Annotated in this window: 34 protein-coding genes; 16 read left to right on the plus strand and 18 right to left on the minus strand. The window is 39.0% G+C overall.

All coding sequences use genetic code 11. The features are described 5' to 3' along the window. Positions 1 to 338: 338 nt before the first annotated feature. A complete protein-coding gene (locus H6G68_RS21810; protein ID WP_190908519.1) occupies positions 339 to 809 on the plus strand; it encodes a tetratricopeptide repeat protein in 471 nt (156 codons plus the stop codon). Between the two features lie 229 nt (positions 810 to 1038). Here H6G68_RS21810 and H6G68_RS21815 read toward each other — a convergent pair whose 3' ends face one another. Then, on the minus strand, positions 1039 to 1413 hold the full coding sequence (locus H6G68_RS21815; RefSeq protein ID WP_190908520.1) for a c-type cytochrome: 375 nt from the start codon (positions 1411 to 1413) through the stop codon (positions 1039 to 1041). Positions 1414 to 1621: 208 nt separating this feature from the next. On the opposite strand from H6G68_RS21815, the gene petG reads away from it, so the two are divergent. After that, entirely contained in the window at positions 1622 to 1735 is a 114-nt protein-coding gene (gene petG / locus H6G68_RS21820) for a cytochrome b6-f complex subunit V (RefSeq protein ID WP_083389681.1), read from the plus strand. A gap of 61 nt (positions 1736 to 1796) precedes the next feature. Here petG and rsmD read toward each other — a convergent pair whose 3' ends face one another. Further along, a complete protein-coding gene (gene rsmD, locus H6G68_RS21825; protein ID WP_190908521.1) occupies positions 1797 to 2357 on the minus strand; it encodes a 16S rRNA (guanine(966)-N(2))-methyltransferase RsmD in 561 nt (186 codons plus the stop codon). Between the two features lie 63 nt (positions 2358 to 2420). Next, complete coding sequence (gene hisH, locus H6G68_RS21830) at positions 2421 to 3056, minus strand: imidazole glycerol phosphate synthase subunit HisH (RefSeq protein ID WP_190908522.1); 636 nt, start codon at positions 3054 to 3056, stop codon at positions 2421 to 2423. A gap of 69 nt (positions 3057 to 3125) precedes the next feature. Here hisH and H6G68_RS21835 point away from each other — a divergent pair, with 69 nt between their 5' ends. Beyond that, positions 3126 to 3689 (plus strand): pyroglutamyl-peptidase I family protein, encoded by a 564-nt coding sequence (locus H6G68_RS21835; RefSeq protein ID WP_190908523.1) that lies wholly within the window; start codon positions 3126 to 3128, stop codon positions 3687 to 3689. Positions 3690 to 3728: 39 nt separating this feature from the next. Beyond that, the gene (locus H6G68_RS21840; RefSeq protein ID WP_190908524.1) at positions 3729 to 5096 is read left to right on the plus strand and encodes a DUF3370 domain-containing protein; all 1368 of its coding nucleotides are present in this window, start codon (positions 3729 to 3731) and stop codon (positions 5094 to 5096) included. Between the two features lie 171 nt (positions 5097 to 5267). On the opposite strand, the gene H6G68_RS21845 is transcribed toward H6G68_RS21840, so the two are convergent. After that, on the minus strand, positions 5268 to 6161 hold the full coding sequence (locus H6G68_RS21845; protein ID WP_190908525.1) for an ROK family protein: 894 nt from the start codon (positions 6159 to 6161) through the stop codon (positions 5268 to 5270). A gap of 402 nt (positions 6162 to 6563) precedes the next feature. Here H6G68_RS21845 and H6G68_RS21850 point away from each other — a divergent pair, with 402 nt between their 5' ends. Next, complete coding sequence (locus tag H6G68_RS21850; RefSeq protein WP_190908526.1) at positions 6564 to 9152, plus strand: tetratricopeptide repeat protein; 2589 nt, start codon at positions 6564 to 6566, stop codon at positions 9150 to 9152. An 82-nt stretch (positions 9153 to 9234) separates the two neighbouring features. On the opposite strand, the gene H6G68_RS21855 is transcribed toward H6G68_RS21850, so the two are convergent. From H6G68_RS21855 to H6G68_RS21885, 7 genes are all read right to left on the minus strand, one after another. Continuing rightward, complete coding sequence (locus tag H6G68_RS21855) at positions 9235 to 9396, minus strand: hypothetical protein (protein ID WP_190648334.1); 162 nt, start codon at positions 9394 to 9396, stop codon at positions 9235 to 9237. A 66-nt stretch (positions 9397 to 9462) separates the two neighbouring features. After that, positions 9463 to 10359, minus strand: a complete 897-nt coding sequence (locus H6G68_RS21860; RefSeq protein WP_190908527.1) for an ABC transporter permease subunit — start codon at positions 10357 to 10359, stop codon at positions 9463 to 9465. Positions 10360 to 10489: 130 nt separating this feature from the next. Continuing rightward, complete coding sequence (locus tag H6G68_RS21865) at positions 10490 to 12550, minus strand: TonB-dependent receptor plug domain-containing protein (protein ID WP_190908528.1); 2061 nt, start codon at positions 12548 to 12550, stop codon at positions 10490 to 10492. Positions 12551 to 12707: 157 nt separating this feature from the next. Next, positions 12708 to 13625, minus strand: coding sequence for a tetratricopeptide repeat protein (locus H6G68_RS21870; protein WP_190908529.1), 918 nt, complete (start codon positions 13623 to 13625; stop codon positions 12708 to 12710). Positions 13626 to 13713: 88 nt separating this feature from the next. Continuing rightward, positions 13714 to 14037: a cytochrome c6 PetJ gene (gene petJ / locus H6G68_RS21875; protein ID WP_190908530.1), complete on the minus strand. Its 324-nt coding sequence runs from the start codon at positions 14035 to 14037 to the stop codon at positions 13714 to 13716. Positions 14038 to 14412: 375 nt separating this feature from the next. Beyond that, positions 14413 to 14907: a GNAT family N-acetyltransferase gene (locus H6G68_RS21880; protein WP_190908531.1), complete on the minus strand. Its 495-nt coding sequence runs from the start codon at positions 14905 to 14907 to the stop codon at positions 14413 to 14415. Positions 14908 to 14996: 89 nt separating this feature from the next. Continuing rightward, positions 14997 to 16166, minus strand: coding sequence for an RpoD/SigA family RNA polymerase sigma factor (locus H6G68_RS21885; protein ID WP_127052468.1), 1170 nt, complete (start codon positions 16164 to 16166; stop codon positions 14997 to 14999). 746 nt (positions 16167 to 16912) lie between these two features. Here H6G68_RS21885 and priA point away from each other — a divergent pair. Together priA and H6G68_RS21895 are read left to right on the plus strand one after the other, a co-directional pair. Then, the gene (gene priA, locus H6G68_RS21890; RefSeq protein ID WP_190908532.1) at positions 16913 to 19465 is read left to right on the plus strand and encodes a primosomal protein N'; all 2553 of its coding nucleotides are present in this window, start codon (positions 16913 to 16915) and stop codon (positions 19463 to 19465) included. A gap of 259 nt (positions 19466 to 19724) precedes the next feature. Beyond that, positions 19725 to 21032 (plus strand): FAD-dependent oxidoreductase, encoded by a 1308-nt coding sequence (locus H6G68_RS21895; RefSeq protein WP_190908533.1) that lies wholly within the window; start codon positions 19725 to 19727, stop codon positions 21030 to 21032. Positions 21033 to 21380: 348 nt separating this feature from the next. Here H6G68_RS21895 and H6G68_RS21900 read toward each other — a convergent pair whose 3' ends face one another. The 6 genes from H6G68_RS21900 to kdpA (H6G68_RS21925) form a co-directional block, all read right to left on the minus strand. Beyond that, complete coding sequence (locus H6G68_RS21900; protein WP_190908534.1) at positions 21381 to 21707, minus strand: chitin binding peritrophin-A domain-containing protein; 327 nt, start codon at positions 21705 to 21707, stop codon at positions 21381 to 21383. A gap of 153 nt (positions 21708 to 21860) precedes the next feature. Further along, positions 21861 to 22982 carry a sensor protein KdpD gene (locus H6G68_RS21905; protein WP_190908535.1) on the minus strand — a complete coding sequence of 374 codons (1122 nt, stop codon included), beginning with the start codon at positions 22980 to 22982 and terminating at the stop codon, positions 21861 to 21863. Between the two features lie 14 nt (positions 22983 to 22996). Continuing rightward, positions 22997 to 23608 (minus strand): K(+)-transporting ATPase subunit C, encoded by a 612-nt coding sequence (gene kdpC, locus H6G68_RS21910; protein ID WP_190908536.1) that lies wholly within the window; start codon positions 23606 to 23608, stop codon positions 22997 to 22999. Between the two features lie 92 nt (positions 23609 to 23700). Next, positions 23701 to 23922, minus strand: coding sequence for a K(+)-transporting ATPase subunit F (gene kdpF / locus H6G68_RS21915; protein ID WP_190908537.1), 222 nt, complete (start codon positions 23920 to 23922; stop codon positions 23701 to 23703). 49 nt (positions 23923 to 23971) lie between these two features. After that, a complete protein-coding gene (gene kdpB / locus H6G68_RS21920) occupies positions 23972 to 26038 on the minus strand; it encodes a potassium-transporting ATPase subunit KdpB (RefSeq protein ID WP_190908538.1) in 2067 nt (688 codons plus the stop codon). Positions 26039 to 26224: 186 nt separating this feature from the next. After that, complete coding sequence (kdpA, locus tag H6G68_RS21925; protein ID WP_190908539.1) at positions 26225 to 27904, minus strand: potassium-transporting ATPase subunit KdpA; 1680 nt, start codon at positions 27902 to 27904, stop codon at positions 26225 to 26227. Positions 27905 to 28215: 311 nt separating this feature from the next. On the opposite strand from kdpA (H6G68_RS21925), the gene H6G68_RS21930 reads away from it, so the two are divergent. The 9 genes from H6G68_RS21930 (at position 28216) to H6G68_RS21970 (ending at position 39082) form a co-directional block, all read left to right on the plus strand. Beyond that, the gene (locus H6G68_RS21930) at positions 28216 to 29346 is read left to right on the plus strand and encodes a sensor histidine kinase (RefSeq protein ID WP_190908540.1); all 1131 of its coding nucleotides are present in this window, start codon (positions 28216 to 28218) and stop codon (positions 29344 to 29346) included. A 9-nt stretch (positions 29347 to 29355) separates the two neighbouring features. After that, positions 29356 to 30027, plus strand: a complete 672-nt coding sequence (locus H6G68_RS21935; RefSeq protein WP_190908541.1) for a response regulator transcription factor — start codon at positions 29356 to 29358, stop codon at positions 30025 to 30027. 543 nt (positions 30028 to 30570) lie between these two features. Further along, positions 30571 to 32256, plus strand: coding sequence for a potassium-transporting ATPase subunit KdpA (kdpA, locus tag H6G68_RS21940; protein WP_190908542.1), 1686 nt, complete (start codon positions 30571 to 30573; stop codon positions 32254 to 32256). Positions 32257 to 32328: 72 nt separating this feature from the next. Further along, complete coding sequence (locus H6G68_RS21945; RefSeq protein WP_190908543.1) at positions 32329 to 32544, plus strand: hypothetical protein; 216 nt, start codon at positions 32329 to 32331, stop codon at positions 32542 to 32544. Beyond that, the gene (gene kdpB / locus H6G68_RS21950) at positions 32513 to 34618 is read left to right on the plus strand and encodes a potassium-transporting ATPase subunit KdpB (protein WP_190908544.1); all 2106 of its coding nucleotides are present in this window, start codon (positions 32513 to 32515) and stop codon (positions 34616 to 34618) included. The genes H6G68_RS21945 and kdpB (H6G68_RS21950) overlap by 32 nt, the downstream gene beginning before the upstream one ends. Before the next feature lie 132 nt (positions 34619 to 34750). Beyond that, the gene (gene kdpC / locus H6G68_RS21955; RefSeq protein WP_190908545.1) at positions 34751 to 35350 is read left to right on the plus strand and encodes a K(+)-transporting ATPase subunit C; all 600 of its coding nucleotides are present in this window, start codon (positions 34751 to 34753) and stop codon (positions 35348 to 35350) included. 90 nt (positions 35351 to 35440) lie between these two features. Beyond that, a complete protein-coding gene (locus tag H6G68_RS21960) occupies positions 35441 to 36616 on the plus strand; it encodes an anhydro-N-acetylmuramic acid kinase (protein ID WP_422596601.1) in 1176 nt (391 codons plus the stop codon). Positions 36617 to 36706: 90 nt separating this feature from the next. Next, the gene (locus H6G68_RS21965) at positions 36707 to 37153 is read left to right on the plus strand and encodes a hypothetical protein (protein ID WP_190908546.1); all 447 of its coding nucleotides are present in this window, start codon (positions 36707 to 36709) and stop codon (positions 37151 to 37153) included. Positions 37154 to 37483: 330 nt separating this feature from the next. Further along, the gene (locus H6G68_RS21970) at positions 37484 to 39082 is read left to right on the plus strand and encodes a serine/threonine-protein kinase (protein ID WP_190908547.1); all 1599 of its coding nucleotides are present in this window, start codon (positions 37484 to 37486) and stop codon (positions 39080 to 39082) included. Positions 39083 to 39796: 714 nt separating this feature from the next. Here H6G68_RS21970 and H6G68_RS21975 read toward each other — a convergent pair. Further along, positions 39797 to 39994, minus strand: a complete 198-nt coding sequence (locus tag H6G68_RS21975; protein WP_071191267.1) for an NblA/ycf18 family protein — start codon at positions 39992 to 39994, stop codon at positions 39797 to 39799. Positions 39995 to 40626 lie beyond the last annotated feature (632 nt).

A 40626-nucleotide genomic window follows, 5' to 3' on the forward strand; every position in this document is an offset into this window, starting at 1 on the left:
TGCGGCCACGATAGTCTGGGGGTTGCCCCACGCCAAAATAGCTCGATGCCAGGTCTATCACTACCACAAATCCCCCTCCCGCTTCATTCCGGGGGGTTTTTGTTTTTTTGTAAGATACTATTGCTAACAAAAGATATAGCAGAGGACAGGTAATAGAGTGAAAAGTACTTTGGTATCTAGGTTTGATAATAAGTTAGTGTCCTAACAACCTTGGCGATTGCTATAACATGAACAATTCTTAATTAACTTAAGAGAATTCAAGGATGACTTTACGTCCATCTTAGGAGATAATCTTGTGCAAAAGTTGTTCCTAAGATAAACTAACCTATCTGAAATTCATGGATTCTTTATCTATCAATTCCCTACTTGACGACTTGAAAAATCCTGATTCTATAGTCCGTGAGCAAGCGACTCGAAAAATTTGGCGGCTCTGGTTTCAGCAAAAAGGTATATACGGACTAGAAAAAATTGACCACAGTCAAAAGTTGATTGATGCTGGAGAGATTACATCCGCTGAAAAAATACTAACTGAATTAATAAACATACAAGCAGATTTCGCTGAAGCTTGGAATCGACGAGCTTTTCTCTACTATAGTATAGGCAATTATCAAAAATCGCTAGATGACTGCCAGATGGTTGTCGAGTTAAATCCAGTACATTTTGGCGCACTTCACGGCATGGGGTTGTGTTATGCAGCATTGGGAAAGTATAGTGAAGCTATTGAAGCTTTTCAACAAGCATTAAAAATTCAACCCTATTCCTTGGTAAATCAAAAATTGATTCTGGAATGTACACTCAAACTGAGTTAAACAGATTACTGTAATTGTTAAACGCAGGATAATATAGAGTAAGGCGTAAAGGAACGCTGGTAATTGTCACCTATGCATTAACCTCCGCGCCCCTCTGCTTTCAAAAAGTTTCAAAGCAAAGTTTTCTAATTAGACATCTCCAAAATTAAAAATTCAACATTCCATCTGTCAGGACTGATAGTAGTAGGAGAGCATTTTTCTGACTATCGTTGTTAATTTGTACTAACATTCAAAGACCTTCCAAATAGCTCAAAAGGTCTGCCATTTCTTGGGCGCTGGGCTGGAATTTTGGCATAGGAGGTGTTTCACCACTAATCACTTGGTGAATTAACCCATATCGAGATTTACGCTTGGGGACAGCTTGTAAGCTTGGGCCTACTAGTCCATCTGCTTCTAAACCGTGACATCCAGCACAGTTGATTTGAAAGATAGCCTTTCCCTGTACTGGGTTTCCCATTAGCGATAGGACATTCTTGACATATGGATCGGAGGCTTGAGCCATCTGAACACCAAGAATGGCCAAAGGGATTACAATGAGTATCGCTAAAGCCGACAAAACGATCCACTGAAACTTTGATTCAGGTTTGGTAAGCTGGTTATCCAAAAGGGTTGCTGTTACAGTCTAGGTGTACAAAAAACTTTTCATTTCCTACACATAGCTTAAAAGTTCTTGATTGTGTCTGCAAGTACAGATAATGATTTTTATATAGTATTTAGATTCCAAAAACATTATAGGGCGCGGGATTGATGCTGGATTTGGTAAAATCAAAAACAGGAAACGAAGTTGAATAATTGCAAAGAGGAGATTTACAGTGGTTGAACCCCTACTTTCAGGTATTGTCTTGGGTCTGATTTTCGTTACCCTTAGCGGACTATTTTACGCTGCTTATAGGCAATATAAGCGCCCCAACGAGTTGGGAGGCTAAAACTGAGTGCTGAGTGGTGGGGAGTTAGAAAGAATTGGAATCCTATCAACCTAGCACCCCATCACTCCATCTCTTCTAATTCCATAGTTCTGTAAAAAGTTAGCGCTGTATTGCCATAAACTTTTTGATGGGAGATTTCCCAATTAGGGATTTCTGGTGGTTCCCAAGCTTGAGGACTATGTTCAACGGCTATTTCTCCATCAGCATCTAAAATTTGATAATGAGCGATCGCTTCTAAAACTGGCTGATATAACCCACTGGCATAGGGCGGATCAAAATAGATTTTGTCAAATTGCTTACCTGATAAGTTTTTTAACTGCTGGAGTACATTTCCTCGCAATACCTCAAATTTTTGGTTGGTATTAGCTACCAACTGCCAGTTTTGTTTGATCATTGCACAGGCTTTACTAGATTGTTCAATTCCTACGACCAATCTAGCTCCCCTACATAAAGCCTCTGCCCCCATTGAACCACTACCGGCGCACAAATCCAGCCAACAACAACCATCTATTTTCCCTTGCCAAATATTAAAAACTGCCCCCCGTACTCGCGCACTGGTAGGTCTGGTTTCTTGCCCTGGTAAAGTTTTAAGCAGTCGATTCCCGTAAATTCTCAGACTCATTAGCTATTAGTCATTGGTCATTGGTTATGAGTTTTAGACAACTAATAAAATTGCAAATTTTTATTAAGCAGGAATCTTTTCGCGGACTTGAGCCACAAAATTAGATAAAACTTGCAATCCTATATTAGAGGATTTTTCGGGATGGAATTGGACTGCCATGAGGTTTTCATGAGCAATGGCAGCTGTGACAGTTTGATTACCATGAGTAACTGTTGCCGCTTTAATTTGCGGTTCAGTTGGGTCAACATAGTAGGAATGGACAAAATAAACCCAAGGTTGGGAAGGTAAATGTTCCCACAAAAGGTTTTTTGGCTGAGTGAGTTGCAGTTGATTCCAACCCATATGGGGAATAGCAATACTTGGCTCTGAGCGAAATCTCCGCACTTTTCCGCGCAAAATTCCTAGTCCTGGTTGAGTCCCTTCGTCGCTGTATTCAAACAAAATTTGCAGTCCTAGACAAATACCTAAGAAAGGTTTACCAGATGCGATCGCATCTTTAATCGGTTGTTCTAAACTACGCGATCGCAGATGTTGCACTGCGGGATCAAATGCTCCCACTCCTGGCAGAACTATTGCATCTGCTTGTTCTAATTCCTTGGCAGAATAAGTTACTTTAGGAGTTGCCCCAGCTTTTTCTAAACCTTTGCAGACTGAGTGCAAATTTCCCATATCGTAATCTACGACTGCAATTACTGGCATTTACCTGCTCCTTGTAAATTTATTAGGGAGGGCATTTCATTTATATTCTAATTCTAATTAATATTTATTATGCAGAAAAAAATACTATTAACTTCTTTTGACACTTGGCTGAGTGAACAACTGTCAAATTCTTCTGATGATTTGTTACTTGAGTTAGCCAAAATGGCTTGTCTACCTCATGATTTAATTTTTTTGCGCCGACTACCTGTAGATGTTCAGCTTGCTAGTTCTCGCGTCATTGCCAAAATCAATGAACTTAAACCTGATTACGTTATTTGTTGTGGCATGGCAGCAAGTCGTACACAATTAAGTATCGAAGTCGTTGCTCGTATCGTATCTGTACAGTCTACGGATATCTTATCTCTAGATTGTGCAGAAAGTTTTTGGCAAACAACTTTGCAAACTACTGTTGATGTTGAACAATTAGTAGCTGGGACAAAGGCAGTTGAGATTAGCTACGACTGTGGTAAATTTGTGTGCGAAGGTCTTTATCATTCAGTGTTGGACTACCTGAGTCAATCTCAACTCCCCATTCCTTGCATCTTTGTTCATGTTCCGATTTTGAATCAAGAAAATTTGCACAGTATTCTTGCTGACTTTGTTTTAATTCTTAACAAACTGGCACTTATATAAGGTTGTCAGCGTCTCTTTAGAAAAATTTTCCTCTATATTATGTTGCCATTCTTACTCTGTTTAACACTCGCTCAAGCAACTCAAGTCACACCACCAGTGGAAGAAGTGGTACAACCACAAGAAATTCGTCCTTTACCAGGGCAGTTAGATACTGTGCCAGTATTTAATAGCAATAGTCCTGAATTGGTTTTAAAAGAGGGAATTTTACTTTCTACCTTTCCAGGAAATGGGAAAAAAGTACCAACGGCACATTTAAATTTTCCTTTTCGGGGACGGTTTGATATCTTTGCTCATCATGTTGCTAAAGCAGAACCACCAGAAAATTTACGTTCTCTTTACAAGGGGATAATGTTGCATAACCCTGGTGCTAAACCAGTGAAAGTCAATATATTGCAAGCAGCAAGTTATTTAAGTCAACCAGATGCACCATTTATTCCATTACCCTCTTTTCTGCCCAATAATGCGGGTACAGTTTTTGCAGGCCCTGGTAGTCGGGTGATGTCTGATGTGCTAAGAGGAAGAAGACAAGCAATTTTCCCTGCTCAAATTGTCATTGCTCCAGGGGCAAGTCAGATGTTATTAAATCTACCAATTCCCGTGCAAGGATTGACACCGCCACTGAATGGTCGATCTACATTTATGCGCTTGTCGAGTAATGGAACTGTTTACGCAGCTAGTTTAGCTATGTTTGCACAGACAAATGCTGATGGTAGTGAACGTGCGCCAAATTTAGCAGAGTGGCAAAATTTATTAGATAACGGTGAATTATCTACACCAAGAGATAAAGTCCCAACTCCCCTTGAAGAAACTGGTAAACCAAGAATTTATGGAAGGGTAGCAGGTGTAGCGAGTGGTTCTCAATGGCGATCGCTCTTAGTCGATAATTCTAAAGTTAATTATTTGACAATTCCTCAACCCGGTCAAGCTTTTTCTTACCCTTTAAGCACACTGCATGGTGGTACTTTTGGTACTGGTCAAATTCAAAGCGCATCTATGTTAGTCCGCTATCCTGATACGGCTTATCGCGCTCATGGCAATTATGGAATTCAGTATAGTCTCAAGTTGCCTTTATACAATACAACTCAAAAACAGCAAACTGTAGCTGTGTCGGTGCAAACTCCAATCAAAGAAGATCAGTTGAATAAATCAGGACTACGCTTTTTCACCACACCAGCGCGTCAAGTCTTCTTTCGAGGAACAGTGCGAGTACGTTATCAAGATGATCAAGGTAAACCAAAAACTGAATTTGTACATTTAGTGCAAACTAGAGGTGAACAAGGGAAACCGTTGGTGTCATTAAATATGAAGTCAGGCGATCGCTCTGTAGTAGAAGTAGACTTTCTCTATCCTCCAGATGCTTCACCACCACAAGTTTTAACTGTTTCAACTCAAGCTGAAAATAAGTAAAATTATCAGCTTTTAACCGCAGACAATTCCAATTAAAAATTAAAAATTATTAATTAAAAATTGCAAACAGTGGGGCTTGCACCCAAAATTAATTAATTAAAAATTATTATTAATCTTAAATTTTTAATTTTTAATTTTTAACTTTTAATTAAAAAAGGTCAGCCCTAATTATCAGTCTTTAACCGAACACAATGTCATTGCTAATTTAGCTGCACCTGCCATTCCTGCTGAGTTACCCAGTTCTGCGGGCAAAATTTGTAAACCTAGACGCGATGTAGGTAAAACCCGCTTTTCAATTTCTGCCTGCACAGCTGGTAAAAAAAAGTCAAAACTAGCACTGATACCACCACCAATAATAATTGCTTGTGGTGTAAGTACATATATTAAACTCGTTAAACCAATTCCTAAGTCTCTGCCATATTCTTGCCAAAAACTCAAAGCTTCAGCATCTCCGGCTTGAGCAAGTGCGCCTAATTCTGCTGGTTCTTTACCAGTACGGCGACGAATCGCTGTTACGGACGCATACTGTTCTAAAGAACCTTGATTGCCACTATTACACATTGATCCGTTAGGATTTAAGGTAATTAAACCTAATTCTCCGGCTGCGCCTTGATGTCCGACAAACAATTTACCATCGAGAATAATTGCACCACCAACCCCAGTCCCTAAAGTCAGGAGAATCAGATTTTGAAAGTGACGACCGGCACCTAACCAAGCTTCCCCCAACCCTGCACAGTTAGCATCATTAGCGAGGATGGTTGGTTTACCAGTTTTGGCTTCTAACCAATCTGCTAAGGGAACATCATGCCATCCAGAGAGGTTAATGGCAACTTTAGCAATGCGTCCAGTTGCGTCCGCAGGGCCAGGAGTTCCCACACCTATAGCTATAGTTTGATTATCTGGGTCAATTTGAGCGATCACATCTACCATCTGCATCGTTACCGCTGCCGGTGTTGCAGGTTGGGGAGTTGCTACCGTTAAAGATTGTAAACAAGTACCATCTGCTGTAAAACGCCCCAGCTTAATCGCTGTTCCCCCCAAATCAATACCAATTACTTGCTGCACAAGGCTGATTCCCAAATATTTATTTTAGATAAAACCAAAAAATCATACCAATCATATCGTGTCTGGTGGTTAGCTTCGCTGGGTGCTAGAAATATACTTAGGACTAGGGCTGAAGCGGAGAGTTTTTTTGATCAGCAAAGGGAAAGAAGTATACTATAGCAATTCCCATTCAAGTGAGGTACAAGCAGTAATAATTAAACGCAGCGAAAAGTTCCTCGAAGCCGGGTTTCCCGGCGTAGGAAACTTTTCAAGACAGATGGACGCAGATAAACGCAGATAATTTTGTACTTCATTAGACTAGGAAATGCTATAAGTTTTTTCAGCGCAGAGTGCAGGTCACTTTGGTTAACGCCACGCTACGTGAACACAAAAATCAAATATTATTCCTATATAGTTAAATAAATGGATATTAATCATCTTAAACATAATGCTGATTTAAATCTGCAAGAAGGAAATTTTTCAGAAGCTATCAGCCTTTATGAGAAATGTATTGATTTGGCTCCTGATTTACTTTCTTCCTATTGGTTTTTAGGATTATCTTGGTTATTACAAGGAAATGAATCTCAAGCTCAATCAATTTGGTTATCGACTTTGACTAACACAAATTTTGATTTACAAGAACAGGATTGGCAAGAATTCATTGAAATATTAAACAATAAAGCACATAAATATTTATCTAGCCACAAGGCTGAACTAGCTCAACAAATTTATGAAGCGATTGTAGAGTGGGACAACAGTAACGCGGAAATTTACTATAATTTAGGTCATGCTGTGGCAATGCAGGGAGATTTAGACACAGCTATTGAACACTGGGAAACTGTTATTCAAATTCAACCAGATGCGGTTGATGCTTATTTTAATCAAGCCCATATATTGTATAAGCTAGAAAACTTTGAATCGGCGATTAGATGTTATCATAATGTACTTTCATTTGGTCGGGAAAATAATTTAATATATTATCAAATTGGCATTTGTTATACTCACCTTCAAGACTGGAATTTAGCTATTAATTATTTAGAGAAATCAATTCAAATGCAAGCAGACTATGCCCCTGCTTATAGTGATTTAGCTTTAGCATTTATTCAGATAGGAAATTTTGATCAAGGGATTAAATATCTACACAAAGCTATTCAACTTAATCCTCAATTTGCTCAAGATTTAATAAATATTTTAAGATCTAAAAAAATAACATTAAGTAATACTAATATAAATGGAATTGAATTTATAAATTTAATAAATAATCCTCACAATCAGAAAAGTGAATTGTATTTTTATTTAAGTCAAACCATCTCTTTAAAATATCCTGAAATTGCTGATAAACTACTTCAGCAAGCTGTAGAAATAGATCCACAAAATTTAAATATCTCCTTAGCATTAAGCAAAATTCTGTTAGAGCAAAATAAAATTACAGAATCAATGGCTATGTTAAGCAAGATTATGAATATTGATAATCATGAAGACATTTATTATGTAATGAGTCAATCTTGGTTAAAATTAGAGAATTATCAACAAGCGATTTTGTACTTAAAAAAAGTAATTGCAATTAATCCTAATTTCATTGAATCATATTACCTACTAGGAATGGCATTGTTTAGAAGTGGGAATATAGAAGAAGCAATTAGTATTTTAAAACAGCAACTAAAAAAAGAACCAAATTCTCCTTTAACTTTGGCTTATTTAGGTTTTATTTTCGCAAAAAATAGTCAGTTGGAAGAGGGTATTAGTTTTTTTAAACAAGCCATAGAAACTAACTCAGATAGTACTGTTTTAGTGGAAACATTAATCAACATTATTAATCAAGAAAAAGCATTAATTAAAAATTTTGATTTATCCCAACTTCAACCGATTTCTCCTCCTGCTCATTTTTATGAATCGACTCAAGACTGGGTACAAAATAATCTTTTAGGACAATCTAATTATGTAGAAATTTATCCAGAAATTGATGTCAGTTTAAATTATCCAAAATCTTTAGATAATTCTATACATTTTAGTTTTAGATTTGGTAACATAGTTAAACTACCATCTTCATTTGTAGCGACAATTCCTCAAGGCAGATTTTGGTTAAGTTCAGATCAAACTCAATCAGCAATTATGACGGATGAATCCCATTTTTTAGCTGATATTTCTCCAGATTTTCCAATTCTAAGCCCTAATCATCCTGATAAAAATCCGAGTCAACACGCTGTATTTTCTGTTCAAAAACTACCTCCAATTCATTTGCTTGAAGGAACTGTAGCTGTTTTAGCTGGACTTGCAAACAACATTTATTTTCATTGGATGTTAGATGTTTTACCCAGATGGGAATTATTAAGAATAAAAGAAATAAATTTTAGTGAAATTGATTACTTTGTAGTTGATAATAGTTTACCATTTCAAAGAGAAACTTTAAATTTACTAGACATTCCAGAAAATAAACAAATCAATATTAATAAAATTCATCACATTCAAGCAAGTCAGTTAATTGTTCCTTCTTTTCCAGGTTGTGTAGCATGGATGCCAAAGTGGACTTGTGATTTTTTAAAACATCATTTTCTGCAACCCGAATATTTCAAATTTACATCTCCTCAAAAGCGAATTTATATTACTAGAAAACTTGCTAAAAGTCGAAGACTGTTAAATGAAGAGGAAATTTGCGATTTACTTGAAGATTATGGATTTGAAGCAGTAATTTTAGAATCAATGTCGGTATTAGAACAAGCTGCATTATTCTCTCAAGCTGAAGTCATTATTTCTCCTCATGGTAGCGGTTTAACGAATTTGGTCTTTTGCCAACCTGGAACTCAAGTTATTGAGTTATTTTCACCAAATTACGTTTATCATTGCTATTGGTGGATTAGTAATTTAGTAGGTTTAGATTACTATTATTTAACAGGTGAAACTCTCCCCGGTTGGCATCTTCATCATTTTATTTATCCTCAAAACTTTACTGAAGATATATGGATAAATAGTAAAAATTTATTAAACCTGCTGCAACTAGCAGGTATCAATTAAAAAGGGATATTTGAGACAAAATAGTTTACAGTTACGCAGAAAAAAATGTAAATTGGGTTTTGTGGATGCCAATAATCCCTATTCATTTGTGGTTACTAATCATTTGCACATTAGCAACTCGGTAGGAACTATTGCTTACCTGTTCCCACTCGGTGACTGGTGTACCTCTTAAAATCCCAGAAAGGGCAACAGAAAGCATTAACCCACCAGCAGCAGCAGCAATTAAAGAAATGTTATCTTTCACACGAATCTCTCAGTTTGTTAGTTGTCTATTCTGAACATGACTAGCAAGAACCGGGTTTTTCTGCCCCTACTTGCGAATACTATTTTCTCTTCTCAGACGGGGATTGACAAATTCGTTTAACCCTTCACCAAGTAGTGATAACCCTACCACAAGGAATGTCATCGCTGAACCAGGGAAAAGAGTAGTCCACCAAATGCCTGTGGGTAGTGCTTCTAGAGCTTGTTTTAAATCGTATCCCCATTCGGGGACTTCTTCTGGTAATCCTAAACCCAAAAATCCTAAACCGCCTAAAACTAATATGGCATCTGCGGCGTTGAGAGTAAAGAGGACTGGTACGCTTTGAATGACATTAAAAAATAGATAGCGGGATAATATAACCCAGGTAGAAGCGCCCATTGCTTGCGCGGCTTCGATGTAGACTTCGGTTTTGACGCTGACAGTGTGGTTGCGAACAACGCGATAATATTGGGGTATGTAGGCGATACTAATAGCGATCGCAGCATTCAAGATTCCTCTCCCCACTACAAATGCCAGTGTGACGGAAAGTAATAATCCTGGTAGGGTGTAAATGCTATCCATGAGAAACAGCAATATCTTATCTAATCTTCCACCCAGATAGCCGCTCACCATCCCCAATGGTACACCAATCACCATACTCAGCGCCGTTGCCAAAATCACTACTTGCAATGCGGCTTGCACACCAAATACAGTTCGGGAAAATACATCATAACCCAAGCGACTTGTCCCAAACCAATGTTTAGCTGAGGGTGGTTCGTGAATGGGGTTAGAGAGAAATTCTTTAGGATTTTGTAGCCATCCCCAAGCCTGAAATACGGGTGCGAAGAAGGCTAAAAAAATGAAAAACAGAGTAATTCCTAACCCAATCAGCATTAATCTCTGAGAAAGGCTAGGATTTTTGCTGAATTTGAAAAAATTAGGTAATTGGCGTTTTGTAATGGTCACGTCGCTTCCTACTAAAACCAGCCTATCGATTAGCAGATACTTTAGCAGATTTTGACAACGCTACATTAAATAATCAGATACCCGACTTGTCTAAAAATTCGGGTATCTGCTGCTTTGGATGGAGGAGAAATTAGATATTTGCAGTTAAACCCACTCGAAAAGTAAACCCAGGACTATAAATACGATTAACTCGCTCATATTGCTCACCGAGTAAATTTTCCAAATAAATAATCAACCCCAAATTTTTACTGACAGGAATCCGACCACTCAAATCTAAATTCACAAAAGACGCTGAGAAGTCTGTATTTTTATCACCACCAGCAGTATTGGTGAAAACAGAGCGACGGGAACCACTATTATAAGTCACATATATATTAGCCTGCCATCCCGCCTTTTCATAACCAATTCCAGCTTGAAGTAAAGAGTAAGGAATTAATCCTAATTGTAATCCTTTTTCAGTTCCAGTTTTAATTTGGGCATCTGTATAAGTGTAGTTGAGAAAAGTTGACCATTGACGAGCAATTTTTAATTGCAACGCTGCTTCTAAACCATTGGTATCTACTAAGCCGATATTTTCCCATCTTCCACTAATTACTCCTAACCGATTATCTAAACTACTGCCAAAATAGGTAAACTGTCCCAGCAAATTATTAGACAATCTTACATCCACTCCCGCAGTCCAAGCAGAACCAGTTTCTGGTTTTAAATCAGGGTTTGGTTGCCAAGCATGAACCGTATCATAAACATATAACTGATCTAAACCAGGATTGCGCTGCGCTCCGGCCCAACTGCCACGCACAGCAACGGCTGGATTCACAGCATAACGTAAGCCAAAACTAGGGTTAAGATAATTGCCAAACTGATCATCAAAGCTTTGTCTTAGCCCTAAATCAACTTGAAAAGCATCGCTAATATTCCAAGTATTGACAGCAAATAAAGCTGTATTTAAGAGGCTGCGATTTTCTTTTTCATTGTTGGCAATTCTATTAGGTGCTGTACTAAAAACATCACCATTTAAGTTAGTATTTTTTAAATCTAAACCCCAACGCAACTGATTATTAGGGCTAAGTTTCCAATCATGATCTACTCTGGCTGTAATTTGTTGAGTATCTAAAATCCCGGTGCGGTAAAATGTACCTGCGGTAGGGCCATAAGTGCTAAAGTAATCTTGGTTATAACCAATAGAAGTTGTTAAATTAGAGTTTTCTCCCTTACCAAGTCGAGTTTTCCAAGATAAACCAATATTTAAACCATCATGATCAAGTCGGTCTTTTTGTAAGGGGAAACCGAAATAAATTAAACCTCGACGACTACTCAGTGCAGTCACATCTAAATTGACCGAATTTTTGGGATCTAAATCTACACCAATGCTGCCAAAATAAGTGCTTGTAGCTGTATCTGCATTGGATAAAAATCCTTCAGCATCACGGTTTGCTGCTCCCACAGGTACACGATAACGGTTATCGATAAAGTATCTTTCAAAGCTAAAGTTGTACTTGACTGCACCAGATGAACCACCATAAGTTATCTGTTGATTATTTAAATTTAATGAGCCAAATTCTGCACTAGCATTTAATTTAGGTTTACCATCACCTTCTTTAGTAATGATATTGACAACTCCCCCAAAAGCTGATGAACCATATAAAGAGGAAGCAGCCCCACTATATAATTCAACTCTTTCTATAGCTTCTATAGGAATACTATTTAAGTCAGTTGCACCATGATAGGTATTGATATTACTATTAATTGGTCTACCATTAATCAGAAATACAGATTGGTTAATTGATGCACCCCGGTAATATGTACCTGTGTGAATATCTGCACCATGTCCGACATCATTGATCGCAAAACCTGGCATTCTTTTCAAAATATCAGCAACGCTGGTTGCACCCTGTTTTTGAATTTCTTCTTTTTCAATTACATAAGTGGGAGTAGATTCAGGTAAAGGGTCTTTTTGTCCAATTGTTTCTATGGATATATCTGCTTCTGGCTGCGTTTCTTCATTAACTTCAGTTGATGCTGGTTGTTGAGTTAATAATTCAGCATTGGTGGCGGGTAGTTCAATTTCACTTAAACTAGGAATATCTGAATTTATTGAGGTTTTTTGATTTTCATTTTCAGAAGCGACAGCAGGAAAGGCTACCAGTAAGCTCAATAAAGAAACTGGCAGTAAAAACAAATTCTTATTCATATTTCTGAACTTACACCCGGTAAAAACAATTACTATGTGAGATTTACCTTATTAATATAAAAAGTGTCAAAAGACAAGCTGTCATACTTGAATTCATCAATACTCAGAACTTTCCTGGGGTATGGGTTCGAGAATTGTCACTTACTCAGTATTAGAGTTAAGCAATTTCCATGACTGATGAGATTTCTTGTTGAACAGTTTTCAGCAAATATAAGGTTTTCTTGTAGGCCAATGTTTGTTTTTGCTGTTCAAAGTATGCTGACGCTTTTTGTAAATCAGCGATCGCTCTTTGATAGTACCCTAAGTTATAGTTGGCTACTCCCCGATTAACGTAAGCTAGTGCATTACTGGGTTTCAGCCTGATAACTTGGGAAAAGTCATGCATTGCGCCTAGGATATCACCGCTACGCTCACAGGCACAAGCTCGGTTAAAATATGCTCTATCATCATCAGCGTTGAAATGAATTGCTAAATTAAAATCCTTCATAGCCGCTGCTAGATTTTGCAACTCTAAATAAGCTAAACCTCTGTCATTGTATATATCTGCTAACAGTAGCGTGTTAGTGGGGGAAATTTGAGTTAATGCCAGGTTATAATCAATGATCGCTTGGGAGTAATTACCTTCTCCAGCAAAAGCTATCCCTCGGTTGTAGTGAGCGCGAAAATTATCCGGTGTTAGCGCAATTACTTGATTGTAATCAGCAATAGCATTGGGATAATTCCCTTGTCTGTATTGTGCTAGTCCCCGGTTGAGATAAGCTTGAGAGTTATCAGGTGCTAAATTTAGTGCTTGGGTACAATCTGCTATCGCAGCATGATAATCTTGTAGCTGTAGATATGCTAAACAGCGATCGCTATAAGCTGCACTCAAGTTACTGTGCATTTGAATCGCCAAAGTCAAATTCTCAATTGCTGATTGGTAATTACCTTGCTGCATTTGGTTTACACCCAATTTAAAAAAATCACTGGCTGGAATTTGGGTGTTAGCAAGAAGTGATGAATTTGCACTTGGGGCTAAAAAAGCTATATAAAAAGCTATAATCATACTGAAAATTAATCGCCAGAAATAAGTCATACACATCTCCTTTGATAATTTCAGAATTACAAAAATTAGCGGGACAAAAAGCCCCGCAAATTATTAGTTAATCACCTTAGATATGGGATTACTTCCAATCTTTATCTGCTTGTTCCAGTACGTAAGCAGCTACATCTGCAATCTGGTCTGATTTTAAACGACCCTTAAAAGCAGGCATAGCATTTTTACCATTTGTAACTTGGGCAATAATTGCCTCTGCTGAGTACATATCGTACTTTACCAAATCCGCCTTCTTGAGGCTTTTAGCAGCGTTAACCAAATTCTTGCCACCTGCGTGACAAGAAGCACAGTTAGCACTAAATACTGTAGCTCCATCTGCCAAAGCTGGACTACTGAAGGCAAAGGTGAAGATAGCTATGCCTAACAGTAATACTGAAATTATCTTTTTCATCTCGTGTTCTCTCTACAACAACGGCTGATTCTGTCAAATCTCCCTTATAATTGTGAGTTGAGCAGTTGCTTGTGTCAAACGACAGGCTGTCAAACTTAGCTCTGACAATTAAGGGTTTGAAATTGACTGAGTTACTAGTAAACTGCGGTGGAAATCCACCTACTATTTAAAATAGGCGAAAAGCTGATCAAACAAGTGTTTTAATGTTTAAATTTTAAGTTTTCAATTTTCAATTTCCGTCCTGAGGTACTAGTTTGAGGATGGATGAAAAATGTAAATTTATGTAAATGGGAATTTAAGACTAGCAAGAATAAATTAATAATGAAGAATAAAAGGAAAAGTGGATCAAAAACTTTATCCTTTATTCTAAACACTTCATCCTTTATCTGCTAACTTTTTTATTGCCTCTTCAGTAACACGACAAATTCGCCAATCATCTAAAATATCTGCTCCCATGCTGCGGTAAAATGCTTGTGCTGAGACATTCCAATCCAAAACACTCCACTCTAAACGCCCACAATCTCTTTCTATAGCTATTTTGGCTAATTTAGCTAGAAGTGCTTTACCAATACCTTGGCGGCGAAATTCTGGTAAAACAAATAAATCTTCTAGATAAATTCCTGGCTTAGTCAGAAATGTAGAATAATTGTGAAAGAATAGGGCAAATCCCACAGCTTGACCCGCAGATTCTACTAAAATTGCCTCTATATATTTTGGTGAACCAAATAAATGCTCCTTGAGTAATAGAGCATTGCCAGTGACAGCATGAGATAATTTTTCGTATTCTGCCAGAGCCTGAATTAATGCAAACAGTGTAGTGCAATCACTGGGTTCAGCAAACCTGACAATCAAATTGCGATGAGAAGTCATTAGTCTTTAGTTCATAGTCGATAGTCCATAGTTTATAGTTAAGTGCGTAAATTTCCTTAACTAATGACTAATGACTAATGACTAATGACTTATATCAACCAACCTTTTAAACGTTTAGCAATGTGGGGACGGCGTAATTTTCGCATGGCTTTACTTTGGATTTGGCGTACTCGTTCACGGGAGAGGTTGAACATATTTCCAACTTCTTCCAAAGTGCAGGGTTCGCTGGTTGTTAGTCCATAGCGCAGAGAAATTACGTCTTTCTCCCGTGGAGTAAGGACATCACCTAAGACTTCCCAAATCTCCTGACGCATCATGTTTTCATTCATTTTGGCTTCTGGAGATTGGTTATCTTCATCTTCCAGCAAGTCCATTAATTCCGTGTCTTCTTCCTTACCGACGCGGTGATTGAGGGATAATGCTTGACGGCGCAGTTGTTGGAGTTGACGCAGTTGTTGAACGCTAATTTCCAAAGATTCTGCCATTTCGGCTTCCGAGGGGTTGCGAGCAAGTTTTTGCTTGAGTTCCCTTTGGGCTTTTTTAAGTTTGTTCAGTTTTTCTACAATATGGATTGGTAGACGGATGGTACGGGCATCATTAGCGATCGCTCGTGTAATCGCCTGTCTAATCCACCAATAAGCATAAGTAGAGAACTTATAGCCTTTATCAGGGTCAAACTTCTCTGCGGCGCGATTTAACCCCATTGCACCTTCCTGAATCAAATCTAGAAAAGGAACTCCCCGGTTGAGATAACGCTTGGCGATAGATACCACTAGCCTCAGATTCGAGCGAATCATTTTCCGCTTCGCTACTCTTCCTTGATACAAGCGACTTTCCAGTTGTTTCTCTGTCATGTCAAACTTGGCGGCTACTTCGCTTTTGCTCGGTTCCTGTCCCAGTTCTAATTCCAAAGCCGCTTGTAAGTCTTTTACTTCTTCTAAAAACCTAACTCGTCGCGCTAACTCTACCTCTTCATCAGGTTTTAAGAGAGGATAACGCGCCATTTCTTTAAAAAACGCGCCTACAGCATCGTCATGTTCGGTTTTATTGTATCCCGAAGGACGAGCGGCTGCCATCTCATCACCATCGCGTTCATCTGACTCCAAATTTTCTACAATTGAAGAGTCTTCAAATACTACTGCCTCTAAACTATCAAGTGATGGTTCTTCATGATCCGCCGCGTTCTCCAGTATTTCCATTGTTCCCAATTCAGCAAGATTCATAGTTTCCTTTAGGGATTGTTGCTTTGTTTGGTACATAAATTAGTGACAGATGCTCGTTTGAGGATTGGTAGTTTTTCTTAAGAGATAAATACATCCATTTACCTAGACAAATACAATCTTCTCAAGAATTCCTGATTTGGAACGAAAATCTGTACCTGTATGTCATGTTTTTCGGTTATGTTTAGATACAACCTATATGGGCTTTGCACCCAAAATACCATCTTCTCTGACTACCAGCAGACATATTCCTCATTTTTTTCTTAATCACCAAATATGTCAAACCCCTCTCAAACATTCTCAACCTTAACAAATATAAAAATTCCATCTAAAGAACCCTATAGCTTAAATTTTCATGTATTTTTCTATATTTTTAGTGGGTTTAAGCGATGGGAGTGTAAGTCTAGCAAATGATACAAATTACGAAAATGGTGGATGAAAATCCGGAAAATATTAATTGTATAAAAGCATCTCATATAGCCAATATATTGAATATCTATCAATGGGCGGAAAAAACCTATTCCCTATTTCGTAGTTAAGCAATTGATTCTTTAATATCTAAGATACTTTCATTTGTGTAGTTAGGATCAAAAATTTATTGCACGTACAGTGGAAATTAAATTGTCTAGTAGATTACATCAGTTAAAACTTATCAAGTATGATTGGTAATAAAAGTATTGCGAAATACCGTTTGCTTGTAGTAATCTAACAAGTTAAAATTAAGTGAAGCTTGGTTAATTTGATCCAGGTATGTGAGCAAATATCTGTCTAAAAAGTCGATAATCATGTATATTAAGAGCGTAAAATTATCTTCTGTAGCCGTAGCTGAACCGGGGGAGTCATACCAGTCAAAAACAACTGTTTATAGATGGATTGAAGTACTCGTAGATTGTCCAGGAAGCTCAGACTTATTTACATACAAAATACCACCCCAGTTAGAAATAAAACCAGGGGATATTTTGACTGTTCCCTTTGGGACACAACAGGTAGGAGCGATCGCAATTCGCTTACTGACACAGCCTAATGTTGATCTACCACCAGACAAAATTCGGGAAGTAGAAGATGTAGTCAGCAAAAGATTTTTCCCAAGCACCTATTGGGAATTACTCAATCGCATCGCCGCTTATTACTATACGCCTCTAATTCAAGTGATTCGGGTGGCTCTACCACCAGGATTATTAGGGCGATCGCAACGTCGTTTGCGTCTGACACCTTTAGGAAAAGAGCAAGATGTCTCTAACAATACTTCTGTTTTCATGTCACCCATAGCGCAACAAGTTTTACAACTCTTACAAAAAACCCCTACAGGTGACTACAGTTATTACTATATTCAACAAAAAGTTAAATCTTCTTATCGGGGAACTCGTGAATTAATCCGCTTGGGATTAGCAGAAAACTACCTAGAACCGCCACGACAAAATCAACCCAAACTGCAAAAAGCCGTAACACTGATAGAAAATAATGACCGAGATTTAACCCCCCGTCAACGAGAAATTGTGGAAGTGCTACGACGACAAGGTGGAGAATTATGGCAAAGTGAATTATTACAAATTTGTAGCGCCAGTACTTCTATCCTCAAAGCTTTGGTAGAAAAAGGCTATATAGTAATTGAAGAACGAGAAATATTACGCAGAGAACAAAGTCCCCTCATGGCTGGGGATCAAGCAAAATCTTTAACAGATGCTCAAAATAGCGCCCTAGAATTAATACAATCTTTAAATGGATTTGCTCAAGTATTGTTGCACGGGGTAACAGGTTCAGGGAAAACAGAAGTATATTTGCAAGCGATCGCACCTCTCCTCAACCAAGGTAAATCCGCTTTGGTATTAGTTCCAGAAATCGGACTCACACCCCAACTCACAGATCGCTTCCGCGCCCGATTTGGAAACAGAGTTCAGGTTTATCACAGCGCCCTCTCTGACGGTGAACGCTACGATACTTGGCGACAAATGTTCACGGGAGAACCTCAAGTAGTGATTGGGACTCGCAGCGCCATTTTTGCGCCATTACCCAACTTGGCTTTAATTATCTTGGATGAAGAACACGACAGCAGCTTTAAACAAGATTCTCCTATTCCCACCTACCACGCCCGCACCGTCGCACAATGGCGTGCTGAATTAGAAAGTTGTCCGTTAATTTTAGGTTCCGCGACTCCTTCTTTGGAAAGTTGGGTGAGTGTGGGAGAACATGGAAACGAAGGAGGTAGAGAAAAAGAGCTTTCCCCCTTGCTCCCTGCTCCCTGCTCCCCTTCCTCTTATTATCTTTCACTTCCTGAACGGATTAACTCGCGTCCGTTACCACCTGTGGAAATCGTGGATATGCGTCGAGAGTTACAGGAGGGAAATCGGTCTATATTTAGTAGGTCTTTACAAGAAGCTTTAGAACAGCTACAAGAAAGGAAAGAACAGGGAATTTTATTTATTCATCGTCGGGGACATAGCACATTTGTTTCTTGTCGCAGTTGTGGTTATGTGCTGGAATGTCCAAATTGTGACGTTTCGCTGGCGTATCACCATGTAGAAGAGGGTGCGCCGCAATTATTAAGGTGTCATTATTGTAATTATGGGCGATCGCACCCCCCACATTGTCCAGAATGCAGTTCTCCCTATTTAAAATTCTTTGGGAGCGGAACTCAGCGAGTAGCGCAGGAATTAAACCGCCAATTTCCCCACCTGAAATTAATTCGCTTTGATAGCGACACCACCCGCAACAAAGGCGCACACCGAAACTTACTCACCCAATTTGCAAACGGTGAAGCAGATTTATTAGTGGGGACGCAAATGCTCACCAAAGGTTTAGACTTACCCCAAGTTACGTTAGTGGGTGTTGTTGCTGCTGATGGGTTATTGCATTTATCAGACTATCGCGCCAATGAACGCACATTTCAAACCTTAACCCAAGTTGCGGGACGTGCAGGAAGAGGAGAAGATCCCGGTAGGGTAATCGTGCAAACCTACACCCCAGAACATCCAGTAATTGAAGCAGTTAAAAGCCATGATTATCAATCTTTCTCTGATGCAGAATTAGAGCAAAGACAAGCACTTAATTATCCCCCTTATGGTAGATTAATTTTATTGCGCTTGAGTAGTCTTGATCCCATTCAAGTCCAAAATACAGCCCAAATTATTGCTACAACTTTCAATGATAAACAAGAATTTGAAATATTGGGGCCAGCACCAGCTAATATTTTACGAGTAGCTAATCGTTATCGCTGGCAGATATTACTAAAATTTGCCCCCGATGCATTACCTAATTTACCAGATTGGCAAGAAATCAGGGTGCTTTGTCCTTCCTCAGTCAGCTTAACAATTGACGTAGATCCAATTAATATTATGTAGGGCTTGCTGAATAAATCTAAAACTTAGATATATCAAGAGTTTGAAGGTTAAAAAGGTGAATCAGGTGCAAGGAATAAGCGTTGGAACTACCAAAAACCTATTACTTGACCAGATTCAAGACTATTCTTCTCTTCTTCTAATTCTTCCTCCTGACTCCTGACTCCTGACTCCTGACTCCTGACTCCTAGCCCTAACCAAAAGACTTTTATGCCTACGGCACGCTACGCGAACAGCAAGTCCTATGTAAACATCAAAAATCATGGTTAACAAAGTTGCAATTATCGGTGCTGGCCCTAGCGGACTTCTTCTAGCTCATTATCTACTACGTCGTCATCACCAATACCAAATTGATATTTATGAACGTCGTAGCGATCCCCGTGGAATTCCCTTTGACAAAACCCGCACCTTTCCCATTTCGCTTGGTGAAAGAGGAATGAATGCTTTACGTCAAATTCCCGGACTAGAGGAAGCAGTTAAAGCCGTAAGCTTAGAAATACAAGGTTCAATTCTGCATGGAAAGAAGGGTAAAACTCAAGTTATCAAAAGAAAAATACCTCTTATTACCCTAGATAGAACTAATTTAGCAACTGTCATTTTAGAGAAATTAGTCGAAAAATATGATAACAGCCGCATTAATATTCACTTTGATTGTCAATGTACAGAAATAGATTCGGCAAACAAAACAATTAAATTTTCCCAAAGTACATCCTCAAATAATATAACAGAATTTACTAGCAATTATGACTTACTAATTGGTGCTGACGGAGCGCGTTCTGTAGTCAGAGAAGCTTTTCTCAATACGGATGATTTTCAATTTGAAAAAAATTACGTTCCCAATGCTTATAAATCTATTTTTCTTCCCAATCCAGATCAAATACCAGGAATTGATTTACCAAAACAGAAAGTTCACGCTTGGCGAATAAATAATGGTATCTCCATACTCATGCTGCATCAAATAGATGGAAACATGAACGGAGTCATCCTTTTTCCATATGCTAATAATCCCATTGAACAACTCGCAAATGCTGAAGAAGTGCAGAAATTCTTTCAAGATAATTTCCCGATTATTGGGCAATTAATGCCAGCATTTGAAGCAGAAGAATTTGCTAAAAGACCGATATCGAGAGTTTTAACAGTGCGCTGTAACCCCTATCATTTAGGAGATAGTGTATTGTTAATTGGTGATGCCGCTCATGCAGTTTCACCTTCCATTGGACAAGGATGCAATTCAGCTTTGGAAGATGTGCTAATTTTTGATAAAATTTTAGATGAATATGCTGATAATTTAGCACAATCATTAACAGAATATAGCTTGCGTCGTCAACCTGATGCTTTTGCTTTAAGAGAGTTAAGCGATTATTCCTTCCCTACTTCCAACCATTTATTTACTGAGTTTATTATTCGCAATACCTTAGCCAAAATTCTCCATCAAATCTTTCCCAAAACTTTCTTACCACCTATATTTGAGTCCGTATTTGCAGACGATATTCCTTACAGAGAAATTTTGCATAAATACCAAGGTTGGATATCCAAAGTCAAAAAAATAATGACAAGGAATAGGGAATAGGAAAATTCCCAACTGCTTAATTCTGTTGTAATTAGTGGGACTTATACCAATTCAGTATGATAGCTTGCGTGGCGTAGCCATAGATGTGCAAAATTAAATATATTATAGCGGTATGCACTTGAATGAGATACATCATAGTCGCCTACTCGCTTGCGGGCTATCCATTACCCGTATCTGTCTTAACAAATAAACAAGAGACTTAACACCAAAGTGAAAGGCTTGATAGGTATAGTTTTCAGAGAAGAAGAACGGGTAATGGCATCATGGAAAAGAGGGCAGAGAAAGAATTGGCACAGATAGACTTAAAGGAAAAACTTTGATTAATTTGTACAAAGGGTAAGTTCTAAATTATTTACCTTGTAAGCATTGTGAATTTTTACTAATGGCGTAAGGATAGTTACAGGTTACTAGTTCTTCATCCCAAACTGTACCCGTCCCACACTCAAAATCATACTTTCTATAGCTACCATCACCGTTATCTACGCAGCGGTAGAATTTTTGGCAGTCATTTGGATTAGGGTGAAATCCCTCACTTTCACATTGTGTCGTCACGAGTGTAAGGCTGTTGCTATCAGTAGTAGTTTCAGTGCTGTTGCTCTCCGCAGCGAGTGCAGGACTGATAGTGATCCACATTCCTAAAATCATTGCACAACAAAATAACAGGATTTTTTTCATGGTTTCTTTATCCCGGCAAATTCTGAATTAGGGTATCAATTTGAATATATTCCCAGTAAAATTATGTGATTATATTTTTGTTATAAAAATTTATATTTTTCGCGTGGGTATTGTCATACAGGAAGTCTCCTCCTGGTGTCTATGGGCAAAAAATTATTTCTCAGTAGCAATAATATGTAAATCTATTTTTTGATCTCTGATTAACTCCATCAATCGTTGCGTAAAAGAACCTTTAAAAAATCTTTTCCATCGAGGCTGCTGGCTTTCACCAATGACTATTTGGGTAATATGATGAGTTGCAGCAACTTGGGCAATTGCTTGAGGAACATTGTTACTTTTAACATGAATAAATTCACCACCAAATTCGTGGCATAGTTTCTCACAAGTATGAATATGTAAACTTTCTTCTTTGGTGAGAAAACGTTCAGGATCGGCAATGAATACAGTATACAACCTGGCATTCATATAACTGGCAATCCGCGCCCCACGACGCAATAATTGAATTGAATTTGGATAAGTAGATACACATACTAAAACTCGTTCATGAACATTACAACTGTGTCCAGTAGAGATAGAAGTATTTGCTTCCTCCTCAACAGTATCAGCTACTTCTCTTAATGCCAATTCCCGCAAAGCAATCAGGTTACGACGCTGAAAAAAGTTTTCTAAAGATTGCTCAATTTTATCATTAGCATAGATTTTACCTTCCCGCAAACGCTCTTCTAAAGTTTCTGGAGTGACATCAATAACAACCACAGCATCAGCTTCATCTAAGAGAATATCGGGAATGCGTTCTCGCACCACAACACCCGTAATTCTTGCTACCAAATCATTCAAACTTTCCAAATGTTGAATATTAACAGTAGAGTAAACATCTATGCCGGCTGCTAAAATTACTTCTACATCCTGATAACGTTTTTCTCTCAGAGAACCAGGTATATTTGTATGAGCCAATTCATCAACTAAAACCAGTTGGGGAGAGCGTGCTAAAATTGCCTCCGTGTCCATTTCTTGGAGGTTGATATTCTTGTGAATAATGGTTTTTTTAGGAATTACCTCCAATCCTATAGCTTTTGCAGCCGTGTCTTTGCGTCCATGAGTTTCCAAAACACCAATAACAACATCAATCCCATCTTGTTTAAGTTGGTGTGCTTCTTCCAGCATTTTGTAAGTTTTCCCCACACCGGGAGCCATACCAATGAATATCTTATGCTTTCCTCGTCGAGCAGGACGGATATAAGAACTGTCAGGGGATAGGTTATTGGGATGAATCATGAACAAGTTCCTACTTATTTATTAATTTTATCCAATGATAGATTTAGCTTGAAAACATTCACACCAGGTTCACCAAATATACCCAAAAAGCGACCATCTGTGTTTTGTAAAATTAAAGTTTCTAGTTGATTTGGTTGAACTCCCCGCGCTTTGGCTACTCTTGCAATTTGCGCCTTTGCACCTTCAGGAGTAATGTGAGGATCAAGACTAGAACCAGAGGTGTAAACTAAATCCGCCGTAGGTTGTATATCCGCTTTTTTAAGTCGCTGAATTTCACCTTCATTCCCGTTAATACGTTCTAGCAATGCTGGATTACTGGGAGCTAAATTACTAGCACCAGATACACCAGTCTTCAAAATACCAGCTTCATCATTTTTTGCATCAGCCGTGCTGTAATTGGTAGTGCTAGGACGACTCCAAAAATACTTTTCACTCGTAAATGGTTGACCAATTAATGCTGAACCAATAATTACACCTTGGGAATTCGTAATTAAACTACCATTCGCTTGATAAGAAAAAGCAACTTGTCCCGAAATCAACATAAATAAAGGATAGATAAAAGCCGTTATCACCCATAAAACCAAAGTCGAACGAATCGCCTTACCAACTTGATATCTCTGACTCATATTCAAATCTCCCTAGTTAAAAACTATTAAAGTTAAAGTTTTTGTTGGGTTACGCTGTTGCTTAACCCAACCTACGAATTACAAATTAGTAATTAAAACCTCTCAGGTTGAAAAATCACAACAAACAAATAAACACAAAGACACAGAGTAACAAGTCCCAACAAAGTAATTGTGTAAGCTGAAAAACGCGATTCTGATATCGGTGTTGCGGCTTGAACTGCTGGTGCGAGTAATACATTAAAGCAAAGTAGTAAAAACAGACCCAGAGGAAGACGATTCCGTTTATAGTTGATGCGTTCTGATAGTTGGTTCATAATTTAAGAGGGTGAAGGAGTTTAAACGCAGAGGTACGCGGAGTTTTGATTAGGCTAGTCCTACAGATGCAATGAAAATGTCAATGATTTTGATAGCAATAAAAGGAGCAATCACGCCACCTAATCCGTAAATAAAGATGTTTCTTTGCAAAAGTTGGTCAGCGGTGAGAGGACGAAATTTCACACCAGTTAATGCTAAAGGAATCAATGCCGGAATAATCAAAGCATTGTAAATCAAAGCTGATAAAACCGCTGATTGGGTACTTACCAAACCCATAATATTTAAACCGCTAACACCAATACCAGGGAAAATTGCCGGAATAATTGCAAAGTATTTGGCGACATCATTAGCAATTGAAAAAGTTGTTAAAGCCCCACGAGTAATTAGTAATTGTTTACCAATAGTGACGATATCAATTAATTTTGTCGGGTCAGAATCCAAGTCCACCATATTTGCAGCTTCTTTCGCTGCTTGTGTACCAGAATTCATTGCCACACCCACGTTTGCTTGAGCTAAAGCCGGAGCATCATTAGTACCATCTCCAGTCATAGCGACTAATTTTCCTTGAGCTTGTTCACTCCGAATTACTTCAATTTTATCCTCTGGAGTTGCTTCCGCAATAAAATCATCTACACCAGCTTCTTGGGCAATTACCGAAGCAGTAAGACGGTTATCTCCTGTCAGCATCACAGTTTTAATTCCCATGCGGCGCATTTGATCAAATCGTTCTTTAATCCCCGGTTTAATAATATCTTTGAGATAAATTACACCGTAAACATCATCATTTTTACAAACCGCTAATGGTGTTCCACCTAATTTAGAAACTCGCTCATAAGCTGCATCAAGTTCTGGTGTTAATTGTCCATTTCGAGAACGCACAAATCCTTTAATTGCATCTACAGCACCTTTACGAATTTCTACTCCATTAGGTAAATCAATCCCACTCATTCGCGTTTTTGCCGAAAATTCAATCCCCTCCGCATTTTTTGAACTAAAATCTAATTTTGCGCCTAATGATTCCGCTAATTTAACAATTGATTTTCCTTCGGGAGTTTCATCAAAAATACTTGATGCTAAAGAAATTTGAGCAACTTCATCAAGGGAATGACCTTTAACAGGAATAAATTCCTCCGCCATGCGGTTTCCTAAAGTAATTGTTCCCGTTTTATCTAAAACCAAGGTGTTAATATCTCCACAGGCTTCTACAGCCCTTCCAGATGTAGCTATGACATTAAATTGGGCGACTCTATCCATACCCGCAATGCCAATTGCACTTAATAATCCGCCAATTGTAGTAGGAATTAACGCCACTAATAAGGCAATTAATACCGCAATACTTACAGGTGATTTAACATAAACTGACACTGTAGGTAGAGTGGCAATTACCACTAAAAAAACTTGAGTTAGCACTGCCAAAAGTACAGTTAAAGCAATTTCATTGGGGGTTTTAGTACGAGAAGCCCCTTCAACTAAAGCAATCATTCTGTCAATAAAACCTTGACCTGGATCTGATGTCACCCTAATTGTTAATTCATCAGAATTAATGCGAGTTCCTCCAGTTACAGAACTAGCAATATCAGTTCCTGGCTGTTTCAATACTGGTGCAGATTCCCCAGTAATAGCAGATTCATCTACAGCAGCCACCCCAACAATTACTTCTCCGTCTGCGGGGATTACATCACCAGCGATAACTTTAATTTGGTCACCACGACGCAAGGTAGTAGAATTAACTTCTTGAATAGAACCGTCAGGAAGAAGTTTCCGGGCTGTGACATCGGATTTTGTCGCCCGTAAAGAGTCAGCTTGAGCTTTTCCTCTTCCTTCAGCAACAGCTTCCGCAAAATTTGCAAAAACAAGAGTAAAGAACAAAATTATCGTAATTAAACCATTAAAAAGTCGCGGATTATTACCAGGAGTAACACCAAAAAGATTCGGTTCAATAGTTACTAAAGCCGTAATAATCGTCCCCACCCACACTAAAAACATAACTGGATTTTTCAGCATATTGCGTGGGTCTAATTTGACAAATGCTTGTTTAAATGCCCTAGAATAAAGTCCAGTCTTTTTGACTTTGGGGGTATGTTTACGTTCTTGTCGAGTTTTTGTAGTTTTCATGAAAATTTAGTTATTTTTCTCTTGGATATGAATTATATTTCGCGCAAAGGTACAATCTCCGTTAGGAGATCCCGCAGGGTAGGAGCAAAGACGCAAAGTTTGAGATTTTCTAATTTCATACTTCAATTCAGCAACTCCTCTTTCTTTGCGCCTCTGCGTCTCTGCGTGAGAAAAGAAAGATATAGTTTATTTAGCAAGTAAAAACCATTCAGCAATAGGACCTAAAACTAATACGGGGAAGAAGGTTAACGCCCCAAGAATTAAAATTACGCCACCTGTAACTCCGGTAAATAAACGAGTATCAGTTCTGAGAGTACCGGCAGTCATGGGAACTGGTTGTTTTCTAGAAATACCATCTGCTAGTAACAATAAAGCGATGATAGGAATGTAACGACCGGCTAAAATGCTGACACTGGTGCTAAGGTTCCACCACAGGGTATTATCTCCCAAACCTTCAAAACCAGAACCGTTATTTGCAGCAGCGGAAGCATATTCATAAACTACTTGAGAAACGCCGTGAAAACCTGGGTTACTAATACCTGAAAGAGTATCGGGAAAGGCAAAAACTATCGCCCAAGGAATTAAAACTGCGAAAGGATGAACTAATAAAACTACGCTGGAAAGAACTATTTCTTGTTTCTCAATTTTGCGTCCTAAAAATTCTGGTGTTCTTCCTACCATTAAACCAGTCAGGAATACTGCCAAAATCAAGTAGATAAATAAATATGCTGTGCCAGTTCCTTGTCCTCCCCAAATAATTTGTAAAAACATATTTGAGAGGGTAGAAAATCCTCCGGGAGGCATTAATGAATCGTGCATTCCATTAACAGCACCACACATTGTTGCTGTTGTCATTACTGCCCAAAGTGCTGTTTGCGCCCAACCAAATCTGACTTCTTTTCCTTCTAAGTTGGGTTGCTGTGATCCTAACAAGGAATTAACAAGTGGATTTCCTTGATATTCACCAATTACTGTAATTACTACCAAGAAAACAAAGATGATAAATACCATCCAAAATACTAGCCAAGCTTGTTTGAGATTATTAGCAAATACTCCATAGGTGTAAATAAAAGCTGAAGGGATAGAAATCATTGCCCAAGTTTCTACTAAATTAGAAAAACCGTTGGGATTTTCAAAGGGGTGAGCTGAGTTAATACCAAAAAAACCGCCGCCATTTTCACCAATTTGTTTGATTATCTCATAATGGGCAACTGGACCACGTGCGATCGCTTGAGTTGCTCCTTCTAATGTTGTCGCTGTGGCTACTCCTGCAAGGGTTTCGGGTACACCAGCCATGATTAATAATAAACCCCCAACAACGGACATAGGTAGTAAAATCCGGGTAATTGATTTAGTTAAATCACCGTAAAAATTACCTAATCCTCTGCCAGTTAAGCCGCGAATAAAGGCAATCCCCACCGCTAAACCTGTGGCGGCTGAAGTAAACATTAAAAAGCCTAAAGCAAAGGTTTGACTGGCATAACTAAAGGTTGTTTCTCCAGAGTAATGCTGTTGATCTGTGTTGGTTAAAAAAGAGAGAGTGGTGTGTAATGCCAAATCCCAACTTGGCGCTTTTAACCCTGTAGGATTTAGCGGTAAAAATCCTTGAGTCATCAATATCAAAAATACTAAAATCGCCATAGCAAGATTACTATAAATCACCGCTTTTGCATATTGCCAACCTGTCATTTCATCTTCTGGGCGAACTCCACTTAATAAGAAAATTATTCTTTCAAAGGGATTTAACACAGAGTCGAGCAGTGTTCTTTCTCTTAGAAAAACACGAGCAATATATTTCCCTAATAAGGGAGTAGTGGCAATGACGATAATTAATGTCAATGCAATTTGCATCCAACCTTGTAACATGAATTATAAAAACTCCTAGCAGTATCAGTAAAATTCAGTAAAACCAATTTTTGAATTATTCAGCCATATCGTAGTCTGGATGAATTTATATCATTGATGATTTTCGGAATAAAAACAAGGAATATAAGGATATAAAAACTGTTTATTTTTTCTATTTATCTATCTACCTAAAGATATATATCAGTGTTTAGTAAAGTTTAGGGTAAAACCTAAACGCTAGTAAACAAGATCCCTAACTTCTTTAAGAAGTCGGGGATCTAAACTTTGATAATTGCTATAGTTATATAAGTTGAGAAAAGGTAACTTAGTAAATGGTATATTTTAAAAATAAATTAATAAACAATAACTTACGCGTTGGTAAAATATTACTGATTGTCACTATATTTATCTTTCTAGGAGTTTTAGAATATTCCACCCCAAATGACTATGTTTTTGGATATCTCTACAGTGGAGCAATTTTATTAGTTAATTCTTGGTTTGGGGGAATGGCAACAAAAAGCGCCACATTTGTAGCTGTTTTTCTAACCATGTTAAATGTGTGGATACCCGTAAGGGAAGTCATTCAGGCTTCTACTATTGCTAGTCGAGTCATTGCAGCAATAGCATTAATAGTCACAGGATTTTTAAGTCAACGATTGCGAAAATCTCAAAAAGCCATTGCCCTCACTCAAACTCAACTAGAAGCCCAAGCCCAATTAGTAAGACTGCGAGAAGATTTTGCTTCCACACTTACCCACGATTTAAAAACACCACTTTTAGGAGCCATTGAAACTATTAAAGCTTTTCAACAAGAAAAATTTGGCGCTGTTTTACCAATGCAGCAGAAAGTTTTGGCAACAATGGCACGTAGCCATGAAACTTCCCTAGATTTATTAGAAACTTTGTTAGATGTCTATCGCAATGATACTGAAGGCTTAAAACTAGATTTAGCTCCTGTGGATTTAAGCATATTAGCAGAAACGGCAGCGGCGACTTTGATTGAATTAGCGGCAAATCGTCGCATTCATCTATCTTTAAACTATGGTAACTCCGATTGGAAGCGATCGCTCTGGGTTAACGGTGATGCTTTGCAACTGCAACGAGTTTTTAGCAATCTCCTCATCAATGCTATCAACCATTCTCGGCGCGGTGATCATGTCGAAGTCGTCTTAGAACCCCAAACCTCCTATCAAGTTGTGAAAATTTTAGATACAGGTGCAGGTATTCAACCCGAACAGTTTCCCCACTTATTTGAACGATTTTACCAAGGAAATAGCGATTCCTACGGAGCGCTTTGCTATCGCGGCGGGCTTTCCCAACGCCAAGCTAAAGGTTCTGGATTAGGACTTTACTTATCTCGGCAAATTATTGAAGCCCATAACGGTATAATATGGGCAGAAAACAGAGTTCCCAATGGTGCCATTTTTGGTTTCAAGCTCCCTGTTTTGCCATTTCAGTCTTAAATACATGAGATGTCTTCTACCCCTATAAAAATCCTCCTAGTTGAGGATGATGAACTTTTCCGCTTAGGCTTGCGTGTGCGATTGCAGCAGGAAACTGGTTTGGAGATTATCGCCGAGGCAGAAGATGGTGAAATAGCCATTGAGTTAGTCAACCAGCATTCTCTCGATGTCGTTCTTTTAGATGTAGGATTACCAGGAATTGGGGGTATTGAAGCCTGTCACCAAATTAAACAAAAATATCCCAATTTGCCAGTTTTAGTCCTCACTTCCCATGCTGAAAAATTCCTAATTGCGCGGTTAATTGCTGCTGGCGCTCAAGGCTATTGTCTCAAAGGAATTGCCGCTGAAAAATTGGTTTTAGCTCTCCGTTCTGTAGCTGCTGGAGCATCTTGGTGGGATGAAACTGCAACTAAAGAAATTCGTTCTTCTTTTGCATTTGATTCATCTCATATCCGTTCAGAAAATATTTTAAAAGCCTCTAATCCTCTTACCCACAGAGAAGAAGAAATTCTCACACTTCTAGCCGCCGGCAAAACCAATCATCAAATAGCTGAAACTCTTTACATTACAGATGGAACTGTCAGAGTTCATGTTCATGCAATCCTGCATAAATTAGGAGTCGGTGATCGTCAAAGTGCTGTTGTTGTTGCTTTACAAAAACAGTTAATTAATCCCTTATAACTGAAATAGTCTTTAATTAAGAATTACGAATTACGAATTACGTATCCCTAGCGGGACCGAAGGAAATATTACGAATTACGACCTGTGGTACTAGACTTTACAGCTTTAATCTGGCAATATGTCCTGGCATAACTAATTATATTCACCAAAACTCGAAAATATAGAATATAATCATCAGCTAATCTCGGTTATGTTTGGCATGAGATATTTTAAAGGGTGTAATCTTATACTAGAAACCAGTAATAGTGTAAAAAAGTTATCATTGGTTTCTATATCTTGAGAGGCAGGAGAGATAATGTGTTGTATAAATATAGGAATCCTATAGATAATGCTAACTAGCGAAAAAATGAATAAGAGTAAGATAGAAATATTTTTAACATCAACTTCAACCAACATCTAGAAAATAGTAAATTCAGATTTACTCTCTTGAGGTGATTAGAGCAATCACCCAATTCTTAACCATCAAATTTACGAGTAATTCATTCATCTGTTATCTCTAAGTATTGACAGGCTAAAACTTCAGTTTAATTGAGTACAAACTAAATGGGACAAGGTTTTTTACAAATTGCGTTAACGCTGTGTATCGTCATATTCATTACTCCCAAATTGGGAAAATACATAGCCAGTGTATTTTTAGGAGAAAGCACAATGCTTGACCCTATCATGAACCCAATAGAGAAAATTCTCTATATACTAGCGGGTGTCCGCAGAAAAGATGAGATGACAGGTTGGCAGTATATTCGGGCAGTAATATGCACCAATCTAGTCATGGGAATTTCTGTATATTTACTAATATCTTTTCAGAGACTTTTACCCTGGAATCCTAACGGCTTTGGGGCGATGAAATGGGATACATTACTGCACACTACAATTTCTTTTCTGACTAATACTGACCAGCAACACTACGTGGGAGAAACAAGCTTAAGCTATTTTAGCCAAACTGCTGCTTTAGGCTTTTTAATGTTCACCTCAGCAGCCACAGGTTTAGCGGTAGGAATTGCTTTTATTCGCGGGTTGACAGGGAGAAAGTTAGGGAACTTTTATGTGGATCTCACTCGTGCAATTACGCGCATTTTACTACCTCTTTCCATTATCGGTGCGATCGCACTCATTATCTTAGGTGTACCGCAAACATTAAAAGAAACTCTAGTTCTCCAAACCTTAGAGGGAGGAACTCAGTATATACCTAGAGGTCCAGTTGCTTCCTTTGAAATCATCAAAATGTTAGGTGACAACGGCGGCGGTTTTTTTGGCGCTAACTCCGCCCACCCCTTTGAAAATCCTAATGGCGCTTCTAACTTAATAGAAATTATCGCCATGATTTCTATCCCCACATCCTTAATTTACACCTACGGCGTATTTGCCAATAACCTCAAACAAGCTTGGTTATTATTTTGGATGGTGTTTATTATCTTTGTAATTCTAATTTGGGTGACTACCGTTGGCGAACTGCAAGGAAATCCCATCATTAACAAAAACCTGGGAGTAGAACTACCGAACTTAGAAGGTAAAGAACTGAGATTTGGCTGGGCGCAAACAGCATTATGGGCAGTTACAACTACTGCTACCATGTGCGGTGCTGTCAACGGGATGCATGATTCCCTCATGCCTCAAGGCATATTTTCCACCTTATTCAACTTATTTCTCCAAATCATTTGGGGAGGACAGGGAATAGGCACAGCATACTTATTTATTTACCTAATTCTTACCATGTTCATCACTGGGTTAATGGTAGGACGCACCCCAGAATTTTTCGGGCGCAAAATAGAAAAACGGGAAATCTTTCTGGCCAGCGTCGTTTTACTGATTCATCCGATGATAGTGTTGATTCCCAGTGCGATCGCTCTAGCCTATCCTATCTCCCTAGCAGGAATCAGCAACCCAGGCTTTCATGGTATTTCTCAAGTAGTTTATGAATACGCCTCAGCCGCAGCAAATAATGGTTCTGGCTTGGAGGGTTTGAAGGACAACAGTCTTTGGTGGAACTTGAGTACCAGTTTCAGCATTTTAGCAGGGCGCTACATTCCCATTATTGCCATCCTCCTCTTTGCTGATAGTATGTCCCGCAAACCGAAACAACCAGAAACCCGTGCTACCCTCAGAACCGATTCTCTCCTATTTACAACTGTCACCGCCGGCGTAACCATCATTTTAGGAGTACTGACTTTCTTCCCAGTTTTAGCTTTAGGCCCCATAGCCGAAGGTTTTAAATTAGCCTCTGGAAGTTAGGGGACACGGAGATGGGGAGACGCGGGGACGCGGAGACGCGGAGATGGGGAGACGCGGAGACACGGTGACACGGTGACACGGAAAACCTTAATCACCAATCACCAATTACCAATCATCAATCACCAATTACCAATCACCAATCACCAATCACCAATCACCAATCACCAATCACCAATCACCAATTACCAATCACCAATTACCAATTACCAATCACCAATCACCAATCACCAATCACCAATCACCAATTACCTAATATATGAATCCAGCTGCAACTACCCCAAAACCTAAATCTTCCCGTCCTCGTCCTAGCGATCGCCGTCAAAAACGCCAAAAAAAGCGGGTAAGTACCCAGGGACTATACACTAGGGCAATTAGAGATACCTTTCTTAAGCTGCATCCCCAATATGTGATCAAAAATCCTGTCATGTTTCTGGTTTGGGTGGGAACCATCATCACCCTAGCTGCAACCATATATCCCCCACTATTTGGGACAGTTAACCAGAAAAACCCGGAACTTTTCAACGGCTTGATCACAGTGATTTTGTTCTTCACCATTTTGTTTGCCAATTTTGCGGAAGCTTTAGCCGAAGGACGCGGTAAAGCCCAAGCTGATGCTTTACGATCAACAAAATCAGAAACCATCGCCAAAAAAATCGTCGTCGATGGCACAATTACGAAAGTCTCTTCTACCAGCCTCAAACAAGGTGATACTGTCTACGTCGTAGCAGGTGATATCATCCCCGCTGATGGTGAAGTGATTTTGGGTGTTGCTTCCGTGGATGAATCAGCAATTACTGGGGAATCTGCACCAGTTCTCAAGGAATCAGGTTCAGATGTTGCCAGTTCCGTTACTGGTGGTACTCGCATCATCTCCGACGAATTAATTATCCGCATCACCGCTGACCCCGGTAAAGGCTTTATTGACCGGATGATTGCCTTAGTCGAAGGTGCAGAACGTCGCAAAACACCCAATGAAGTAGCCTTGACGGTACTACTGGCAGTTCTCAGCCTCGTATTTTTATTTGTGGTCGCGACAATACCTGCCTTCGCTTATTATGTGAACAGTCCAGTCAGTGTACCCACACTAATTGCCCTCTTAGTCGCCCTGATTCCCACTACCATTGGCGGTTTACTCAGCGCTATTGGCATCGCAGGTATGGATCGCGTCGCCCAATTTAACGTTATTGCTACTTCAGGAAGGGCAGTGGAAGCCTGTGGAGATATTAATACTCTTGTATTAGATAAAACAGGTACAATCACTATCGGTAACCGTTTGGCAGAAGCATTTATCCCCATCAACGGTCATACAATGGCCGAAATTGCCAATATCGCCTTAGCCGCTAGTATATTGGACGATACACCTGAAGGTAAATCTATCATCCGACTAGCAGAAAGGTTAGGCGCAAAGTTTGACTTAGACCGCAAAAAATCACAAGGAGTAGAATTTTCCGCCAAAACCCGCATGAGTGGCACTAATTTACCAGGTGGAAGGGAAGTACGGAAAGGCTCAGTTGCGGCAATTAAAGGGTTTGTCGCTTCCCGCAATGGACGCATAGTCCCAGAATTAGATACCGCCTACGAACAAGTTTCCCACCAAGGAGGTACACCCCTAGCCATTTGCCTAGATAATGAAATTTACGGTGTTATTTATCTTAAAGATATTGTCAAACCTGGTATCCGCGAACGGTTTGACCAAGTGCGGCGAATGGGAGTACGTACCGTCATGCTCACTGGAGACAACTACATTACTGCTGCTGTCATTGCCAAAGAGGCTGGAGTAGATGAATTCATAGCCGAAGCCACACCAGAAGAGAAAATCAGCGTCATTCAACGGGAGCAAGCTGAGGGTAAACTGGTGGCGATGACAGGAGACGGGACAAATGATGCTCCCGCCTTAGCACAAGCTAATGTAGGTGTGGCCATGAATACAGGCACTCAAGCCGCCAAAGAAGCAGCTAATATGGTGGATTTGGACTCTGACCCCACAAAATTGATTGATATCATTAGTATTGGTAAACAATTGTTGATTACTCGTGGGGCTTTAACGACATTTTCTATCGCTAATGATATTGCTAAATATTTTGCCATTATTCCAGTGATTTTTACGGCTGCTAATCTAGAAAGCTTGAATATTATGAGGTTAACCAGTGCTAATTCAGCAGTACTGTCGGCACTGATTTATAACGCTTTAATTATTCCGGCTTTGATTCCTTTGGCATTGAAGGGTGTACAATTTAAACCTTTAACAGCTAATCAACTTCTGCAACGCAATATCTTGATTTATGGATTAGGTGGTGTGATTGCCCCATTTATTGCTATTAAATTATTAGATATGCTAATTACATTGGTGGGGTTAGCTTAAATACAGCAGGAATTGAAGAAGTGATAGGAGACACGGAGACGCGGAGAACCTTTTAAATCGCGATTCAAATCTTACTATCCAGATCCCAAATCTAAAATCTAAAATCTAAAATCTAAAATCTAAAATTCAATTATGGTATTTATTCAAGAAGCTATCCGAGCCATACGGATGACTCTATTGCTTTGGTTATTGACAGCAATTATCTATCCTCTGGCAATCCTGGGAATTGGTCAGTTTGCTTTCCCATTTTCAGCCCAAGGTAGCATCATGTTAAACATTGATAATCAACCAATTGGTTCGGCTTTGATTGGTCAACTTTTTACATCAGAACGATATTTTCAGGGTCGTCCAAGTGCAGTGAGATATAGTCAAGGCAGGAAAGCCAAGCCAACGGGTATATCTGGAGCTAGTAATCTCGCTCCTAGTAATCCAGACCTCACTAATAGGATTCGGGAGCAAGCAAATCAATTCCAAGATGACAATATACAACCGCTGGCAGATTTAATTTACACATCTGGTTCTGGTTTAGATCCCCACATTTCCTTGAAAGCAGCGCGACAGCAGTTAGCAAGAGTAGCGCGGGCAAGAGGCATCCAAGATGATGATATAATACCTTTAATTAATAAGTATACTGATGGCAGGTTTTTAGGAATATTTGGTGAACCCGGAGTAAATATTTTACGTTTAAATTATGCTCTTGATTTACAAGATGTGAACCGTAACCAAAATTAATAATTAGTTTTAAGTATGATGTTGCAGGTTTTGACATCGGCCAGAGTATGAATTAAACTACTGTTGCAATCTAAATCAAAATCTCTGCCAATGCACCCAACTCGCGTGATCGGTTTAATGAGTGGTACTTCCGTAGATGGCATAGATGCCGCTTTGGTAGAGATTTGTGGTACGGATTTGGATCTAAAAATTGAATTAGTAGCAGGGGAAACATATTCTTATCCCGCTGAACTACAAGAAAAGATTTTGGCAATTTGCGCTGGTGCAGCCATCTCAATGGCAGAATTAGCAGAACTAGATGATGCGATCGCTCTAGCTTTTTCCCAAGCCGCCCAAAATATTCAAATTGGTCATCCACCAGCTACCTTAATCGGCTCCCACGGTCAAACAGTTTACCATCGACCACCGCAGATAAATGGGGAGAAAACTTCTCTCCCTCTCTCATTGGGCTATAGCTTGCAACTTGGTCGGGGTGATTTAATTTCGCGCCTTACAGGTATTACTACTATCAGTAATTTCCGTGTGGCTGATATTGCCGCTGGTGGTCATGGTGCGCCTCTTGTTCCTAGAGTTGATGCCTATTTGCTCAGTCATCCACAAGAAGGGCGTTGTATTCAAAATATTGGTGGTATTGGTAATGTTGCTTATATACCTGCTCGGTGTGACAACTGGCTCTCTCAAATTCTTGGTTGGGATACAGGCCCTGGCAATAGTTTGTTGGATCTAGCTGTACAACATTTTACAGATGGTGCTAAAAGCTACGATGAAAACGGGACTTGGGCAGCTAGCGGTACTCCCTACCATCCATTGGTAGAAAAATGGCTCAGTCAAGATTATTTTCATTTACCACCACCTAAATCTACCGGGCGTGAGTTATTTGGTGTCACATACTTCAATAATTGTTTACAAGATGCCCAAGTCTACCAACTCAGCCCCGCAGATGTGTTGGCGACAATTACAGAACTGACCGCAGCTTCAATTGTTCACAGTTATCGAACCTTTTTACCACAAATGCCACAAAGAGTATTATTATGTGGCGGTGGTAGTCGAAATCTTTACTTAAAACATCGGTTAGAGTTGTTATTGGCATCAATTCCAGTTTTAACTACAGATGATGTCGGCTTAAGTGCGGCTTTTAAAGAAGCGATCGCCTTCGCCGTCTTAGCATACTGGCGACAACTAGGTATTCCTGGTAACTTACCCGCTGCAACTGGCGCGGAACAAGAAGTCCTTTTAGGAGAAGTTCACAGTAATAGTACTGCATGAACTATATTTTTTGCTGATTTTTCCTTAGTAGACTATGTTAAATATATATCTCTATTTTTACGTATTGGTTCAACACAAGGACTATATTCGGTGACTCACACTTTTTTATTAGAACCAGGACGCTGGATCATGCAAGGAAGTTGGTTGGAACGTAATGGTATGCCAATCAGCTTTAAGGGCATGACTTTAGTAGTTTGGAATCGTGAGAACTGGTTTTCTATGGCAACAAAGTTGGTATTTCCAGGCAGCGATCGCTCAGAAATATCTTGCCAATATAAAGGAAGACTGCATAATGGCGATCGTCAATATACTTTTTTACTCCAGCACAATCTTTTAGGACAGGTTGAAGGTGAAGGTTGGATTTGTCCAGATACCATCGTACAGCGTTACTGGGTATTGGGCGATCGTGAACGTCGTAGCGGTTTTGAAACCTTACACCAGGTGTCAGATGATAATTACTATCTCACTAGCGGTATCCTAGCAGGTCATTTTTTAACCAGTACAATGGAAGCCAGCCTAGCGCGTCAACCCACATAGGGAACCTGATTCTAGAAAAGTGAATCTTGTCTATTTTTAGTTAATTAAAATTAGCTCAAAGGGCTTCAGAATCTACAGTGTTTGAATTTACCCCTAGAAAAGTAAAAAAAGACAATTGCACTAGAGATAAGACACTTACTTTCTATGTAATCAGCTGCTAAAGCAAAAAAATATTGACAATATTCAAAACTGTGTGAGTGAATATACTTAAGCAGCTAGATAATTCCATTAACACCCTACTTGTTTTTTACTAAAAGAAAGAAAAATGCAAAAATTAGACCTCTATCAAGGTTTAATCCACGATTGTTGAACATTGGAGTCGAATTATCTATGTCAGACCCCAACATTGGTCGTTTACTCAGCAAACGCTACCAGCTTCAAGAACTAATTGGGACTGGAGCAATGGGACGGGTGTATCGTGCTAAGGATATTTTGTTGGGAGGTGTACCCGTTGCAATTAAGTTTCTCGCCTTATCCATGCAAAACGAAAAAATGCGTTTGCAAGAACGTTTTGAGCGAGAAGCAAAAACCTGTGCTTTGCTAGGTCAAAAAAGCATTCATATTGTCCGCGTGATGGACTATGGCGTAGATGAAAATAACACTCCATACTACGTGATGGAATACTTGCAAGGACAAAGCCTAAATACTGTAATCCGCAACCAAAATCTACCTATATCTAGATTCCTCAGTATGGCTCGGCAAATTTGTCTGGGCTTACAGTGCGCTCATAATGGTATCCCAGTAGATGGGGTAATCTGCCCAATTATCCATCGTGATATTAAGCCTAGCAATATGCTGGTAATTCAAGATGCCAGTTTTGGGGAATTAGTCAAGGTATTAGACTTTGGCATAGCCAAGTTAATCATGTCGGATAGTGATCAGACGAAATTCTATTTGGGTACTCTCGCTTATTCTTCTCCAGAGCAAATTGAGGGTAAAGAATTAGATAATCGCTCGGATATCTATAGTTTGGGTGTGATGATGTTTGAGATGCTCACAGGTAAAATGCCACTGATGGCGTTGACTCAGACTTTTGGAGCATGGTATCAAACTCATCTGTTTCAAAAACCTCTGTCATTTACTGAAGTTAATCCCACATTACAAATACCAAAGCCAGTCGAAGATTTGGTGATGAGTTGTTTAGCAAAAAAAGCAAGCGATCGCCCTCAAAGTATTAATGATATCCTCGCTGTCTTAGTAGCCGCAGAACAGGAGGACAAGATACGTAAAAAGAATAGTCAAAATATTCCTTTAGTCAATCAAAGTTTCACAACTCATACCAATATTGAAAAACAGACAAAACCTGAAAAGCGCCTAGCCCCAGCAATTGACAAAAAAAACAAAACTGAACTGCGGATATCCCCCATCAGCGATGAGATTGCTCGTCTGGCTTCTTGGCCTTCAAATAAACCAATCGCTGATATTTTTTTTCCCCAAACTATCCATAATCATGGCGAAGCTTTACCAGCCTTGTGGGTAATGCTACCTGAACAAGAAATTCGTAAGCGCTTAGTCTGTACCCGCTACAATCAATTTCTTTTCATTTCCCTTCCTCACCCAATGCTGTTGTGGATTACAGTTATCTATAACCGCAAACATGGAGCTAAATGGTTACCTTACTACATTGATCTCAAAACCACTTTTGGACAGGAGATCGTCCGCTTACTGCAATATACAGGTAATTATCGCTTGCTATTCTTTGCACGAGAGAGACCCAGTCGCTGTACTCATGTTCTACCTTCCAATATTGCCTCCAGTCAATGTGAGCGACTACAAGAGTGGCTGCAAATGAGCAAGATATTGGCATCATCTGGGGACGCACAATACAGTAAGGAGTTACTCAAAAAAGAGTATGAAAAGATTAAACCGCTAATCCTAGCCAAGCTGGAAGCAATGGATACCGATTCACCATTTGACCTGTCTGGTTAAAGTTAATCTCATTATGTATAAGTAGTCATGCAAAATAAATTGCATATTTAGGGGAGGGAATAGGGAACAGTAAAAGAATACAGAGATTTTTAGTTTTTGGCTAAATGTATAATTAGGGCTTGCTGAGGTACTTACAAAAAATATATGTAGTTTTATATAGCTGTAGCCAGGATAATTAGGACATTATTAATCCTTGAAACTTAGATATAATAAGGCTTTCCCTCCTGCCTCCTGCCCTCTGCCTCCTGCCTCCTGCTATAGCACTCAATCCTAAAACGTAAACTTTTATAAACAAAATATCTCTAGATTAGGAAATTATAGTTATATAAAACTTGGAAGCGGAGAATAGTAAATATCTAATCCAGTATAATTCAAGTATAGAAGCTTGAAATTTATACTAGAGATGTACAGGCAGTTAGTGTACAAAAGGTTGTAAAAGTTTATTTAGCCAAATAATATGATCGTGGCTGCGTCAAATGCGTCAATCAAATATAAAGGCTAATTATTGATTTGAGTGAACTACTTACAACCTGCTCTCTATAAAGACTTGTGAAAGTTTGATTAAAATGCGAATTAATTTACTGAGACAAGTTTCTGAATTAAAGGCAGTTGCGATCGCTGATCGAAGTTGACGCCCCAGCATCCCCAGCTGTTTTCCTCCCTGGAACCTAGCAAGAGAAGGAGGTCGCCCACTGCGACACAAGAATATTTACTCTATGCCATAGTGGAGCCTGGATCTAGTCCCCACTGATGCTTGAGAAGTTCTTTATAGGTTGCCTCCCGCACAACCATTTGCTCATAAAGCCTAACCAAAAAGTCTTGGGCTTGTTCATGGCTCATGTGCTGAACTTGTGTAGCAAATGAGCGGATGTTAAATTGCTGTTCTAAGGAAAGCTCAACTGGTTGATTCATAGTTAAAACCAAAAAACAACGCGTAAAAGTGATATTGCTTACATAAGAGCCAAAGGGATCATACTTGGGACAGTATATGCCTTACATTTGTTGATCCGTATTAAGAAAGATAACAATTGTTTGACAAAACGCCTAGTTCCCTAAGATTGGTTTTTCTGCTGAGATGTTTTGCACCTAGAGCTACTAATATACAACTCAAGTCTGATCAGGTATATTTCGGATAAATAAACCGGTGTTGCAACTCAAGTGGGCTTCAGGATGCTTCCTGGGTTGGCTTAATTAACTCAAGTTGCAGTTGAGACTTACAAGGGTGAAAGGTGCAAGATGTCTATTTTCTAGATTATGTAAATTTAGCCTCGTTAGGTAAATTTAGAGGTTAAAGATATTTTTATCAATTTGTAAATAGGAAAAATGCTCAGATTGAACAAAATGCTGAGTATATTTACTGGATTTTTCAAATATTAATGATTGAACCAATGACTGAGAACGAGGAACGGGTATCACTCCCTCATTCCCAATGACTATTGACCGAAAATAATGGGATACAAGCCCCGTCCTTCTAGGACGGCTTTTTATTGATTAATTCATCAATATAGTCCCTAACCTTATCTTGCCATCCTGGGACATCATTG

The organism is Anabaena catenula FACHB-362 (assembly GCF_014698735.1).
GTDB classification, from domain to species: Bacteria; Cyanobacteriota; Cyanobacteriia; order Cyanobacteriales; family Nostocaceae; genus Anabaena; species Anabaena variabilis_A.

Bases quoted from the DNA above. Each gene is read 5' to 3' on its own strand.
- H6G68_RS21810 (WP_190908519.1), top strand. From the start codon at position 339: ATGGATTCTTTATCTATCAATTCCCTACTTGACGACTTGAAAAATCCT.
- rsmD (WP_190908521.1), bottom strand. From the start codon at position 2,357: ATGAGTCTGAGAATTTACGGGAATCGACTGCTTAAAACTTTACCAGGG.
- hisH (WP_190908522.1), bottom strand. From the start codon at position 3,056: ATGCCAGTAATTGCAGTCGTAGATTACGATATGGGAAATTTGCACTCA.
- H6G68_RS21835 (WP_190908523.1), top strand. From the start codon at position 3,126: ATGCAGAAAAAAATACTATTAACTTCTTTTGACACTTGGCTGAGTGAA.
- H6G68_RS21840 (WP_190908524.1), top strand. From the start codon at position 3,729: ATGTTGCCATTCTTACTCTGTTTAACACTCGCTCAAGCAACTCAAGTC.
- H6G68_RS21850 (WP_190908526.1), top strand. From the start codon at position 6,564: ATGGATATTAATCATCTTAAACATAATGCTGATTTAAATCTGCAAGAA.
- H6G68_RS21865 (WP_190908528.1), bottom strand. From the start codon at position 12,550: ATGAATAAGAATTTGTTTTTACTGCCAGTTTCTTTATTGAGCTTACTG.
- H6G68_RS21870 (WP_190908529.1), bottom strand. From the start codon at position 13,625: ATGACTTATTTCTGGCGATTAATTTTCAGTATGATTATAGCTTTTTAT.
- petJ (WP_190908530.1), bottom strand. From the start codon at position 14,037: ATGAAAAAGATAATTTCAGTATTACTGTTAGGCATAGCTATCTTCACC.
- H6G68_RS21880 (WP_190908531.1), bottom strand. From the start codon at position 14,907: ATGACTTCTCATCGCAATTTGATTGTCAGGTTTGCTGAACCCAGTGAT.
- H6G68_RS21885 (WP_127052468.1), bottom strand. From the start codon at position 16,166: ATGTACCAAACAAAGCAACAATCCCTAAAGGAAACTATGAATCTTGCT.
- priA (WP_190908532.1), top strand. From the start codon at position 16,913: ATGTATATTAAGAGCGTAAAATTATCTTCTGTAGCCGTAGCTGAACCG.
- H6G68_RS21895 (WP_190908533.1), top strand. From the start codon at position 19,725: ATGGTTAACAAAGTTGCAATTATCGGTGCTGGCCCTAGCGGACTTCTT.
- H6G68_RS21900 (WP_190908534.1), bottom strand. From the start codon at position 21,707: ATGAAAAAAATCCTGTTATTTTGTTGTGCAATGATTTTAGGAATGTGG.
- H6G68_RS21905 (WP_190908535.1), bottom strand. From the start codon at position 22,982: ATGATTCATCCCAATAACCTATCCCCTGACAGTTCTTATATCCGTCCT.
- kdpC (WP_190908536.1), bottom strand. From the start codon at position 23,608: ATGAGTCAGAGATATCAAGTTGGTAAGGCGATTCGTTCGACTTTGGTT.
- kdpF (WP_190908537.1), bottom strand. From the start codon at position 23,922: ATGAACCAACTATCAGAACGCATCAACTATAAACGGAATCGTCTTCCT.
- kdpB (WP_190908538.1), bottom strand. From the start codon at position 26,038: ATGAAAACTACAAAAACTCGACAAGAACGTAAACATACCCCCAAAGTC.
- kdpA (WP_190908539.1), bottom strand. From the start codon at position 27,904: ATGTTACAAGGTTGGATGCAAATTGCATTGACATTAATTATCGTCATT.
- H6G68_RS21930 (WP_190908540.1), top strand. From the start codon at position 28,216: ATGGTATATTTTAAAAATAAATTAATAAACAATAACTTACGCGTTGGT.
- H6G68_RS21935 (WP_190908541.1), top strand. From the start codon at position 29,356: ATGTCTTCTACCCCTATAAAAATCCTCCTAGTTGAGGATGATGAACTT.
- kdpA (WP_190908542.1), top strand. From the start codon at position 30,571: ATGGGACAAGGTTTTTTACAAATTGCGTTAACGCTGTGTATCGTCATA.
- kdpB (WP_190908544.1), top strand. From the start codon at position 32,513: ATGAATCCAGCTGCAACTACCCCAAAACCTAAATCTTCCCGTCCTCGT.
- kdpC (WP_190908545.1), top strand. From the start codon at position 34,751: ATGGTATTTATTCAAGAAGCTATCCGAGCCATACGGATGACTCTATTG.
- H6G68_RS21960 (WP_422596601.1), top strand. From the start codon at position 35,441: ATGCACCCAACTCGCGTGATCGGTTTAATGAGTGGTACTTCCGTAGAT.
- H6G68_RS21970 (WP_190908547.1), top strand. From the start codon at position 37,484: ATGTCAGACCCCAACATTGGTCGTTTACTCAGCAAACGCTACCAGCTT.
- H6G68_RS21975 (WP_071191267.1), bottom strand. From the start codon at position 39,994: ATGAATCAACCAGTTGAGCTTTCCTTAGAACAGCAATTTAACATCCGC.